Raw genomic sequence first — 41,807 nt, forward strand, 5'->3', positions numbered from 1 at the left:
AAACGGTGCGGGCCTTCTTCACTTGCGATCCTGACGGGACTTGAACCCGCGACCTCCACCTTGACAGGGTGGCGAGCTAACCAACTGCTCCACAGGACCATCGCGGCCACTCAGTGGTGGCTGCGAGGAAAAGAGTACAGCAGGTCAGGGGGTGCGGTCGAACCGGCGGGCGGACGCCCTGCGGCGACCGCCGGCACCGGCCTACGGAACCGCCGCGTCGATCGCCTTCACGATCCGCTTGTCCGACACCGGGTGGGCCGTCCCGAGGGCGTGCGCGAAGTAGCTCACCCGCAGCTCCTCGATCATCCAGCGGATGTCCGTGACGCTGGTCGGCACCGGCCGGCCCTTGGGGAGCTGTTCGAGCAGCCAGGCGTACTCGTCCAGCATCTCGTGGACCTTCTCCATCCGGGTGGTGTCCCGCTGCGCGCCCGTCGGCATCTGCTGCAGCCGCCGGTCCACCGCCACCAGGTAGCGCATGAGGTCCGGCAGCCGCTTCAGGCCCGTACGGGTCACGAAGCCGGCCGGCATCAGCCAGGAGAGCTGCTCGCGCACGTCCTGGAGGTTGCGGAGCAGGGCGGGGCTGTTCGTGGCCTTCAGGCGCCGCTCGCAGGCCTGCCAGGCCGCGAGGACCTGCTGCACCTGGCTCACCGTGCGGACGGTCAGCTCGACGAGGTCGGCGCGGACCTTGTCGTACAGCTTCCGGAAGGACTCCTCGTCCCAGGCCGGCCCGCCGTGGTCCGCGATCAGCCGGTCGGCGGCGGCGGTGGCGCAGTCGTCGAAGAGGGCCTGGATCGAGCCGTGCGGGTTCGCGGACAGGGCCAGCTTCTGCTGGTTGGTGAGCTTGTCGGAGGCGAACTTCGCCGGGTTCACCGGGATGTTCAGCATGATCAGCTTCCGGGTGCCCCGCCACATCGCGAGCGCCTGCTCCTCCTCGGTGTCGAAGAGGCGCACGGCCACGCTGTCGCCCTCGTCCACGAGCGCCGGGTAGGCCTTGACCGGCTGGCCGGCCCGCCGGGTCTCGAAGACCTTGGTGAGGGTCCCGATCGACCAGTCCTTGAGCCCGGTGCGCTCCAGGGACGGCCCGGAGCCGTCAGGGCCCGCCGTGGCCGCCTTGGCGGCCTGGGAGAGCGCCTGGCGGGCCTTGGGGCGCAGACGGAGCTTCAGCGCCTCCAGGTCCTTGTCCTCGGCCAGCTTGCGGCGCCGCTCGTCGACGATCCGGAAGGTGATCTTCAGGTGCTCAGGGACCTTCGCCCAGTCGAAGTCGTCCGCCGTGACCGGCACGCCGACCATCCGCTGCAGCTCGCGCGCGAGCGCGGTCGTCAGCGGCTCCTGCTGCGTCTGATCGCGGCCGGAGGCCGACGGCACGACCGCGTCCAGGAAGCGGGCGGCGAAGTTCGGCGCCGGCACGTAGTTGCGGCGGATCGGCTTCGGCAGCGAACGGATCAGCTCCGTCACCACCTCCTCGCGCAGACCCGGGATCTGCCACTCGAAGCCCTCGTCCGTGACCTGGTTGAGCACCTGCAGCGGGATGTGGACGGTCACGCCGTCCGCGTCCGCGCCCGGCTCGAACTGGTACGTCACGCGGAACTTCAGCGCGCCCTGCCGCCACGAGTCCGGGTAGTCGGCCTTGGTGACCGCCCCCGCCTTCTCGTTGATGAGCATCTCGCGCTCGAAGTCGAGGAACTCCGGCTCCTCGCGCCGCTTGTGCTTCCACCACGAGTCGAAGTGGGCGCCGGACACGACGTGTTCGGGGACCCGCTTGTCGTAGAAGTCGAAGAGCGTCTCGTCGTCGACCAGGATGTCCCGGCGCCGCGCCCGGTGCTCCAGCTCCTCGACCTCGGTGAGCAGCTTGCGGTTGTCGGCGAAGAACTTGTGGTGGGTGCGCCAGTCGCCCTCGACGAGCGCGTTGCGGATGAACAGGTCGCGGGAGACCTCGGGGTCGATCCGGCCGTAGTTCACCTTGCGGTCGGCGACGATCGGCACGCCGTACAGCGTCACCTTCTCGTACGCCATGACCGCCGCCAGGTCCTTCTCCCAGTGCGGCTCGCTGTAGGTCCGCTTCACCAGGTGCTCGGCCAGCGGCTCGACCCACTCGGGCTCGATCCGGGCGTTCACCCGCGCCCACAGGCGCGAGGTCTCCACCAGCTCGGCGGACATCAGCATGCGCGGGGGCTTCTTGAAGAGCGCCGAGCCCGGGAAGACCGCGAACTTGGCGCTGCGCGCGCCCAGGTACTCGTTCTTCGCGCCGTCCTTGACGTCCTTCAGGCCGATGTGGCTGAGCAGACCGGCCAGCAGCGACACGTGGACGGACTGCTCGGGGGCGTCCTCCTCGTTGAGGTGGATGCCCATCTGCTTGGCGACCGTGCGCAGCTGCGAGTAGATGTCCTGCCACTCGCGGATGCGCAGGAAGTTCAGGTACTCCTGCTTGCACATCCGGCGGAAGGAGCTGGAGCCCCGCTCCTTCTGCTGCTCGCGGACGTACCGCCAGAGGTTGAGGTAGGCGAGGAAGTCGCTCGTCTCGTCCTTGAAGCGGGCGTGCTGCTGGTCGGCCTGCGCCTGCTTCTCGGCCGGCCGCTCGCGCGGGTCCTGGATCGACAGCGCCGCCGCGATCACCATGACCTCGCGGGCACAGCCGTTCTTGTCGGCCTCCAGGACCATCCGGGCCAGCCGCGGGTCGACCGGCAGCTGCGACAGCTTGCGGCCGGTCTCCGTGAGCCGCTTGCGCGGGTCCTTCTGCGCCGGGTCGAGCGCGTGCAGCTCCTGGAGCAGCTGGACGCCGTCCCGGATGTTGCGGTGGTCAGGAGCGTCGATGAACGGGAACTTCTCGATGTCGCCGAGGCCGGCCGCGGTCATCTGGAGGATGACGGAGGCCAGGTTCGTACGGAGGATCTCCGCGTCCGTGAACTCGGGCCGGGTGAGGAAGTCGTCCTCGGAGTAGAGCCGGATGCAGATGCCGTCCGACGTACGGCCGCAGCGGCCCTTGCGCTGGTTGGCGCTGGCCTGGCTGATCGGCTCGATCGGCAGCCGCTGCACCTTGGTGCGGTGCGAGTAGCGGGAGATGCGGGCGGTGCCCGGGTCGATCACGTACTTGATGCCGGGGACGGTGAGGGAGGTCTCGGCGACGTTCGTGGCCAGGACGATCCGGCGGCCGGAGTGCGCCTGGAAGACGCGGTGCTGCTCGGCGTGCGACAGCCGCGCGTACAGCGGCAGGATCTCCGTGTTGAAGAGTTTCTTCTTGATCAGGGCGTCCGCGGTGTCGCGGATCTCGCGCTCGCCGGAGAGGAAGACCAGGATGTCGCCCGGGCCCTCCTTCTGCAGCTCGTCGACGGCGTCGCAGATCGCGGTGATCTGGTCGCGGTCGGCCTCGTCGCCGTCCTCCTCCAGGAGGGGCCGGTAGCGGACCTCCACGGGGTAGGTGCGTCCGCTGACCTCGACGATCGGGGCGTCGCCGAAGTGGCGGGAGAAGCGCTCCGGGTCGATGGTCGCCGAGGTGATGACGACCTTGAGGTCGGGGCGCTTCGGCAGCAGCTGGGCCAGATAGCCGAGCAGGAAGTCGATGTTGAGGGACCGCTCGTGAGCCTCGTCGATGATGATCGTGTCGTACGCGCGCAGCTCGCGGTCCGTCTGGATCTCGGCGAGCAGGATGCCGTCCGTCATCAGCTTGACGAAGGTCGCGTCCTGGTTCACCTGGTCGGTGAACCGGACCTTCCAGCCGACCGCCTCGCCCAGCGGGGTCCTCAGCTCCTCCGCCACGCGCTCGGCGACCGTGCGGGCGGCGATCCGGCGGGGCTGGGTGTGCCCGATCATGCCCCGGACGCCCCGGCCCAGCTCCAGGCAGATCTTCGGGATCTGCGTCGTCTTGCCGGAACCCGTCTCACCGGCGACGATCACGACCTGGTGGTCGCGTATCGCCTCGGCGATCTCGTCCTTCTTCTGGGAGACGGGCAGCTGCTCGGGGTACGTGACGGGCGGCACGAGGGCCGCGCGGGCCTCGACGCGCTCCTTGGCCTTGCCGGCCTCGGCGGCGATCTCGTCCAGTACGGCCGCGCGGGCCTCGGGCTTGCGGATGCGGCGGGCGCCTTCGAGACGGCGGCCGAGCCGGTGGGAGTCCCGCAGCGAGACCTCGGCCAGGACGGACTGGAGGGCGGCGAAGGAAGTAGACATACGGGATCCAGGATCGCACCTGCGGCCGAGAAGCGGCGAACCGATTTACGAGTGGGTTCCGGGGGTGGCCCGGCACCGCTGCGTAATATTTCGGGCACGCCCTCCCGAAAGGTTTCCTCATGTCCCGCACCCCGGTCCTGCGCGCGCTGGCGGCGTTCGCCGCGCTGGCGGGGCTGGTGTTGGGGCTCGCGGTGTGCGGGGCGGTCGCGGCGGCGGAGCCCGTACGGCAGGTGATCACCGCCTCCGTCGGGCCGGCCGGTCCCGGCTGCGGCCAGAGCCACGGCGACGACGAGGGGGCCCGGGCCCCCGCCGTACCGCCGCGCGCGCACGGCTTCGGCGAGCTGCTGCCCGTACTCGCGGCGGAGCGGACGCCGTGCGGGGGCTGGGGCGCGGACCAGGACGCGGTGGACGTACGGGCGGGGCGGGCGCCGCCGGAGCTCGCGGCGCCGTCACCGGTGGAGCTGTCGATCCTGCGGGTCTAGACGGGCGTTCCTGCACGCCGTCCGTCCCATTCCTCCCGTTTCAGGAGCGCTTCGCCATGCCCAAGTCCAAGCCCGTCGTGATCATCAGCGGTGTCGTGCTGGCCGCCACGCTGCTCGGCCTCGCCTCGTACGCCGCCACCTCGCCGTCCTCGCCGTCCGTGTCCTCCGGCCCGGGCGCCGTCGCCGAGGTCTCCGCCGACCCGTCCGCCGGCGTCTACCCCGAGCTGGAGGCGTACGCCCGCCGGGACCCCTCCGACAAGCTCGCCCTCGGCCGCGCCGACGCGCCCGTCGTGCTGATCGAGTACGCCGACTTCAAGTGCGGCTACTGCGGCAAGTTCGCCCGGGACACCGAGCCCGAGCTGGTGCGTAGGTACGTGGACACCGGCGTCCTGCGCATCGAGTGGCGGAACTTCCCGATCTTCGGCGAGGAGTCGGAGGCCGCCGCCCGCGCCTCCTGGGCGGCCGGGCGGCAGGGCCGGTTCTGGGAGTTCCACAAGGCGGCCTACGCCCACGGCTCCAAGGAGAAGGGCTTCGGCGAGGAGCGGCTGACCGCCCTGGCGAAGGAGGCCGGCGTCACCGACCTGGCCGCCTTCGCGAAGGACGCGGACAGCGCGGCGGCCCGGGCGGCGGTGAGCAAGGACCAGGAGCAGGGCTACTCGCTCGGCGCCACCTCGACCCCGTCCTTCCTCGTCAACGGGCGCCCGATCGCGGGTGCCCAGCCGACGGAGACGTTCACGGCGGTCATCGAGGCGGCCGCGAAGACGGCGAAGACGGCGAAGGCCGAGAAGACGGCGGGGGCAGCAGGGGCAGCGGGGGCGGCGGGGGCGGCTCCGGAGGGCAAGCAGCCGGGGGCCGGCCGATGACCTCCGGCATCGGCTACTTCGCCGCCTTCCTGGGCGGACTGCTCGCCCTCCTCAGCCCGTGCAGCGCCCTGCTGCTCCCGGCCTTCTTCGCCTACTCGATCGACACCCGCGCCAAGCTGGTCGCCCGCACCGGGATCTTCTACGCGGGCCTCGCCACCACCCTCGTCCCGCTCGGCGCCGCCGGCTCCTTCGCCGGGCGGCTCTTCTACGGGCACCGGGACCTCCTGGTGACGGCCGGCGGCTGGCTGATCGTGGTCCTCGGCGTGCTGCAGATCCTCGGCCTCGGCTTCGCCTCCCGCCGGATCGCCGAGGCGAGCGGCCGGATCCGCCCCACGACCGCGTTCTCCGTCTACGCCCTCGGTCTCGTCTACGGCCTCGCCGGCTTCTGCGCCGGCCCCATCCTGGGCAGCGTCCTGACGGTCGCCGCCCTCAGCGGCGGCCCGGTCTACGGCGGCCTGCTCCTCGCCGTGTACGCGCTCGGCATGGCCGTCCCGCTGTTCCTGCTCGCGCTGCTCTGGGAGCGCTACGACCTGGGCCGGCGCCGCTGGCTGCGGGGCCGGCCGCTCCGTGTCGGCCGCGCAGCCGGGCGGTCCGTCGAGGTCCATTCCACCTCGCTGCTCTCGGGCCTCTTCTTCATCGCCCTCGGCACGCTCTTCCTCGTCTTCGACGGCACGACGGCCCTGCCCGGCCTGCTCTCCGTCGACGACTCCTTCGCCGTGGAGGAGCGCGTCGGCGCCCTCGGCCGCGCCGTCCCGGACTGGGCGCTGCTCGTCGGCGTGGTCGCGGTGGTGGCGGTGGCGCTCGCGTGGCGCGGCCGGCGGGGGAAGGAACGGACCTAGGAACGACGAAGGCCCCGTTCTTTCGAACGGGGCCTTCTGATTGTGGCTGGGGCCGGGGTCGAACCGGCGACCTATCGCTTTTCAGGCGATCGCTCGTACCAACTGAGCTACCCAGCCACGAGACCGTTTCCGGCCTCAGCGATCCTGACGGGACTTGAACCCGCGACCTCCACCTTGACAGGGTGGCGAGCTAACCAACTGCTCCACAGGACCATCTGTTGTGCGAGAACCAGTCTCGCACAGGGTTGTGCGTGCCCCCAACGGGATTCGAACCCGTGCTACCGCCTTGAAAGGGCGGCGTCCTGGGCCACTAGACGATGAGGGCTAACGGCCCCACCTGGGCGCTTCTCAGCGCGTCGGGGACGTGAGAAGCATATGGGATGCGGGGCGGTATCGCCAAAACGGTTTCCGGGGAGGGGTGAACGGAAGGGGCCCGGAGGGGGCCGGGAGGGAGAATGGGCCCGTGCTGGAGATGACGCGCGAGGAGTTCGAGGAGCTTGTCGCCGAAGCCCTGGACCGCATCCCGCCGGAGCTGACGCGGCTGATGGACAACGTCGCCGTGTTCGTCGAGGACGAGCCGGCGCCCGAGACCGGCGACCCGGAACTGCTCGGGCTCTACGAGGGGACGCCGCTGACCGACCGCGGCGAGTGGTACGCCGGGGTGCTGCCGGACCGGATCACGATCTACCGGGGGCCGACGCTGCGGATGTGCGAGTCGCGCGAGGACGTGGTCGCGGAGACCGAGATCACCGTCGTGCACGAGATCGCCCACCACTTCGGCATCGACGACGCGCGGCTGCACGCACTCGGCTACGGGTGACGGTTACGGGTGACGGTCGCGGGCGTCGGTTACGGGGCACGGTCGCGGGTGCCGGCCACGGGACACGGTCGCGGGTGCCGGTCACGGGTCGCGGTCACGGCCGAGCGGGGTCGGGGCGTGTCCCCCGGTGCACCAAGGGAGTTGGGCAGGGCGACGCGTTCCTTCCCTGCCTGAAACACCCCGAGTGTCCTGGAGGTGCCCTCCGTGCGCCATTTGCCCACCCCTGTGAGATGGGCCGCCACCGCGTTGGCGGTCGCCGCCTGCGCGGGCCTGAGCGGCTGTATGAGTGTCGGCGAGGACGGCGCGAAGCCGGCGCCCAGCACCTCCGCGGGGAAGCGGGGCGAGGCGGCGGCCGGTTCGGGGGCGGACGGCGGCTATGCCGGGGCCCACGGCGGTGGCGGCTTCGACCGTACGGGGCGGAGCGGGCCGGGCCCGGACGGCGAGGGCAAGGACAAGCCCGTACCGAGCGGGTCGCCGTCCGCCTCGGCCAAGCCGGACGGCAGCGGCGGCCCGGTCGGTCCCGGCGGGGCGCCGAAGCCGCAGCCGTCGGCCGATCCCGGCGGCGCCGCGGGCGGCACCGGCGGGGCGCCGGGCGGACAGACCACGCCGCCGCCGGTGGACCCGGAGCCGTCGCCGACCCAGGAGTCGCCGACGCCGACGCAGGATCCGACGCCCGAGCCGACGGTCACCGAGACGCCGACGACGACGCCGGGCGCCGACACCCACATGGGTGCCATGCGGGCGGCGGACGGTCCGGGAGGGGCGCGGGAGCCGGAGGCTTCGCCGCAGGCCGGGCCGATGTGACGCAGCTCTCGCCGCTCGGTTTGCCTTGAGTGGGGGAGAGTGCGTATGGTGGTAGATCGTTTGATCCCATTTGCCCGGCGCCACGACCGAAGAGCGCCGTGACTGGCGCGTACTCTCCCTTGCCGTGGCTGACCGCATCGAGGCGGTCTTGTGCGAAACACGGAGTTGACGGGCGCGTGCCGAGACTCCGGAAGGTTTCGCATTTCGCATGTCCATTTTCAGTTCTGATCACGCCGTCCTGCCCGAGAACGACGAGACCGACGCGGTCGCCGAGACGGCCGAGGCCGTAGCGGCCGCCGACACCGCCGTCGAGGCCGACACCGCCGTCGAGACCGTCGAGATCGACGCCGAGGCCGACCTCGACGCCGACGCCGAGGCCGAGGACGAGACCCCGTCGATCACCTTCGGCGACCTGGGCCTCCCCGAGGGCGTCGTGCGCAAGCTCGCCCAGAACGGTGTGACCACCCCCTTCCCGATCCAGGCCGCGACCATCCCGGACGCCCTGGCCGGCAAGGACATCCTCGGCCGCGGCCGTACCGGCTCCGGCAAGACCCTCTCCTTCGGCCTCCCGCTGCTCGCCACGCTGGCCGGCGGCCAGACCGAGAAGAAGAAGCCGCGCGGTGTCATCCTCACCCCGACCCGCGAGCTCGCGATGCAGGTCGCGGACGCCCTCCAGCCGTACGGCGACGTGCTCGGCCTCAAGATGAAGGTCGTCTGCGGCGGTACGTCCATGGGCAACCAGATCTACGCCCTGGAGCGCGGCGTCGACATCCTCGTCGCCACCCCGGGCCGACTGCGCGACATCATCAACCGCGGCGCCTGCTCCCTGGAGCAGGTCCAGGTCGCCGTCCTCGACGAGGCCGACCAGATGGCCGACCTGGGCTTCCTGCCCGAGGTCACCGAGCTGCTCGACCAGGTCCCGACCGGCGGCCAGCGCCTTCTCTTCTCCGCCACGCTGGAGAACGAGATCGACACCCTCGTGAAGCGCTACCTGGTCGACCCGGTCACCCACGAGGTCGACCCGTCCGCCGGCGCCGTCACGACGATGACCCACCACGTCCTGGTCGTGAAGCCGAAGGACAAGGCCCCGGTCACCGCCGCCATCGCCGCCCGCAAGGGCCGCACCATCATCTTCGTCCGCACCCAGCTGGGCGCCGACCGCGTCGCCGAGCAGCTGCGCGAGTCCGGCGTGAAGGCCGACGCGCTGCACGGCGGCATGACCCAGGGCGCGCGCACCCGCACCCTGGCCGACTTCAAGGACGGTTACGTCAACGTCCTCGTCGCCACCGACGTCGCCGCGCGCGGTATCCACGTGGACGGCATCGACCTGGTCCTGAACGTGGACCCGGCCGGCGACCACAAGGACTACCTGCACCGCTCGGGCCGCACCGCCCGCGCCGGCCGCTCCGGTGTCGTGGTCTCCCTGGCCCTGCCGCACCAGCGCCGCCAGATCTTCCGCCTGATGGAGGACGCGGGCGTGGACGCCTCGCGCCACATCGTCGGCGGCGCCGGCGCCTTCGACCCCGAGGTCGCCGAGATCACCGGCGCCCGTTCGCTGACCGAGGTCCAGGCCGACTCCGCGAACAACTCCGCCAAGCAGGCCGAGCGCGAGGTCGCCGACCTCACCCGCCAGCTGGAGCGCCTGCAGCGCCGCGCCGTCGAGCTCCGCGAGGAGGCCGACCGCCTCGTCGCCCGCGCCGCCCGCGAGCGCGGCGAGGACCCGGAAGCCGCCGTCGCGGAGGCCGCCCAGGCCGCCGAGGCCGAGCTGGCCGCCGCCGCTGCCGCCGCGGAGGCCCAGGCCCGCCGCGACGCCGAGCGCCGCGAGGCCCGCCGCGAGCGCGACGACCGCGACAACGACCGTGGCGGCTTCCGCCGCGACAACGACCGCGGTGGCTTCCGTCGCGACGACCGCCGTGACGACCGCCCGTCGTTCAACCGCGACCGTCGTGACAACGACCGCCCGTCGTTCAACCGCGACCGTGACAACGACCGTGGCGGCTTCCGCCGGGACGACCGTCGTGACAACGACCGCGGTGGCTTCCGTCGTGACAACGACCGTCGTGACAACGACCGTCCGTCGTTCAACCGGGACCGTGACAACGACCGTGGCGGCTTCCGTCGCGACGACCGTCGTGACAACGACCGCGGTGGCTTCCGTCGTGACAACGACCGTCGTGACAACGACCGTCCGTCGTTCAACCGCGACCGTGACAACGACCGTGGCGGCTTCCGCCGTGACGACCGCCGTGACAACGACCGTCCGTCGTTCAACCGCGACCGTGACAACGACCGCGGTGGCTTCCGTCGCGACGACCGCCCCGCCGGCGGCCACCGCGGCAGCGACCGCCCGTTCAACCGCGACCGCCGCGACGACCGCCCGTTCAACCGGGACCGCCGCGACGACCGCCCGGGCTTCCGCCGCGACAACGACCGCCCGTCGTTCAACCGCGACGACCACCGTCGCGACGACCGCGGTGGCTTCCGCCGCGACGACAAGCCGCGCTGGAAGCGCAACGGCTGACGCGCCGTGAGGCCGTAGACCGGTAGCTCGTCAACAGGGCCCCTGACCGCACGACAGTGCAGGCAGGGGCCCTGTGGCATGCGGTACGCGTACGGAATCACCGCACGACCGGGGTGGCACGGCCAATACCCGATCGGTTCCGAGGAGGTCTCGGGCTATGCTGCTCGGGTGTGCTTGTCCACGGGCCGTTAGCTCAATTGGCAGAGCAGTGGACTTTTAATCCATTGGTTGTGGGTTCGAGTCCCACACGGCCTACCAGGAAGCGCCCCGTCCGGTTTCGACCGGGCGGGGCGTTTTTCGTGGAGCGGGTGGCAGGTGGGGGGTCGGGGCGCATAGCGTCCTGGGCATGACGACGCGAGCCGGGGCCGTGCAGGATCAGGTCGTCGTCGTTCCCCGGCAGCGGCGGAGAAGCGGGTGGGCGGGCGCCGCACGGGGGCGGGGGCTCGCTTCGGCGGTGCTGTGCTTCGTCGTGTGCTGCGGGCTCGGGCTGCAGTCATGGGCGGCGCTGCGGGTGACCGGATTCGATCTGGGGATTTTCGACCAGGCGGTGCGGGCGTACGCGCAGTTCGCGCCGCCGAGGTCGGCGATAAAGAGCGTCCACCATGAATTCCCCCCGGATTTCACACTCCTGGGCGACCACTTCACGCCACTCCTGGCGCTGCTCGCGCCCCTCTACTGGCTGTGGGACGACCCGCGCACGCTGATCCTCGCGCAGGCCGCGCTGTTCGCCGCCGGCGTGCCCGTGATGCGCCGCATCGCCCGCCACTGCTTCCCCGACCGCGCGGTCGTGGCCGACGTCGCCGGGCTCGTGTACGCGATCGGCTGGCCGCTGCTCGACTCCGCGTACACCGGCTTCCACGAGGTCGCCTTCGCCGTCCCGCTCACGCTCCTGATGCTGGAACGCGGCATGGCCCGCCGCTACGGCACGGCGGCGCTGTGGGCGGCCCTGCTGTGCCTGGTGAAGGAGGACATGGGCCTGGTGGCCGGGGCGTTCGGGCTGCTGCTCCTCGTCCGCGCCCGCCGCGAGCCGTCGGCGCGGGACCGGCGCGCCGGGCGGGTCGCGGGGCTCGGGCTGCTCCTCGGCGGGCCGCTGGTCGTCGCGCTCGTGGTCGGCTGGTTCCTGCCCGCGATGGGCAGCCCGCCCGGCTACTACTGGAGTTACGGGCGGATCGGCGCCGACGGCGGCGCGGCCCTGGCCCGGGTGCTCACCGAGCCGTGGGTGGTGCCGTGGGTCGCCGTCACGCCGCCGGTCAAACTCGTCCTGCTGCTGTGGGTGCTCGGCACCCTCGCGTTCCTGCCGCTCGGCTCGGCGACCACGCTGCTCGCACTCCCGCTGCTCGCCGAACGGCTGCTCTCCGACAACGGCAACCACTGGACGGTCGTCAACCACTACGACGCCTTCCTGTGGCCGATCCTGCTCACGGCCGCCCTGGAGACCCTCGCCCGCCTCCGCGGGCCGTACCGGAAGCGGCTGGGCGTCGCCGCGCTCGCGCTCAGCACCGGCGCCGCCGTCTTCCTCGGCCTCGGGCTGCTCGTCAACCCGGGCTCGTGGCAGCCCCGCCCCGACAAGCGCGCCCTCGCCCACGCCGCCGAACTCATCCCTGACGGCGCCACCGTGGAGGCCGACAACGCCGTGGCCCCGCGGCTGACCCGCCGTACCTCCGTCGTCCTCGCCGACGGGACCCCGCGAGGCGCGGACTGGGTGCTGCTCGGCGTGCACGGCCGGACCTTCCCCTTCCACTCGGTGGAGGAGCAGCAGGCACGGGTCCGGATGCTCCTCGACCACGGGTACGTGGAGGTGTGGCACCGGGACGGGGCGGTGCTGCTGCGCCGTGCCGAGACCCGGCCGATCCCCGGCATGCGGGTGCCGGGCCCGGACAGCACACCGGTCCGCGAGCGGGTGCCGGCCGACGTCGGGCACAACCCCTTCGGGCGGTGAGGCGCGACGCCGGCCCGCACGCTCCCAGCGGACGCCGAGCGCCGCCAGCCGCTCCCCGTCCGCCACGATGTCGATCTCGTAATGTGACGCGTTCCGGTGCGTGAGATTCGCGGCGATCGACGACCGACGCCCGGGAATCCCCGGCAGAACCCCCCGAGCACCGTGGATCACCCCTTCAGCGCGGTGATCATCATCTCTAGATTGATCACCATGACGACGACAACGAACCAGGTCAACGCCGTTCTCCGCACTCCGCCGGCCTCCCCGGCCGCCGCTGCCGCCTACTTCTCGGCCAGCCTCGCCTTCCACGCCGACGTCTCCGACGTCGCCTCCGCGCTCGCGGCCGCCGCCGACGGCGGAGCCGACCCCGGCTTCGTCGTGCTCGACTCCCGCAGCACCGCCTCCTGGGACCAGGGCCACGTCCCCGGCGCCGTCCACCTGCCGACCGCGCTCATCCCCGAGCAGGCCGAGCAGCTCCTCGACAAGAACGTCCCGGTCGTCACCTACTGCTGGGGCCCCGGCTGCAACGGCGCCACGCGCGCCGCGCTCGCCCTCGCCGAGCTGGGCTTCCAGGTGAAGGAGATGCTGGGCGGCTTCGAGTACTGGGTGCGCGAGGGCTTCGCGTACGAGACCTGGGAGGGGCCCGCGCAGAAGGCCGCCGACCCGCTGACGGCCCCGGTCGACGCGGACGACTGCGGCTGCTGAGCCGGCCCGCACGGACCCCGCGCGGATCCCGCACGGAAATGGATTTCCGAGCATGGGCATCCATGCCGTAAGGTGGTGTTCACCGACGCGGGGTGGAGCAGCTCGGTAGCTCGCTGGGCTCATAACCCAGAGGTCGCAGGTTCAAATCCTGTCCCCGCTACTCAGTAGCACGAAGGCCCGGATCCGATGAGGATCCGGGCCTTCGTCGTATTCCGCGATGTGCGCCCCTGCCGCGTCTCGCTTGACCTTGACGCAACGTCAAGATCTAGCGTTCCCGTCATGGAGTGGTCGATCCAGGAGATCGCCAGAAAGGCCGGCACCACCAGCCGCACCCTTCGCCACTACGGCGAGTTCGGGCTGCTGGAGCCGAGCCGGATCGGCGCGAACGGTTACCGGTACTACGACCAGGCGGCGCTCGTCCGGCTGCAGCGGATCCTGCTGCTGCGCGAGCTCGGGCTCTCCCTGCCCGCCATCGCCGAGGTCCTCGAAGGCCAGCGGGACACCTCGGCCGCCCTGCGCACGCATCTGGCCCTCCTGGAACAGGAGCGCGAGCGCATCGGGCGGCAGATCGAGGCCGTGCGCACCACTCTCCACAAGACCGAGACGGGAGAGGAACTGATGGCGGAGGAGATGTTCGACGGCTTCGACCACACGCGGTACGAGGCCGAGGTCACCGAGCGCTGGGGCCGCGAGGCCTACCAGAAGGGCGACCGCTGGTGGCGCTCGCTCAGCGAGGCGGAGAAGAAGGCGTTCCAGGACGAGCAGGCCGGCATCGCCCGTGACTTCGGCGCCGCGGCCCGGGCGGGCCTCGCGCCCGACAGCGACGAGGTGCAGGCGATCGCGCGGCGGCAGTACGACTGGCTGTCGGCGGCGCCGACCGGGCCCGCGCCGACGAAGGAGTACGTGATCGGGCTCGGCCGGATGTACGTGGACGACCCGCGCTTCACGAAGAACTACGACAAGCACGGGGAGGGCACGGCGGTGCTCGTACGCGACGCGATGACCGTGTTCGCGGAGCGGAACCTGTAGGGGTCGGGATCCCGGATCCGAGGTCCGGGATCCAGGGCCTTGGATCCAACATCCCGGATCCAAGGTCCGGCATCCAAGGTCCCGGATCCGAGAACCCGGATCCCGGATCCAAGATCTCGGATCCAAGATCTCGGATCCAAGATCCAAGATCCAGGATCCGAGAACCGAGAACCGGGATCCCGGATCCTGGATCCGGGACGTCGGACGAACGGTGGCCAAAACCGCGCCTGTCCTTTTGCGCGGCCCCCTCGCGCCCCGTAACCTCACGCGCACCATGAGTGACCACAGCGTGACCCGATTGCGCAGGGCAGGACGGCGGGCGCCCGCCGTCCTGCTCCTGTTCGCGCTCGTCGCGCTCATCGCCGGGGTCTGCCACGGCGCCCACGGCCACGCCCTGCCCCTCGCCACCGGAACCACCGGCACCAGCCTCACCGCGCCGCTTCCGGCGCACGGCTGCGAGCGGCACGGCGAGGGCTGGTCGTTCGACGCGCAACTGCCCGCGCAGGCCACGGGGACGCAGTTCTCCGCGCCCGGCGCCGGCGGCGCCGTCCTCGTCCCGCACGACGAGGTCTTCCCCGAGCACCCGCACGCGCGCTGCGTCCGCAGCAGGGCGGGACCCGGCCCGGAGCCGGGCAGTCTCCTCGTCGCCCTCGGAGTGAACCGGAACTGAGCCGGGTCACGTACGCCGCCGCGTACGCGCACACGACCCCGGCTCCTTCCGTATGCCCGCACGCTGCGAGCACGTCTCGCACACCGCGTACGCGGGCGCACTCACTCCAAGGGACGCGACCCCCCATGACACACCCCGCCAACCTCCTCTCCGTCGTCGAGCAGACCGTCGGCAACACCCCCGTGCTGTGGATGGACGACGGCTACTGGGCCAAGCTCGAAGGCTTCAACTTCGGCGGCATCAAGGACCGCGCCGCGCTCCACATGGTCGAGCAGGCCCGCCGCCGCGGTGAGCTGCGGCCCGGCGCCCCGATCGTCGAGTCCACCTCCGGCACCCTGGGCCTGGGCCTGGCGCTCGCCGGGATCCTGCACGGGCATCCGGTGCACGTCGTCACCGACCCCGGTCTGGAGCCGATCGTCGAGCGGATGCTCGTCGCGCACGGCGCCCGGGTCCACGTCGTCCCGGAGCCGTCGCCGACCGGCGGCTGGCAGCAGGCCCGGATGGACCGAGTCGCGGAGCTGCTGCTCGCCCTCCCCGGGGCGTGGTGGCCGAACCAGTACGGGAACCCCGACAACCAGCAGGCGTACGGCGGGCTCGCCGCCGAGCTGTCCGAGCAGCTGGACCGGATCGACGTGCTGGTCTGCGCGGTCGGCACCGGCGGCCACTCGGCCGGCGTCTCCCGCGCGCTGCGCGCCACCAGCAGCCCCGCGCTCGAACTCGTCGGGGTCGACTCGGTCGACTCCACCGTCTTCGGCCTGCCGGCCGGCCCGCGCCTGATGCGCGGCCTCGGCTCCTCCATCCACCCGGCCAACGTCGACCACGCCGCCTTCGACGAGGTCCACTGGGTGGCGCCGGCGGATGCGGTACGGGCCGCGCGCCGGCTCGCCGCCCGGCAGTTCGCGACCGGCGGCTGGAGCGTGGGCGCGGTCGCGCTGGTCGCGGGCTGGCTGGCCCGGACCCGGCCGCGCGGCACCCGGATCGCGGCCGTCTTCCCCGACGGGCCGCAGCGCTACTTCGACACCGTCTTCAACGACGAGTACTGCGCGGCGCACGGGCTGCTCGACGGTCCCGTACGGGAGGAGCCGGAGGCGTACGCGGAGGGCGAGCCGGTCACCGGCTGGACCCGCCGGGTGCTGACGCGCGAGGAGCCGGTCCGTTGAGCACGACCACCCTGGGGCGCCGGGCCGGGATCTGGAGGCAGAGCCGCAGCTTCGACCCGGCCGTGCGGCTGCTCTTCCTCAACCAGCTCACCATCAACCTCGGCTTCTACATGCTGATGCCGTATCTGGCGGCCCATCTCGCCGACGGCCTCGGCATGGCGGCCTGGGCGGTCGGGCTCGTGCTCGGCGCGCGGAACCTGTCGCAGCAGGGCATGTTCCTGGTCGGCGGCGCGCTCGCCGACCGGCTCGGCTTCAAGCCGCTGATCGTCGCCGGGTGCGCGCTGCGGACGGTCGGCTTCGGGGCGCTCGCGTTCGCGCAGTCGCTGCCGTGGCTGATCGCCGCCTCGCTCGCGACGGGCCTGGCGGGCGCGCTGTTCAACCCGGCCGTGCGGGCGTATCTGGCGGCGGAGGCGGGCGAGGAGCGGCGCGTGCAGGCGTTCGCGCTGTTCAACGCGTACTACCAGGCGGGCATCCTGTTCGGGCCGCTCGTCGGGGTGGCGCTGACCGGGGTGTCGTTCCGGCTGACGTGCGTGGTGGCGGCGGTGCTGTTCGCCGGCCTCACCCTCGTACAGCTGCGGCATCTTCCCGTACGGCGCAAGGCCGTGGAGCCGGCCCTGGAGGGGGAGGCGCGGGGGCAGTTCCGGTCGGTGCTCGGGAACCGCACCTTCTGGCTGTTCTCGCTGGCGATGACCGGCTCGTACGTGCTGTCGTTCCAGGTCTATCTGGCGCTGCCGCTCGCGGCGGACGGCACGGCGGCGACCACGGCCCTGTTCGTGGTGTCGGCGCTGGTCGCGCTGGCCGGACAGCTGCGGATCACCGCCTGGTGCAAGGCGCGGCTCTCGCGCGAGCGGTGCCTGGTGCTCGGGCTGGCGCTGATGGGGGCGGCGTTCCTGGTGCCGGCGACGCTCGGGCGCCCGGTGCCGGCGCTGCTGCTGTGCGCGGCGGTCCTGGCGGTGGCGAACGCGGTGCTCTACCCGTACGAGATGGACACCGTCGTCGCCCTGTCCCGGGGGCGCTGGGTGGCCACCCACTACGGGCTCTACAACACCGTGTGCGGGGTCGGCATCACGCTGGGGAACCTCGGTACGGGCGCCCTGCTCGACGTGACGGGCTGGTCGGCGGCGCCCTGGCTGGTGCTGTGCGCGGTCGGGCTCGGGTGCGCGGCGGCCATGGCGGCGCTCGCGCGGAGCGGACGGCTCGCCGTAAGCCAACCGGCCGAGGAGGAGTCGCCGAGCCGCGCGGGGTGACCGCACCCTGGGGAGGGCGCGGTTCCGTCCGCCGCCCGGGACCGGGACCAGGGAGCACAGGGTGGCGCGAGCGGCGGTGCGGCGCGGGCGGGCGGAGGCCCCCAGGGGCGACCCCGACGCGTACCGGGGCGCCCGGCGCTTCCTCCGTGCGCTGCCGCCGCTGCTGATCGTGGGCGGGGTGCTCTACGACCTGGCGACCCCGCCCACCTTCACGGCGGCGCCGCTGTACTCGGCGGCGCCGCTGATCGCCGCGCCCTTCTTCTCGACCCTGACGACGCTGCTCACCGGCATCGCCGCCGTGCTCGCGAGCATCGGCCTGCACTTCTACAACGGGACCGCCGACACGATCCCCTCGCTCACGGAGACGCTGACCGTGGTGACGGTCGCGGCGCTCGGCCTGCTGATCAACCGGGTGGTGCGGCGCAGCGGCGAACGGCTCGCCTCGGCGCGGGAGATCGCGGAGACCGCGCAGAAGGCGGTGCTTCCGGCGCCCGCCGAGCGGATCGGCGGGCTGCGGATCGCGGCCCGGTACGAGGCGGCGCGGGCGGACGCGTTCATCGGCGGCGACCTCTTCGCGGTGCAGGACACCCCGCACGGGGTACGGCTCGTGGTCGGCGACGTGCGCGGCAAGGGGCTCGACGCGGTGGAGGCCGTCGCGGTCGTCATCGGTGCCTTCCGGGAGGCGGCCGAACAGGAGTCGAGCCTGGAGGGGGTCGCGGCGCGGCTCGAACGGGCGCTGGCCCGGGAGGGCATGCGGCGGGAGGGCCTCGACGCCGTCGAGGGGTTCACGACGGCGGTCCTGGCCGAGGTCCCGCGTTCGCCGCGGGGCGGGGAGAGGATCGTACGGGTGGTGAACCGCGGCCATCCCGAGCCGCTTCTGCTGTACGAGGACGGGGGCGTGACGCCGCTGCGGCCGAGCGAGGCGGCGCTGCCGCTGGGGATGGGGGACCTCGGGATGTGGCCGGACCGGGCCGACGAGTCGCCGTTCCCGCTGGGCGCGACGCTGCTGTTCTACACGGACGGCCTGTCGGAGGCGCGGGACGCGGCCGGGGTCTTCTACGACCCGGGGGCGCGGCTCGCGGGGCGGATCTTCCCGGGGCCGGAGGAGCTGCTCGACGCGCTGGTGGCGGACGTGCGCCGGCACACGGGCGGGGGTTCGACGGACGACATGGCGCTGCTCGCGGTGAGCCGGCCGGCGGTGGGGCAGCCGGAGCGGCGGCGGACGATGCCGGTGGTGCCGCCGGCGGGGCCCCGCTCATGACGCGGTCGCCACGGGGTGTAGTCGACGGGTCTCCCTCCGATAACAATTGACGTAACGTCAGATGTGCAGGGTGATCCCGGTCGCTTCTGAACGGGGCTCAACTCGGGCGATTCCCTCCCAATTCAGCGAATGATCAAGGGGGACGGCTTGGAATCGGGTGCCCGTGTCTATTAACGTTCGATAACGCAGCGCGGTCGTCCCAGCCGTCGCAAGAGGCGGCACCGTGCGCACGCGCCGAATCCCGCAAGGGAACCGGGGAACCACCACTTGGGGTGAATCGGGCCCCGCCGCACCCGTGCGGCACGTCCGTAGGAGACCTTCCTGCTCCGAACCCGTCAGCTAACCCGGTAGGCGAGAAGGAAGGAAAGGAGAGCGCCTCCGTGGCCTCCAACACCCCCGCTCCGCATACCCCCTTCGCCTCCTACGACGCCCCCGGCGCGGGCGGCACGGACGGGGCGGCCGAGGAGTGGAACCCCACCGAGGACTCCCTGCGCGCCCAGAGCCGTTCCGGCGGGCGCCACCGCGTGGTCAAGCAGCGCTCCAACTTCGCCCGCTCCTCCACCGTTCTCGGCGTCGGCGTCATCGCCGCCGTCGGCGCCGGTGGCCTGGCCACCGCCCAGCAGAAGCCGCCGGTCTCGATCGCCCTGCCGGACCTGCCGGACGTCGACCTGCCCGACGCGAGCGAACTCCCGGGCGTCGGCGAGCTGATCGGCCACGACGACCACGCCGACTCCGCCGGCAACGGCAACACCCAGCCGCTCACCGCCCTCACCTACACCACCGCCGAGGACGAGACCGCAGGCGGCACGACGCAGACGTCGGCCGACGCCGGCGAGGCCCTGCGCGCCCGCATCCTCCAGCAGGCCGAGCAGCAGCAGGCCGCCGCCGACGCCGCCGAGAAGGCGACGGCAGAGAAGGCAGCCGCCGAGAAGGCGGCAGCGGAGGCCGCGGCCAAGGCCGACGCGGCGGAGAAGGCGGCCGCCGAGGCGAAGAAGCAGGCGGAGGAGGAGGCCGCGGCGAAGGCCGAGGCCGAGCGCCTGGCCAAGCTCGCCGCCAGCTACTCCCTGCCGACCTCCTCGTACACGATCACCTCCACCTACGGCGAGGCCGGCTCGATGTGGTCGTCCGGCTACCACACCGGCCTGGACTTCGCGGCTCCCACCGGCACCCCGGTCAAGGCAGTCCACAGCGGCACCGTGAAGTCGGCCGGCTGGTCCGGCTCCTACGGCTACCGGATCGTCCTGGAGCTGGAGGACGGCACCGAGGTCTGGTACTGCCACCTCTCCTCCATGACGGTCGCCGTCGGCCAGTCCGTCTCCACCGCCGACACCATCGGCCGTGTCGGCGCCACCGGCAACGTCACCGGCCCCCACCTCCACCTGGAGATCCACACCGCCTCCGGCGACCGCATGGACCCGGGCGCCTGGCTGCGCTCCAAGGGCCTCGACTACTGAGCCGGTCCTTCAGGACCGGCCGGTGTGGAGAGCCGGCCGGCGTTCAGGACCGGCCGGCGTTCAGGGCCGGCCGGCCGGAATAGGCCCGGTGGGGCGGGGGGTTGATCAGCTCATGACCTCTCTTCGCCAGCTGGGCACTTCCGACCTGCACGTCTTCCCGCTCGCCCTCGGCGGCAACGTCTTCGGCTGGAGCGCCGACGAGGCGCAGTCCTTCGCCGTCCTCGACGCCTACGCCGCCGCCGGCGGCAACTTCGTCGACACCGCCGACGTCTACTCGGAGTGGGTCCCGGGCCACGAGGGCGGCGAGTCCGAGACGCTCATCGGCCGCTGGCTCGCCTCCCGTGGCAACCGCTCCGACATCCTCGTCGCCACCAAGGTCGGCGCCCACTCCCGCTTCAAGGGCCTGAGCGCCCCCACCATCAAGGCCGGTGCCGAGGAGTCGCTGCGCCGCCTCGGCACCGACTACATCGACCTCTACTACACGCACTTCGACGACGAGTCCGTGCCGGTCGAGGAGATCGTCACCGCCCTCGACCAGCTGGTGAAGGACGGCAAGGTGCGGGCCGTCGCCGCCTCCAACATCTCCCCGGAGCGGCTGCGCGCCTCCCTCGACTTCGCCGAACCCGAGGGCCTCGCCCGCTATGTCGCCCTTCAGCCGCACTACAACCTGGTCTCCCGCGAGACCTACGAGGGCCCGCTCCTGGAGACCGCCGAGCAGGCCGGGCTCGCGGCCGTCCCGTACTTCGGTCTCGCGGCCGGCTTCCTCACCGGCAAGTACCGCCCCGGTGTCGAGGTCTCCAGCGTCCGGGCCGCCGGCGCGGCCAAGCACCTGGACACCGAGCGCGGCCGGAAGGTGCTCGCCGCCCTCGACGCCGTCGCCGAGGCCCACGAGGCCGAGCTCGCCTCGGTCGCCCTCGCCTGGCTGGCCACCCGGCCGACCGTCGTCGCCCCGATCGCCTCGGCCCGCACGGTCGAGCAGCTCCCGGCGCTCGTCGCCGCCACCGAGCTGAAGCTGACGGACGCCGAGGTGGCCACCCTCACCGAGGCGTCCGCGCTGTAGGCGTCGGCTCCCCAGCTCCGGTACGTCGGCTCCCTAACTCCGGTACGGGTTGTAGCCGCCGTAGTCCAGGTACTGCGGCGGCGCCCACACCCGGCCGGTCGCCCGGGCCGCGTACGAGAGCGCGGGCGAGGCGACCGCACGGCGCTGCCACAGGTGGTGCAGCAACTCCTGCTCGCGGGCCGCGAAGTCCGGCACGGCCTGGCCGCGCCGGGCCCGGTACCGCAGGAACGCCAGGGTCGTCGCGAACGCCTCGTACTCGCCGACCGCCTGCCCGGCCTGCTTGCCCTGGCTGCGGGTGGCGAAGCCGCGGGCCATCGAGCGGGCCCGCATGGAGGAGAGCGCGAGCGGTTCGTCGGGGGCGAGCCAGCCGGCCGAGGCGTAGGCCGGCAGCTCGCCGGATATCGTGCGCAGCTCCTTCTGCCGGCTCCATATCGCGAGCCAGGTCAGCAGGGCGAAGACCGGGACCATGAACATCCCGTAGACCAGCACGAACGCCAGCGGGTGGAAGCTCGCCGAACCGTTCCACAGCGCGTGCATGCTCATGGCCAGGAGCAGTCCGGCCAGCGGCAGCAGCACCAGGCGGGTGCGGCGGGCCCGGGCGGTGGCCGGGACCAGGGCCGCGAAGCCGAGGCCGAGCCCGGTGAGCGAGGTGAACAGCGGGTGCGCGAACGGGGACATGATCACCCGGACGAAGAACGTGCCTATCGTGACCGAGCCGACCCCGGCGGAGCCGAACTCCTGGTCCTCGCCGAACGCGTTGCCGAGATAGAGGATGTTCTCGGTGAAGGCGAAGCCGGTGGCGGTGAACCCGGCGTAGACGAGGCCGTCGACCGGGCCCGTGAAGTCCCTGCGGCGGAAGAGGAAGAGCAGCAGCACGGCGGCGCCCTTCGCGGTCTCCTCCACGACAGGGGCGACGGCGGTCGCGCCGAGCTTGTCGGCCGACCCCGGGTCGGCGGTGGCGCTGCTGATCCACTCCACGGCGAAGGAGTTGGCGAAGATCGCCACCAGGGTGGAGGCGAACGCGCCCCACGCGAGCGCGAACAGCAGGTTCTTCCAGGGCGCCGGCTCGACCCGGTCGAGCCAGCGGAACGCGGACATGAGCAGCGGCACCGGCAGCACGGCGAGGCCGAGGCCGACGAGGAAGCCGGTGGTGCCGGTCTCCTCCCGCACCAGCGCGAGGATCACCAGGGCGCACAGCGCGAGCGCGGTGATCAGCGCGACGGCCCGGACCAGCCGGCTGCGCCAGAACGCCTTGCGCGGCTTGTAGCGCCACTTGGCGCGCTCCGGCACGGCGGCGAAGTCCGGCTGCTCACCGCTCTCCAGCGCGGGCACGGGAGCGGGGGCCGGCACGACCGCGGTGGCGGGTCCGGTGGCGGGTCCGATGATCGGGTTCGATGACACGGAACGACAGTAACCAGCGCCACCGACAGTGGGCGAGAGGGTTCTCGAAGCCTGTGGAAAACCGGACTTGGACCGGACCCGAACCGGCTCGGACCGGGCTCGGAACCCGGCCGGACCCGTCAGACCCTGTGGAAAAGCAGATCGTGGACGACGTGGCCCTTGTCCAGGCCCTGCCCCTCGAAGCGGGTCAGCGGCCGGAAGCCGGGCCTGGGCGCGTAACCGCCGTCGGCCTGGGTGTTCGCGAAGTCGGGGTGCGCGCCGAGCACCTCCAGCATCTGCTCCGCGTACGGCTCCCAGTCCGTGGCGCAGTGCAGCAGCCCGCCCTTCTTCAGCCGGGGGGCGAGCAGGGTGAGGAAGTCGGGCTGGATCAGCCGGCGCTTGTGGTGGCGCTTCTTCGGCCACGGGTCCGGGAAGTAGACCCGGCAGCCGGCGAGGGACTCCAGCGGCAGCATCTCGCGCAGCAGGATGATCGCGTCGCCGTTGGCGACCCGCACGTTGGTGAGCCCGCCGCGGTCGGCGAGTCCGAGCAGATTGCCCTGGCCGGGGGTGTGCACGTCCACGGCGAGGATGCCGGTGCCGGGGTCGGCGGCGGCCATCTGCGCGGTGGCCTCGCCCATGCCGAAGCCGATCTCCAGGACGACCGGAAGCCCGCCGAACATCTCGTCCAGGTCGAGCGTGCGCGAGCCGTCGATGTCGAGCCCCCAGTCCGGCCAGCGCTTCAGCATGGCCTCGGCCTGCCCGGCCGTGACACGGCTGCGGCGCGGCTGGAAGCTGCGGATCCGCCGCTCGAAGTGCGAGCCCGCCGGATCGGGCGCGGGCCCCTCACCCGGCGCGAACATCCGGCTGCCCCGGCGCGCGACGGGCTGCTCGACGGAGATGGTGTGGGTGTTCTCAGGCTGCTCAGACACAATGCCCCGATTCTACGGGGCCCCGTGCCGAACGTGTCGGGCCCGAGCGACCGGCGAGATCGACGAGGCCGGCCGGATACGGCCTACAGCTGGGCCCGGCGCCCGGCCGGCCACCTCGCGGCTGCGGCCGAGAGCTGGGCCCGCCACCTCGCAGCGGCGGCCTACAGCTGGGCCAGCGCCCGGCCCGCCACCTCGCGCCCGATCGGCAGCGAGGCCGTCGCCGCCGGCGAGGGCGCGTTGAGGACGTGCACCGTCCGCTCGGCCTCGCGGATCAGGAAGTCGTCGACGAGCGTCCCGTCCTTCAGCACCGCCTGCGCCCGCACGCCCGGCTTCGCCCGCCGCAGGTCGCGCTCCTCGACGAGCGGCAGCATCCGCCGCACCGCCTCGGTGAAGGCGCGCTTGGACAGCGAGCGGTGCAGCTCGCCCGCCCCGTACCGCCAGTGCTGCCGCGCTATCGCCCAGCTGCCGGGCCAGGCGAGGGTGTCCGCCAGGTCGCGCGGGCGGACGACCGACCAGCCGTATCCCTCGCGGGCGAGCGCCGGGACCGCGTTCGGCCCGACGTGCACGCCGCCGTCGATGCCCCGGGTGAGATGGACGCCGAGGAACGGGAAGGCCGGGTCCGGCACCGGATAGACCAGGCCGCGGACCAGGGACGGGTCGGCCAGCTCGTAGTACTCCCCCCGGAAGGGGACGATCCGCATCTCCGGGTCGTCGCCCGCGAGCCGGGCCACCCGGTCGCAGTGCAGCCCCGCGCAGTTAACCAGGACCCGCCCGCGCACCACGCGCCCGGCCGCCGTGCGCACCGCCACGCCCCAGGGGCGCCGGTCGATCGCGGTGACCGCCGAGCCGTACAGGATGGTCGCCCCGGACGCCTCGGCGAGCCTGGCCGCCACCTGCCCGTAGTCGACGATCCCGGTCGTGCCCACGTGGATCGCGGCCACGCCGCGCACCCGCGGCTCGTACTCGCTGATCTGCGCCGGGCCCAGCTCGCGCACCGGGATCCCGTTCTCCCTGCCGCGCTGCACGAGGGCGTGCAGCCGGGGCAGCTCCTCGCGCCCGGTCGCGACGATCAGCTTGCCCGTGACCTCGTGGGCGATGCCGTACTCCGCGCAGAACTTGACCATCTCGGCCGCGCCCTCGACCGCGAAGCGGGCCTTGAGGGAGCCCGGCTTGTAGTAGATCCCGCTATGGATCACGCCGCTGTTCCGCCCGGTCTGGTGGCGCGCCGGGGCGTGCTCCTTCTCCAGGACCGTGACCCGGGTGCCCGGCGCGGCACGCGTGATCGCGTACGCCGTCGACAGCCCGACGATTCCGCCGCCGATCACGAGCACGTCACAGTCAAAGCGGTCCGACACGGACACCAGCGCCACCTCCCACCCCTGATAGTGCACTGGCCCACTGACAACCGGGCTAAACCGCTCACCGAGTGGGACGCGCGTCACGCCCCGTCATCGCGTGCGTCAGGACGGTCACCGGCCCCGTCAGGCCGGGGCCACGAGGAGCGGCCGGGCCCGTTCCCGCAGCTCCATGACGCGCGGCTCGTCGCCGTACGGTTCGAGCCGGTGCAGCAGGTCCCGTACGTACTCGGTGGTCCGGGCCGAGGAGATCCGCCCGGCCACCTCGACCGCACGGGTGCCGGCGGCGCACGCCGCGTCCAGGTTGCCCGACTCCAGCTCGGCGACCGCCGACACCACGAGCCGCAGCCCGTGCGAGCGCACGTACTCCTCGGTCGGCCGGGACAGCGCCTGCTCGGTGAAGCGGCGCACCTGCCGGGGCAGCTTCAGGTCGCGGTAGCACTCGGCGGCGTCGGCGCAGAACCGGTCGTACGAGTAGAAGCCCAGCCAGCTCGGGTCGGCGTCGCCGTCCCGGGACCGCTCCAGCCAGCCCTCGGCGGCCTTGAGCGAGGCGGCGGCGGCCGCCTGGTCGCCGGCCTTGGCGTGCGCCCGGGCCTCGACGAGCCGGAAGAAGGACATGGTGCGGGCGGTGGCCAGGCCCCGGTTGCGCTCCAGGGCGGCCTGGGCGAGGTCGACCCCCTCGTCGGCGAAGCCCCGGTAGGTCGCCTGGAGCGACATCGAGGCGAGGACATAGCCGCCGAGCGGGACGTCGGCGGCGGCGCGGGCGAGCCGCAGCGCCTGGATGTAGTAGCGCTGGGCGGCCTCCTGCTGGCCGGTGTCGAAGGCCATCCAGCCGGCCAGCCGGGTCAGCTCGGCGGTCGCGCCGAACAAGGCGCGGCCGACCTCGTCCGAGTAGGAGCCGAGCAGCAGCGGCGCGGCGTCGACCCGTAAACACTCGGGAACCATCGAGGAGCGCCAGTCGCCGCCGCCGTACTTGGAGTCCCAGCGGCGGGCGTCCTCGGCGGCCTCGCGCAGTTTGGCGACGTCGCTGTGCCCCACGCGCGCGTGCTCGACGATTTCCCCGCCCGCGGTGCCCGCCGTCCCCGGCGCCGCGGGTCGCGGGGCGAGCCGCTCCACCGACGGATCGGCCGGGGTGATCAGCCAGCGCGAGGCGGGCGTCGCGTAGGCGCTCACCGCGAAGGATCCGGCGAGCGACTGCCAGATGCCGCCGCCGCCCCGCCGACCGGCGAGATCCAGCCGGTACAGCTCGGTGGCCGAGCGGACCGCCTCGCCGACGTCGCGCGGGAAGGCGAGCCCCACCTCGGGCGCCGGGTCGGCGTCGGCGAGCCCGATCTCGTGCAGCGGAACGGGCCGGCCCAGCTTCTGGCCGATGGCGGCGGCGATCAGATGCGGGGCGGCGCCCTGCGGCACCATGCCCTTGGACACCCAGCGGGCCACCGACGTCTTGTCGTAACGAAGCGTCAGTCCCCGCTGTGCGCCGAGGTCGTTGACGCGCCGGGCGAGCCCGGCATTGCTGATTCCCGCGAGGGCGAGAACCGTGCCGAGCTTTTCGTTCGGCCCGCGTTGCTCCCTGGACATGACGCCACCCCTCGACACGACACCCGGAACCCGGACGGCCGCCGCGACGCCGGGCACAACGCCGGGCATAGGCGTGCGGCATTCGTGAGCACAGCGTAGTTCGCCGGATCCCGACCGTTAAGGGGCGGTGTTCCGTATGGCGAGATTGTTGTGGGATGGGGTGAGCGGGGGGCGGGCCGCCGCCGGTCGTGCTCCGGCCGTGTGGTCGTGCGCCCGCCCGTGCGCTCTCGCCGGGGCGGTGGGGGAGCGCTTCCATGAGTCCTGCGTGGGTCGGCCCACTTGGCCGAGGACCGATGTCCGGGTCCGGTGGGCTGGGGGACACCGTCGCCCCATTCCCCGCGGGCGGCGGGCGGCTCCGGGAGGCGACCGCCTCCCGGACTGCCGGAGAGCTCCGGGCAAACCCGTTGCCCCGCGGCATGGTTGAGAATGGCCGAAAGGCGACCCCGTAGGGGCCGGCTCCAACTGGCCCATGCCAGGGGCGCATTCGCGTGTGGCGCGATGCCCCCGGTGACACCCCCCATGCGCCGTTGTCATGGCAGCATGTCCTCCACTCGACCTTTGTGGAGGCGGCGATGCGGTGGCTGGTGGGCTGGAGCAGTGTCGCCGCGCGCTTCGGTACGAGGGATACGAGGGATACGAGGGGCTCCGCCGGCTCCTTCACGGCGACACCCGGCTCGGCCGGCGCGGTCGGCGACCCCGCCGAGGGGCGCACGGTGCACCCGGTGGGCGCGCAACTCCTGTGGGGCGACCCCGATCCGCTGTGGGCGGTCGGCGACTGGCGCCCCGACGAGGTGCGGCTGCTCGACGTCGACACCCACACCCGGCTCGCCGTGCTCGGCTGCTGCGCCGCGAGCGACGACGAGCTGCGGCGCGGCCTGCTGACCGCGCGCGGGGGCGCACTGCGGCATATGACCGCATGGCCGGGGAGCTACACCGCCGTCGTCAAGGTCGGCCGCCGCATCACCGTCACGGGTGATCTCGCGGGCGCCCGCCCGGTGTTCCACACCCCCTGGGCCGGCGGCACCGCCTACGCCACGGCGGCGCTGCCGCTCGCCGACCTCGCGGAGGCCCAGCTCGACATCGGCCACCTCGCCGCGCTGCTCGCCTGCCCCGAGACGCCCGAGGCGCTGCGCGACTCCACCCCCTACGAGGGCGTGCGCCGGGTGCCGCCCGGTCACGCGCTGATCCTGCGCGAGGGCTCGCGCGAGATCACCGGCTACGAGACGGTCTCCTCGCTCGCCGTCGCCGCGCCCGAGGCCGACCCGAGGCAGGCGGTGGAGGCGGTGAAGGACGCGCTCGTCGAGGCCGTACGGGCCAGGCTCACCGCGCCCCGGCACGCCCCCGAGGTGCCGCTGCCCGACCCCGGTCCGGTGCCCGGCATGGGGCCCGCCGACCGGCGCGCGGCCCGCGGCGGCGCCCCGGCGCCCGGCATCGGCGCCGACCTGTCCGGCGGCAGCGCCTCCGGCACCCTCGCCCTGCTCGCGGCCGGGCTGCCCGGCGTGCCCGGCACGATCCTCGGCCACGGCACGGGCGCGGGGGAGCGGCTGCTCGCCGTCACCTTCAACGACCTGGCCGGACCCGGCAGCCCGGAGGGCCAGGACGAACTGGTCCGCGCCCGCGAGATCGCCGCCAACCCGCGGCTGCACCACGTCGTCGTCGCGGCCGGCGAGGAGGCCCTGCCCTACGCGGACCTCGACGGGCCGCTGACGGACGAGCCGGGCCCGTCCCTGGTGTCGGCCGAACGGCACCGGCGGCGGCTCGCGGCCGGCAGCGCCGACCACTTCACCGGCTTCGGCGCCCGGCAGGTCCTCGACGCCCATCCGGCCCGTCTCGCCGACCTCCTGATGGACCGCCGGCGTCGCTCCCTGGTGCGGCCGGTGACCGCCCTGGCCAAGGCCACCGGCCCGTCGGCGGGGGCTCTTCTGGTCCCCCTCCAGGTGTACCGGGCGGCCCGGCGGCTGGCCCGTACGCCGTACCGCACCGGCCTGGAGGCCGCCGCCACGCGCGTGTTGGAGGCCAACCGCGCGCCCGCCGGGGCCCACGGCCCCCTGGAGGCCTCGCTGTCCGCGCTCGCCTGGTCCCGGCCGGGTCCCGCGGCGCGCTGGCTGACGGGGGAGGCGCTCGCCGAAGTATCGGTTCGCCTGAACCGGGCCGCGACCCTGCCGGCCTCCGTACAGCGCCCGGGCGACGCACGCGCGCGTGCCGCCCTCGCGCGGGCCGCGGCCGACCACCGGGTCCTGGAACAGGCCGCCGAGATCCGCGGCCAGCGGCTGCACGCCCCGTTCCTCGACAACCAGGTGGTACGGGCCTGCCGCGACCTCCCCGAATCGCTGCGGGTCCAGCCCGACGCCCGCGCCGGCGTCCTGCGCACCGTCCTCGCGGGCGCCGGCATCCACGACCTCCCGCCCGGCTGGGGTGCCCCTCACCCCGCCGTCCCGGCCGCCGCCACCCGCGCCGGTCTGCGCGCCGCCCTCCCGCACCTGCTGGCCCTCTTCGACGCGCCCCTCCTCGCCGACGCCGGTCTCATCGAGGCCCGCGTCGTCCGCGACGCCCTCATCGCCGCCGCCGACGGCGCCCCGCTCCCCCTCGACGGCCTCGCCGACCTCGTCTCCACCGAACTCTGGCTCCGCCGCCTCCTCAGCCGCCGCGGCTCCTGCTGGACGGGCACGGCGGCCCCGCGGCATCGGGCCGTGCCGGGGCCGCTGATCCCGACGGGGCGGTCGCTGATGGCGTGAGGGACGGGGCGGGCTGCCGAGATGTCATCCCCGTGTACCTGCTGATCGACCGCGAGGCGGGCGAGGCCGTCGTGTGCTCCGAACCCGTCGGCGACGACTACGCCCACAAGGCCGCCCACAAGCTGGGGACGATGGCCCGGCTCCCCTTCCCGCTCGGCTTCGAACTCGACACCTCCGAGTTCTGACCGCGCCCGCGCCCCCTCGCGCGCCCCTCTCCGGGTAAACCCCGAGGCGCCCCGTCACCCCCAGCGGCCACAATGACCGGGTGCGCTATCTCATCCTCGGCACCACCGACGCCCTCGACCCCACCGGCGCCTCCCTGCCCCTCGGCGGGGCCCGGCTGCGGGCGCTGCTCGCCGCGCTCGCGGTGCGCGGCGGGCGGACGGCCTCGGTCGGGGAGCTGGTCGACGACGTGTACGGGGACGAGCCGCCGCTGGACGCGCAGGCGGCGCTGCAGGCGCTGGTCGGGCGGCTCCGGCGGGTGCTCGGGAAGGACGCGGTGGCGTCGGTGCCGGGCGGGTACCGGCTGGTGGCCGGGCCCGAGGACATCGATCTGTACGTGTTCGAGGCGCGGGTACGGGACGCGGGCGCCCGGCTCGCGGCCGGCGACCCGGAGACCGCGGCCGGACTCCTCCGCGCCGCCCTCGCGCTGTTCCGGGGACCCGCGCTCGCCGATCTGCCCGAGTACGCGGGCGTGCGCCCCGAGGCGCAGCGGCTCGCCGCGCTCCGCCAGCGCATCGAGGCGGACCTGCGGCGCGGCGCCACCGCCGGACTCGTGCCGGAGCTGACCGAGCTCACCGGCGCGTATCCGTACGACGAGACCTTCCACGCCCAGCTGATCCGTGCCCTGCGCGCCGAGGGCCGCCCGGCCGACGCCCTCGCCGCGTACGAGGAGACCCGCCGCACCCTCGCCGACGGACTCGGCACCGACCCGGGTCCCGAACTCACCGCCCTGCACGCCGAACTCCTCGCGGGCCACGACCCGGCCCGCCGGGCGGCCCCCTGGCCGGGCGCGGCGCCCGCCCCGGCCCCTGCCGCCCGACCGACGCCGCCCCCGGGCTCCGGCCCGTCAGCGGTCTCCGGTTCGGCCGCTTTTTCCGGCCCGTCCGCGGTATCCGGCCCGTCCGCCGAAGCCGGCCGGGGGACCGCCGCCGGTTCGTCTTCCGCCCCAGCCGGTTCCGCGTCCGCCGGCTGGCCGGCCCCGACCGCTCCGACGCAGACCGCTCCGGCCCCGACCGGCCCGGCAGGCCGGTCCGATTCCGCCGTCGCCGGCCACCCGGCCGGCTCCGATGGTTGGTCCGCTGGTTGGTCCGGCACGTCCGGCCATGCCGACCGAGGTGCCTCGGCGGCCGCCTCCACGTCGGCCGCCCCGGCCGGTTGGTCCGCCCCGGCCGCCCCGGCCACCCCCGTCCCCGAGCCCGGCAACATCCGGCCCCGGCTCACCTCCTTCGTCGGCCGCGAGCCCGATCTCCTCGCTCTCCGCGCCGATCTGGAGCGCTCCCGGCTCGTCACGCTCACCGGGCCCGGTGGGTCGGGCAAGACGCGGCTCGCAGAGGAGGCCGCGCGGCAGGCCGTCGGCGCGGCCGCCTGGATCGCCGAACTCGCCCCGCTCGACGACCCCGAGGCCGTACCCGGTGCCGTGCTCTCCGCGCTGCGGCTGCGCGAGACGAACCTGATCACCCGCGACGGCGTGCCCCTCCAGGACGACCCGACCGCCCATCTCGTCGAGCACCTGGCCCGCCGCCCGCTGCTCCTCATCCTCGACAACTGCGAGCACGTCATCGGGGCTGCCGCCGCGCTCGCCGAGACCCTCCTCACCCGCTGCCCCGGCCTGCGGATCCTCGCCACGAGCCGGGAACCCCTCGGTGTCCCCGGCGAAGCCGTCCGCCCCGTCGAGCCCCTGCCGCCGACCCCCGCACACCGGCTCTTCACCGAACGCGCCCGCGCCGTCCGCCCCGACTTCCGCGCGGAGGCCGGCGACGAGGACATGCGCGCCGTCGAGGAGATCTGCCGCCGGCTCGACGGCCTGCCGCTCGCCATCGAGCTCGCCGCCGCCCGGCTGCGACTGCTCACCCCGCGCCAGATCGCCGACCGCCTCGACGACCGCTTCCTCCTCCTCACCTCCGGCTCCCGCACCGTGCTGCCCCGCCAGCAGACCCTCCGCGCGGTCGTCGACTGGTCCTGGGAGCTGCTCGAAGCGGAGGAGCGCGACCTGCTGCGCCAGGCGTCCGTCTTCGCCGGCGGCTGGGACCTCGCCGCCGCCGAGGCCGTCAGCCCGGCCCCGTACGGCACCGCCGACGTCCTCGGCGCCCTCGTCGACAAGTCCCTCGTCGTCGCCACCCCCACCGACGACGGCGAGATGCGCTACCGCCTCCTGGAGACCATCCACGAGTACGCCGTCGAGCGCGCCGCCGAGACCCCGGAGCTGCGCGCCGCCGCCGAGGCCGCCCACACCGCGCACTTCACCGCCTTCGCCGAGCGCGCCGAACCGCTGCTGCGCTCCGGCGCCCAGCTCCCCTGGATCGTCCGCGTCGAGCGCGACCTCGACAACATCCGCGCCGCCCTGCACCGCGCCACGCTCACCGACCCGGACGAGGCCGTCGCCCTGCGGCTCGTCTTCGCCATGGGCTGGTTCTGGTGGCTGCGCAACTACCGCCCCGAGGGCATGTCCTGGGTGGAGCGCGTCCTGCCGCTCGGCGAGGACCCCGAGGATCCGGCCGATCCCCGCTTCTGGCCCCGCATGCACCTGCGCATGCTCCACTTTTTCCTCGCCGCGGAGAACCAGAACGGTCGGGCCTTCCGCGACGACCCGGAAGCCACGGCCGTCCGCGCCCGGGTCCTCACCGCGTTCTCCACCGACCCCGGCCCCGAGTCCGCCCGCTTCCCCGGCCTGCTCTGGCCGTTCATCGCGGTCTTCGACCAGCACCCCGTCGACATGCGCACCCTGCTCGACAACGCCGTCGCCGGCTGCCGCCGCCACGGCAGCGACTGGGAGACCGGGGTGGTGCTGATGTTCCGCGCCCACATGGCCGTCGACAGACCCGGAGGCATGCCCGACGTCGACGAGGACCTCGCCGAGCTGCGCGTGCTCTCCCGCCGGGTCGGCGACCGCTGGATGCGCGCCCAGGTCGCCAGCGCCGCCGGCGAGGCCAACATCATGCGCGGCCGGCACGAGGCGGCCCGCGAGGCGTACGTGGAGGCGCTCGCCCTCGCCCGCGAGGTCGGCGCGCACGCCGAGGCTCCGTTCCTCCTCGCCCGGCTCGCCGAGCTCGACTGGCGCGACGGCCGCACGGCGGACGCCAAGGCGGGCCTGGACGAGGCGGAAGCGGAGGGCCGGCGCCACCACGTCGCCGACGCGCAGACGTACATCGACTTTCTGCGGGCCTGGGTCGCGCTGTTCGACGGGGACGTGGCCACCGCCCGCCGGCATGCCGAGGTGGGCGGCGCGCTGATGGCGGGCGGCACTCCGCCGCCGCACTTCGCCGCCGCCGCGCAGGGCCTCACCGCCCGGATCGAGGCCCACGAGGGAGCCGGTGCGGCGGCCGTCGGCCGGGCCGTCCAGGCGCTTCGCACAGCCAGGGACGGGCAGTGCGCCGAGTTCGTCAACGTCGGTCTCGCCGAGGGGCTGGCCCTCGCGCTGGCCCTGGGCGGGGAACCCGCCCTCGCCGTCAGCGCCCTGGCCGCCGCCGACACCTGGCGGGCCGGCATACCCCGAGCCGCGCCGGAGCTCCGGGAGACCGAGACCGTCACGGCCCTGGCCCGCGCCGGTCTGGACGCGGCTGCCTTTGAGGCGGCGCGGACGGCGGGCCGCGACCTCACCCTCGACGAGCTCCTGGCGCTCGCGGAGCCGTACGGCACAGCGGAGCACCTGCAGGACCACGGATGAGGCCGTGGCCCGTGTCCGTCACGCGCAGCTGATCCGGGAGTTCGCCCAGTCCGCGAGCACCGCGTGGCCGAAGGGCGTGTGCTGTTCGACCACGAGGCGCAGCGTGTGCCGCCCGGAGAGGCCGACGTGCACCGGGAGCGGCGCGTCACCGGGACGCACCACGGCCGAGCGCCACAGCCGTTCCCCGTCCGCGTACACCGAGAAGCGCACCCCGGCCGGCCCCGGCAGCGGGACGGTGATGTCGTCGACGCCGACGAGCGCGTCGTAGCTGTCGCACTGCCGGTTGAGGTCGATGAACAGCGAGGAAGGGGCGTGCACGCTCACCCCGTGCGCGTAGCGGGTGCCGTTCATCGACAGGCCGGAGCGCTGCCACATCCAGCTGCTGCGCGCCAGGTCGACCTCCGGCTTGGTGCCGTCGCCGGCGATCCCGTACTGCAGCTCGCTGAGCTGGTACGAGGCCGGTGCGGGCACCGGCTTCGGCGTGGTCCTGGACGGCGTGGGCCGGGGCGTCGCTTTGGGCTTGGGCGTCGGCGTCGGCGACGGCGTCGTCCGGGGGCTGGGCTTCGCGCTCGGCGTCGGAGTCGGCTTCGGCGCGGGCGGCGCGGCCTGGACGGGCGGGGGCGCGGGCTTGCTGGGCTTGGGCTTGGGCGCCGGCTTCGGCGCGGGCGGTCGCGGCTGGACGGGCGCGACGACCGTCGGCGACGGCGTGGGCTTGGCGACCGGTTGCGCGTCCGAGCCGGTCAGCGCCCACACCAGACCGGCGGTCGCGGCGACCGCGGCGACGGCGGCGAGGCCCGCCTTCGCCGGGATGCCCAGGCCCTCGGCCGCGGCGGCCGACGAGGCCCCGGCGGTGCCGGTCGTGGCGCCCGTGCCACTCGCCGCTGCGGCGGCGCCGGCCGCGCCCGCGCCGGCGACCCCGCCCGCGACGACTCCGGCCGCCTTGAGCGAGTAACCGGCGGCGAACCAGCCGATGACGGCGACCGGCAGCAGCGCGGGGATCCCGGCGTTCACGTGCGCCAGCTCACCGGCGGCGAGCCGGCACTTGGCGCACTCGTCCAGGTGCTTGCGCAGCCCTCGTTCGGCCCGCATCCGCAGCCCGCCGCGAGCGAAGGCGCCGAGCCGGTCGGCGTAGCGGGCGCAGTCGCCGCCCGAGGTGAGCGACTGGCTGACATGGGCCTGGAGGTACGCCTGCTTGAGGCCCTCGCGGGCCCGGCTGGCGAGCACGGCGGTGGCGTTGGCGGTGAGGCCGAACAGCGGGGCGACCTCGCTCGGCGACTCCTCCTCGACCGTGGTGTGCCACAGGACGGCCTGCCAGCGCTCCGGCAGCGACCGGAACGCCTGCAGGGCCAGGGACTGTTCGGCGTCGCGCATGGCGAGCACGTCGGCACCCAGGTCCAGAGTGTCTCCGTCGGAGACCTCGGACGCCCGGGCGGCGTCCTCGGCGAACACCGCGAAGTCCTCGACCAGCTGCTCGCGCTTCTGGGTGCGGGTCCAGGTGGCGGCGACGCGCCGGACGGAGGTCAGCAGGTAGGCGCGCACGGCCTGTTCGGGCCCGGCCCCGCGCCGTACCGCCTGCAGGGTGCTCGCGAAGACCTCCGCCGTCAGGTCGTCGGCGGTGTCGGCGTCCCGGCAGCAGGAGCGGGCGTAGCGGCGTACGGCCTCGGAGTGCCGGCGGAACAGCTCCTCGTAGGAGCTGTCGTCGCCCTCCCGCATGCGCTGCACGAGTTCGGCGTCGGACGGCGGCAGATCGAGCGGCGGCGGCAGTACGGAACCGGACTGGGCCTCGTCGCCCGCGAGATGCAGCGACGAGCCGCCCTCGCGCTGCTGCGGCACGCTCGGTTCGGCTGCCCCGGCCGCGGCGGCTCCGGTCCCAGCGGCTCCGGCTCCGGCCGCAGCGGCTCCGGCTCCGGCTCGGGCTTCAGCGGTCCCGGCTCCGGCGGCCCCAGCTCCGGCGGCCCCGGTGCCGGACGTGCCCGCCGGTCCGCCCTGGCTCGGCACCTGCCCGGCGGGCAGCCCGCCGGGCTCCGTGGTGCCGGCGGCGGCCGACGTCTCGTCCCGACTTTCACCGCTCATCGCGGAAGCCCCCGTATGCACGCTCGGACCCGAACAACGGCCAAGCCTGCCACAGAGCGCGGGCACGCCGAGCCCTCGCGTCCACTTACCACTCGTCCGGGGCGACTTACCGCGTCAGGGCGTAACCGCTCATCCGTTCATGCCATGCTCGACGGCCCGTCCGGGCCGTCGAGAACCGTGCCCCGGGGTCCGCTACCGCGAGCGCAGACCCTCGAGCAGGATGTCGAGCAGCCGGGCCGAAGCCGCCGCCTGCTGCGCGGCGTCCGGCAGCGCCGGCGCGGCCGTGGCTATCACGAGCAGGACGTCGGACACCGTCACGTCCGTCCGCAGCTCACCGGCCTCCCGCGCCCGGTCCACCAGCCGGCCCACGACCTCCAGGAGCTCTGCGGCCCCCGCGTCGTCCTGCTCGGCCACCGGCACCGCGCGCGGTGCGACGACCCGCTGGTCGCCGCTCTCACCGAAGCGGGCCGCGGCGGCCAGACCCACGGCGCCCGCGACGCCCACGGCCTCGCGCTGCTGCGGAACCCGCGCCGCGTCCTCGGCCGACGGACCGGCCGGCGCACCGGTCGGCAGCAGCACCTCGTCCACACCCACCCGCAGCACCTGCGGCGGCAGCAGCCGACCGGCGCCCGAGGCGACCGAGGTGCGCAGGAACCGGGACAGCGCCGACCACGGCTCGTCCTCCTGGCCGAGCGCCGTGCGCGCCTGCTCCGTGAGCCGCGCCGTCTCCTCCTCGGCTATTCGCCGGACCAGCACGTCCTTGCTGGGGAAACGGCGGTACACGGTGCCGACACCGACCCGGGCGCGGCGCGCCACGTCCTCCATCGGAGCCCCGTAGCCGAGCTCGCCGAACACCTCGCGCGCGGCGCGCAGCACGTGCTCCAGATTGCGCTGCGCGTCCACGCGCAGCGGCGCGGACCGGCCGTTCGGCGCCGACTGCGCCGTACGGACCTGCCCGTACGAATCCTGAATCTGCATAAGCGTTCCCCCGCTCATGATGTCTCCCCCCGGAGACTCCCCGCCCTGACACGGGAGTCCGACCGTGCCGCGCGTGCGGTCCGCGCGCGGCGATCCGACACCCCGACGAAGTACGAACATAGTTGAGTCGGGGTCAATTCAGAAGGGGCAGTTCCGTACGGTGCGCCCCCCGATCGGAGCAAGGACCGGAAGCCTCCCGATTCCGGACCCAGGTCACACGAGCCACCTCCACCCTGACCTGCGCATTTTCCTGTCCGCCCGGTCGATTCGCCACCCCACGCCTCCGTACCCCTCCGGTCACACAATTTGCCGGGCCTGTGGACAAACCCCGGACGGCGTTGCCTCATGGGACGGTGACCGAACCTGTGCGCATTCTCGTTGTCGGCGGTGGCTACGTCGGGATGTACACCGCGCTGCGCCTCCAGCGGCAGCTCAAGGCCGAGCTCCGCGACCGCACGGCCGAGATCACGGTGGTCACGCCCGACCCGTACATGACGTACCAGCCGTTCCTGCCCGAGGCCGCGGCCGGCTCCATCTCCCCGCGCCACGTCGTCGTCCCGCTCCGCCGGGTCCTCGACCGCTGCCGCATCGTCATCGGCGAGGTCCACGCCGTCGACCACGCCAAGCGCACCGCGACCCTCTCCACCCTCGCCACCGAGGAGGAGGGCGCCGGAAACGTGCAGCTGCGCTACGACGAGCTGGTCATCGCCCCCGGCTCCGTCTCCCGCACCCTCCCGGTCCCCGGCCTCGCCGACCACGGCATCGGCTTCAAGACCGTGGAGGAGGCGATCGGCCTGCGCAACCACGTCATCGAGCAGATGGACATCGCGTCCTCCACCCGCGACCCCGCCATCCGCGACGCCGCCCTCACCTTCGTCTTCGTCGGCGGCGGCTACGCCGGTGTCGAGGCGCTCGCCGAACTCGAGGACATGGCCCGCTACACCTCCCGCTACTACCACAACATCAAGCCCGAGGACCTGCGCTGGGTCCTCGTGGAGGCGTCCGACCGGATCCTGCCCGAGGTCGGCGAGGAGATGGGCCGGTACGCCATCCGCGAGCTGCGCGGCCGGAACATCGACGTGCGCCTCGGCACCCGCCTCGACTCCTGCGAGAACCGCGTCGCCGTCCTCAGCGACGGCACCCGCCTGCCCACCCGTACCGTCGTGTGGACCGCGGGCGTCAGACCCGCGCCGCTCGTCGCCGCCACCGACCTGCCCCGCACCGAACAGGGCCGCATCCGCTGCACCGCGCAGCTCACCGTCGCCGGGGTCGAACACGCCTGGGCCGCCGGCGACGCCGCCGCCGTCCCCGACGTCACCGTCGACCCGCCCGGCACCGACTGCGCACCCAACGCCCAGCACGCCCTCCGCCAGACCAAGGTGCTCGCCGAGAACGTCGCCGCCGCCCTGCGCGGGCAGCCGCTCAAGGAATACCGGCACGCCTATGTCGGCTCCGTCGCCTCCCTCGGCCTGCACAAGGGCGTCGCCCACGTCTACGGGCGCAAACTCAAGGGCTACCCGGCCTGGTTCATGCACCGCGCCTACCACCTCAGCCGGGTCCCCACCTTCAACCGCAAGGCCCGCGTACTCGCCGAATGGACCCTGTCCGGGCTGTTCAAGCGCGAGATCGTCTCCCTCGGCTCCCTGGAGCACCCGCGCGCCGAATTCGAACAGGCCGCCGCGCCCCCACCCGCGGCCAAGCCCGCCCAGGAGGGCGAGTCCTCCGCCTGACATCACTGTCAGTGCACTCGTCCACACTGGACGTGTGACCATAGGTGGGCTCACACCTGCACAGAGTGACTCTGCACGGCAACGACACCACGAGGCATACAGATCCGTGAACTTCACCCGTTGGAGCGCCAGGCTCCCCGGTACGCAGCGTCGCGCGGCGTCCCGCGGAACCGAAGGCTCCGTGCCCGCGGCCCGCGGTGAGTACGGGCCCCGGCCGGAGCACCTCGCCGGAGACCCCGACGTCGGCGGCGACATCGCCGACGTCGCCGCCGACGTACCCGCCCTGGAGGACTTCACCGTCCGGGAGATCGTCGGCCGCCTCCCCGGCCTGGTCGCGCTCGTGTACGGCAGGGAGCACCGCATCGCGTACGTCAACGAGGCGTACGTCGCCGCCTTCGGCGCCCGCGCCGCCGGCACCAGAGTCGCCGACAGCTGCCCCGAGGCCGAGGAGCTCGGCCTGCTGCCCCTCCTCGACCAGGTCCTGCGCAGCGGCAAGCCCCGCACGGTGAAGTCCCGCCGCACCCAGGACGGCGGCTCCTTCACCGTCACCTGCCTGCCCGTGGAGAGCCCGCACCTCGCCGACGGCGGCGTCCTCGTGCACGCCGCCGACGTCACCGACCACGCCGAGGCCGCCGAACGGCTGCGGGCCAGCGAGCGCCGGCACCGCGAGGCCGCCGTCACCCTCCAGCGCTCCCTGCTCCCGCAGGAGCTGGAACAGCCCGACGACCTCCGCGTCGCCGCCACCTACCAGCCCGGCGGCACCGACGCCGCCGTCGGCGGCGACTGGTACGACGTCATCACCCTCGGCGCCGGCCGCACCGCCCTCGTCATCGGCGACGTCATGGGCCGCGGCGTCCGCGCCGCCGCCGTCATGGGCCAGCTCCGCACCGCCGTCCGCGCCTACGCCCGCCTCGACCTGCCGCCGCACGAGGTGCTCCAGCTCCTCGACGGCCTCGCCGCCGAGATCGACGCCAGCCAGATCGCCACGTGCGTCTACGCGGTCCACGACCCCAACGAGGGCAAGCTCGTCTACGCCTCCGCCGGCCACCTCCCGATCCTCGTCCGCGACGAGGACGGCACCGTCCGCCGCGCCGAGGACCCCACCGGCCCGCCGCTCGGCACCGGCGGATGGCTGCACACCTCGGGCTCCATCGCCCTGCCGCCCGGCTCCACCGCCGTCCTCTACACCGACGGCCTGGTCGAGCGCCGCCGCGAGGACATCGACGAAGGCGTCTCCGCCCTGGAACGCGCCCTCTCCGGCGCCACCGGCAGCCCCCAGGTCGTCTGCGACCGGCTGCTCCGCTCCCTCGGTGTCACCGCCGAGCACGACGACGACGTCGCCGTCCTCGTCCTCCAGCACCCGGCGCGCCAGGGCGCCGACGCCGAGCTCTTCCACAACGCGGCCCTGGAGCTCATCGGCGGCGTCGAGGCCGCCCCGCGCGCGCGTGCCTTCGCCTCCGGCGTCCTCGCCAGCTGGCGCTTCCCGGTCGAGCTGCGCGACCTGGGCGTCCTCGCCACCAGCGAGCTGGTGGCGAACTCGCTCCAGCACGGCACTCCGCCCATGCGGCTGCGGCTCCGGCGCACCGACCGCCGCCTGATCATCGAGGTGACGGACGGCGACGACCATCTGCCGCGCCGCCGCAGGGCGGAAACGGAGGACGAGGCGGGTCGCGGTATCTCGATCATCGCGACGATCGCCTCGTCCTGGGGCAGCCGCCGCACTCCGGGCGGCGGCAAAGCGGTGTGGTGCGAGTTCGCCCTGCCCGACACGCGCTAGGTAGGCGGCCGCCAGCGGTACGGGTCAGGCGGTGCGGCGTCAGGCGGTGCGGCGTCAGGCGGCCGCGGGCTCCTTCGCGGCCGGCTGGTGCTGGGCCACCACCCGCGACGGCCTGACGGCGAGCGACGGCTGGTCCTGCACCGGCGTGAGCTGCCTGCCCAGCCGGACCGCCAGGAAGGTGATCCCGAGCGAGAACAGCACGAAGGTCAGGATGTACGGCCCGTGCAGCGACGCCCCCATGGGCCCGCCGACCGCCGGGCCGACGGCCAGCGCGAGCTGCTTCACCAGGGCGAAAGCCGAGTTGTACGTGCCGACCATCGACTCCGGCGCCAGGTCCGCCACCAGCGGCGCGACCGTCGGCGACAGCATCGCCTCGCCGAGCCCGAACAGCGCGTACGTGGAGACGAACGCCGCCGTCGCCATCGCCTGGCTGCTGTGCCCCAGACCCGCGTACCCGGCGAACAGCCACGCCACGGTCCAGATCAGACCGACGGCCGCGATCACCCGGGTGCGCCTGCGCCGCTCGACGAACTTCAGGACCAGGAACTGGGCGACCACGATGACCGCGGTGTTGGCGGCCAGGGCGACACCGAGCGTCGACGGGGCGATCCCCGCGGCCTCCGTGCCGTACGCGGCCAGACCCGACTCGAACTGTCCGTAGCAGGCGAAGAACAGCACGAAGCCGAGCACGCACAGCTGCACCATCGCCTTGTGCCCGAGCAGCGCCCGCACCCCGCCGCCCTTGCCGCCGGCCGGCCGCGCGCCCTGGAGGGCCGGGGACTCCGGCGTCCGCACGGTCAGCACGATGGCCGCCAGGAACAGGAACATCGCCGACTCGATCGAGAAGAGCAGCAGGAAGCTGTCCGGGCGGCTGGGGTCGACCAGCTGGCCGCCGATGAGACCACCGATGCCGAGACCGAGGTTCTGCAGGAAGAACTGCATCGCGAAGGAACGGGTCCGGGTGGCCTGCGTCGAGCACCACACGATCATCGTGGCGAGCGCCGGCTGCATCACCGCCGTACCGGCACCGAGCAGCGCCGCCGCGCCGACGGCCGCGGGCACGGAGGACGCGAGGCCCATCCCGAGCGCGCCGGCCGCGGCGAGCAGCGAGGCCACGAGCAGCACGGGCACCGGCCCGCGCCGGTCGATGGCCCGTCCGCTGAGCGGCAGGACCACGAGCGCTGCCATGGCGAACACGGCCAGGACGACACCCGCTGTGCTCGCACCCAGCCCGCGCACCTGAGCGACGTACACATAGAGGTACGGCACGGTGAAGCCGAGTCCGAACGCGCTCAGCGCGCTGCCTGCCTGAATCCGGCGCATCGCGGCGCCCATCCCCTTGGTCACACTCACCCACTTCGGTCGCGGGTTCAGTGCTGTAGCCCTGAACCCTGAAGACTTCAATCCTAAAGTTCGATACTTAAAGATACACATAGAAGGACTTCAACGCCAACGACCCCGTGGGATACTCGGCCGCATGTCCGACACCCCCGAGCCGTCCCGCGCCCAGGCCCCGCAGGAGCCGAGCCTCGACGAGCAGATCGCCGCCTACCAGCGCGAGTTCCGCGACCTCGACCCCCAGGTCGAGAAGGTGGTCTCCGCCCTGGGCCGGCTGAACCGCCGGATGAACGTGGCGTACGGTCGCCAGGTCGCCGACCTCGGCATCAGCAACGCCGAGTGGGAGGTCCTCAAGACCCTCGTCCTCTCCGGCGCCCCCTACCGCCTGGGCCCCGGCGAGCTCGCCAAGCGCCTCGGTCTCACCCCGGCCGCCATGACCCACCGCATCGACCGCATGGCGGGCGAGGGCCTGGTCACCCGCGACCGCGACGAGAACAACCGCGTGCGCGTGATCGTCGAGCTGACGGACGAGGGCCGCCAGAAGTGGCTGGAGGCCATGCGCATGGCGACGAACTTCGAGGAAGAACTCCTCCAGGACCTGACGTCGGAGGAGCGCGGCGCGCTCGGCGAGATGCTGATCCGGCTCCTGCGGCGCGTGGAGCTCACGCAGCCAGACGCGGGCGGCCGGCTGACGGACCTGGACTGAGGTTCGCGCCGGCGGCGTGGCCGGCCAGGCGCCCTTGACACGCCCCACCCGGATGCGTAGTGTTCTCCGAGTTGTCACGGAGCCGGAACGGTTCTTCGACAACCATCCAGCCGCAGATGCGGCACCTCAACTCCGCACGATCTCCTCACCGGGACGAATTTCGGCATGCCGAAATTCATTTCGAAAGACTCGATTATGAGCCACCGAGGAAATCCGCTAGAGTTTGAGACGTCGGAACGGCCCAACAGCCGGAAAGACAAACCCCGCTGACCGGGGATCAGACGCCGAAAGGATCTGATAGAGTCGGAAACGCCGGAAGGGCCC

The 41,807-nt window shown here is 73.4% G+C and carries 29 protein-coding genes, 6 tRNA genes and 1 riboswitch; of the genes, 23 read left to right on the forward strand and 12 right to left on the reverse strand.

The window, feature by feature from the left end:
* Positions 1–25: 25 nt before the first annotated feature.
* Both ACWEJX_RS26960 and hrpA read right to left on the reverse strand, forming a co-directional pair.
* Positions 26–99, reverse strand: a tRNA-Asp gene (locus ACWEJX_RS26960).
* Between the two features lie 102 nt (positions 100–201).
* Positions 202–4,164, reverse strand: coding sequence for an ATP-dependent RNA helicase HrpA (hrpA, locus tag ACWEJX_RS26965; RefSeq protein ID WP_451609997.1), 3,963 nt, complete (start codon positions 4,162–4,164; stop codon positions 202–204).
* A gap of 119 nt (positions 4,165–4,283) precedes the next feature.
* Between hrpA and ACWEJX_RS26970 the strand changes: the two genes are divergently transcribed.
* The 3 genes from ACWEJX_RS26970 to ACWEJX_RS26980 are packed head-to-tail and all read left to right on the forward strand — an operon-like array spanning position 4,284 to position 6,348.
* Positions 4,284–4,646 (forward strand): hypothetical protein, encoded by a 363-nt coding sequence (locus ACWEJX_RS26970; RefSeq protein WP_451609998.1) that lies wholly within the window; start codon positions 4,284–4,286, stop codon positions 4,644–4,646.
* A gap of 56 nt (positions 4,647–4,702) precedes the next feature.
* Positions 4,703–5,509 (forward strand): DsbA family protein, encoded by an 807-nt coding sequence (locus tag ACWEJX_RS26975; RefSeq protein ID WP_451609999.1) that lies wholly within the window; start codon positions 4,703–4,705, stop codon positions 5,507–5,509.
* Positions 5,506–6,348, forward strand: coding sequence for a cytochrome c biogenesis CcdA family protein (locus ACWEJX_RS26980; RefSeq protein WP_451610000.1), 843 nt, complete (start codon positions 5,506–5,508; stop codon positions 6,346–6,348). The genes ACWEJX_RS26975 and ACWEJX_RS26980 overlap by 4 nt, the downstream gene beginning before the upstream one ends.
* A gap of 43 nt (positions 6,349–6,391) precedes the next feature.
* Here ACWEJX_RS26980 and ACWEJX_RS26985 read toward each other — a convergent pair.
* The 3 genes from ACWEJX_RS26985 to ACWEJX_RS26995 all read right to left on the reverse strand — a co-directional run bounded on the left by ACWEJX_RS26985 (position 6,392) and on the right by ACWEJX_RS26995 (position 6,673).
* A tRNA-Phe gene (locus ACWEJX_RS26985) sits at positions 6,392–6,465 on the reverse strand.
* 22 nt (positions 6,466–6,487) lie between these two features.
* Positions 6,488–6,561 (reverse strand) — tRNA-Asp (locus ACWEJX_RS26990).
* A 39-nt stretch (positions 6,562–6,600) separates the two neighbouring features.
* Positions 6,601–6,673, reverse strand: a tRNA-Glu gene (locus ACWEJX_RS26995).
* A 138-nt stretch (positions 6,674–6,811) separates the two neighbouring features.
* On the opposite strand from ACWEJX_RS26995, the gene ACWEJX_RS27000 reads away from it, so the two are divergent.
* From ACWEJX_RS27000 to ACWEJX_RS27065, 14 genes are all read left to right on the forward strand, one after another.
* Positions 6,812–7,168 (forward strand): metallopeptidase family protein, encoded by a 357-nt coding sequence (locus ACWEJX_RS27000; RefSeq protein WP_403794795.1) that lies wholly within the window; start codon positions 6,812–6,814, stop codon positions 7,166–7,168.
* Positions 7,169–7,450: 282 nt separating this feature from the next.
* Positions 7,451–7,972, forward strand: a complete 522-nt coding sequence (locus ACWEJX_RS27005) for a hypothetical protein (RefSeq protein ID WP_451610001.1) — start codon at positions 7,451–7,453, stop codon at positions 7,970–7,972.
* A gap of 208 nt (positions 7,973–8,180) precedes the next feature.
* Positions 8,181–10,493, forward strand: a complete 2,313-nt coding sequence (locus tag ACWEJX_RS27010; RefSeq protein WP_451610002.1) for a DEAD/DEAH box helicase — start codon at positions 8,181–8,183, stop codon at positions 10,491–10,493.
* Between the two features lie 182 nt (positions 10,494–10,675).
* Positions 10,676–10,751: transfer RNA gene (locus ACWEJX_RS27015), tRNA-Lys, on the forward strand.
* A gap of 88 nt (positions 10,752–10,839) precedes the next feature.
* Positions 10,840–12,432, forward strand: coding sequence for a DUF2079 domain-containing protein (locus ACWEJX_RS27020; protein WP_451610003.1), 1,593 nt, complete (start codon positions 10,840–10,842; stop codon positions 12,430–12,432).
* 210 nt (positions 12,433–12,642) lie between these two features.
* Entirely contained in the window at positions 12,643–13,137 is a 495-nt protein-coding gene (locus ACWEJX_RS27025) for a rhodanese-like domain-containing protein (RefSeq protein ID WP_451610004.1), read from the forward strand.
* A gap of 86 nt (positions 13,138–13,223) precedes the next feature.
* Positions 13,224–13,297, forward strand: a tRNA-Met gene (locus ACWEJX_RS27030).
* 119 nt (positions 13,298–13,416) lie between these two features.
* Entirely contained in the window at positions 13,417–14,166 is a 750-nt protein-coding gene (locus ACWEJX_RS27035; RefSeq protein ID WP_451610005.1) for a MerR family transcriptional regulator, read from the forward strand.
* A 274-nt stretch (positions 14,167–14,440) separates the two neighbouring features.
* Positions 14,441–14,836, forward strand: a complete 396-nt coding sequence (locus ACWEJX_RS27040) for a hypothetical protein (protein ID WP_451610006.1) — start codon at positions 14,441–14,443, stop codon at positions 14,834–14,836.
* A gap of 125 nt (positions 14,837–14,961) precedes the next feature.
* A complete protein-coding gene (locus tag ACWEJX_RS27045; RefSeq protein WP_451610007.1) occupies positions 14,962–15,996 on the forward strand; it encodes a PLP-dependent cysteine synthase family protein in 1,035 nt (344 codons plus the stop codon).
* Complete coding sequence (locus tag ACWEJX_RS27050; RefSeq protein WP_451610008.1) at positions 15,993–17,243, forward strand: MFS transporter; 1,251 nt, start codon at positions 15,993–15,995, stop codon at positions 17,241–17,243. Before ACWEJX_RS27045 ends, ACWEJX_RS27050 begins: the two co-directional genes overlap by 4 nt.
* Before the next feature lie 76 nt (positions 17,244–17,319).
* Positions 17,320–18,504, forward strand: coding sequence for a PP2C family protein-serine/threonine phosphatase (locus tag ACWEJX_RS27055; protein ID WP_451610021.1), 1,185 nt, complete (start codon positions 17,320–17,322; stop codon positions 18,502–18,504).
* Positions 18,505–18,726: 222 nt separating this feature from the next.
* Positions 18,727–18,872, forward strand: a riboswitch (cyclic di-AMP (ydaO/yuaA leader).
* Between the two features lie 12 nt (positions 18,873–18,884).
* Complete coding sequence (locus ACWEJX_RS27060; protein WP_451610009.1) at positions 18,885–19,958, forward strand: M23 family metallopeptidase; 1,074 nt, start codon at positions 18,885–18,887, stop codon at positions 19,956–19,958.
* A gap of 112 nt (positions 19,959–20,070) precedes the next feature.
* Positions 20,071–21,018, forward strand: coding sequence for an aldo/keto reductase (locus ACWEJX_RS27065; protein WP_451610010.1), 948 nt, complete (start codon positions 20,071–20,073; stop codon positions 21,016–21,018).
* 33 nt (positions 21,019–21,051) lie between these two features.
* Here ACWEJX_RS27065 and ACWEJX_RS27070 read toward each other — a convergent pair whose 3' ends face one another.
* The 4 genes from ACWEJX_RS27070 to ACWEJX_RS27085 all read right to left on the reverse strand — a co-directional run bounded on the left by ACWEJX_RS27070 (position 21,052) and on the right by ACWEJX_RS27085 (position 26,260).
* Entirely contained in the window at positions 21,052–22,368 is a 1,317-nt protein-coding gene (locus ACWEJX_RS27070) for a PrsW family intramembrane metalloprotease (protein ID WP_451610022.1), read from the reverse strand.
* A gap of 170 nt (positions 22,369–22,538) precedes the next feature.
* A complete protein-coding gene (trmB, locus tag ACWEJX_RS27075; RefSeq protein ID WP_451610023.1) occupies positions 22,539–23,258 on the reverse strand; it encodes a tRNA (guanosine(46)-N7)-methyltransferase TrmB in 720 nt (239 codons plus the stop codon).
* A 230-nt stretch (positions 23,259–23,488) separates the two neighbouring features.
* Positions 23,489–24,688 (reverse strand): L-2-hydroxyglutarate oxidase, encoded by a 1,200-nt coding sequence (gene lhgO, locus ACWEJX_RS27080; RefSeq protein ID WP_451610011.1) that lies wholly within the window; start codon positions 24,686–24,688, stop codon positions 23,489–23,491.
* Positions 24,689–24,808: 120 nt separating this feature from the next.
* Positions 24,809–26,260, reverse strand: a complete 1,452-nt coding sequence (locus ACWEJX_RS27085) for an MFS transporter (protein WP_451610012.1) — start codon at positions 26,258–26,260, stop codon at positions 24,809–24,811.
* 572 nt (positions 26,261–26,832) lie between these two features.
* On the opposite strand from ACWEJX_RS27085, the gene ACWEJX_RS27090 reads away from it, so the two are divergent.
* The 3 genes from ACWEJX_RS27090 (at position 26,833) to ACWEJX_RS27100 (ending at position 32,881) form a co-directional block, all read left to right on the forward strand.
* Positions 26,833–28,995, forward strand: a complete 2,163-nt coding sequence (locus ACWEJX_RS27090) for an asparagine synthase-related protein (protein WP_451610013.1) — start codon at positions 26,833–26,835, stop codon at positions 28,993–28,995.
* Positions 28,996–29,027: 32 nt separating this feature from the next.
* Positions 29,028–29,180: a hypothetical protein gene (locus tag ACWEJX_RS27095; RefSeq protein ID WP_451610014.1), complete on the forward strand. Its 153-nt coding sequence runs from the start codon at positions 29,028–29,030 to the stop codon at positions 29,178–29,180.
* Between the two features lie 80 nt (positions 29,181–29,260).
* Positions 29,261–32,881 carry an AfsR/SARP family transcriptional regulator gene (locus ACWEJX_RS27100; protein ID WP_451610015.1) on the forward strand — a complete coding sequence of 1,207 codons (3,621 nt, stop codon included), beginning with the start codon at positions 29,261–29,263 and terminating at the stop codon, positions 32,879–32,881.
* Positions 32,882–32,899: 18 nt separating this feature from the next.
* Here ACWEJX_RS27100 and ACWEJX_RS27105 read toward each other — a convergent pair whose 3' ends face one another.
* Complete coding sequence (locus ACWEJX_RS27105) at positions 32,900–34,954, reverse strand: sigma-70 family RNA polymerase sigma factor (RefSeq protein WP_451610016.1); 2,055 nt, start codon at positions 34,952–34,954, stop codon at positions 32,900–32,902.
* 192 nt (positions 34,955–35,146) lie between these two features.
* Positions 35,147–35,932 carry a TetR/AcrR family transcriptional regulator gene (locus ACWEJX_RS27110; protein WP_451610017.1) on the reverse strand — a complete coding sequence of 262 codons (786 nt, stop codon included), beginning with the start codon at positions 35,930–35,932 and terminating at the stop codon, positions 35,147–35,149.
* A gap of 353 nt (positions 35,933–36,285) precedes the next feature.
* On the opposite strand from ACWEJX_RS27110, the gene ACWEJX_RS27115 reads away from it, so the two are divergent.
* Complete coding sequence (locus ACWEJX_RS27115) at positions 36,286–37,662, forward strand: NAD(P)/FAD-dependent oxidoreductase (protein ID WP_451610018.1); 1,377 nt, start codon at positions 36,286–36,288, stop codon at positions 37,660–37,662.
* 106 nt (positions 37,663–37,768) lie between these two features.
* Entirely contained in the window at positions 37,769–39,439 is a 1,671-nt protein-coding gene (locus tag ACWEJX_RS27120) for an ATP-binding SpoIIE family protein phosphatase (RefSeq protein ID WP_451610019.1), read from the forward strand.
* Between the two features lie 54 nt (positions 39,440–39,493).
* Here ACWEJX_RS27120 and ACWEJX_RS27125 read toward each other — a convergent pair whose 3' ends face one another.
* Entirely contained in the window at positions 39,494–40,774 is a 1,281-nt protein-coding gene (locus tag ACWEJX_RS27125; RefSeq protein WP_451610024.1) for an MFS transporter, read from the reverse strand.
* A 142-nt stretch (positions 40,775–40,916) separates the two neighbouring features.
* Here ACWEJX_RS27125 and ACWEJX_RS27130 point away from each other — a divergent pair, with 142 nt between their 5' ends.
* Positions 40,917–41,483 carry a MarR family winged helix-turn-helix transcriptional regulator gene (locus ACWEJX_RS27130; RefSeq protein WP_451610020.1) on the forward strand — a complete coding sequence of 189 codons (567 nt, stop codon included), beginning with the start codon at positions 40,917–40,919 and terminating at the stop codon, positions 41,481–41,483.
* The last annotated feature ends 324 nt before the right edge of the window (positions 41,484–41,807 follow it).

The organism is Streptomyces sp. NPDC004788, from assembly GCF_053601115.1.

What these genes read in the sequence shown, in the direction of transcription:
- hrpA (WP_451609997.1), bottom strand. Translation starts at nt 4,164, where the DNA reads ATGTCTACTTCCTTCGCCGCCCTCCAGTCCGTCCTGGCCGAGGTCTCG.
- ACWEJX_RS26970 (WP_451609998.1), top strand. Translation starts at nt 4,284, where the DNA reads ATGTCCCGCACCCCGGTCCTGCGCGCGCTGGCGGCGTTCGCCGCGCTG.
- ACWEJX_RS26975 (WP_451609999.1), top strand. Translation starts at nt 4,703, where the DNA reads ATGCCCAAGTCCAAGCCCGTCGTGATCATCAGCGGTGTCGTGCTGGCC.
- ACWEJX_RS26980 (WP_451610000.1), top strand. Translation starts at nt 5,506, where the DNA reads ATGACCTCCGGCATCGGCTACTTCGCCGCCTTCCTGGGCGGACTGCTC.
- ACWEJX_RS27005 (WP_451610001.1), top strand. Translation starts at nt 7,451, where the DNA reads ATGAGTGTCGGCGAGGACGGCGCGAAGCCGGCGCCCAGCACCTCCGCG.
- ACWEJX_RS27010 (WP_451610002.1), top strand. Translation starts at nt 8,181, where the DNA reads ATGTCCATTTTCAGTTCTGATCACGCCGTCCTGCCCGAGAACGACGAG.
- ACWEJX_RS27020 (WP_451610003.1), top strand. Translation starts at nt 10,840, where the DNA reads ATGACGACGCGAGCCGGGGCCGTGCAGGATCAGGTCGTCGTCGTTCCC.
- ACWEJX_RS27025 (WP_451610004.1), top strand. Translation starts at nt 12,643, where the DNA reads ATGACGACGACAACGAACCAGGTCAACGCCGTTCTCCGCACTCCGCCG.
- ACWEJX_RS27035 (WP_451610005.1), top strand. Translation starts at nt 13,417, where the DNA reads ATGGAGTGGTCGATCCAGGAGATCGCCAGAAAGGCCGGCACCACCAGC.
- ACWEJX_RS27040 (WP_451610006.1), top strand. Translation starts at nt 14,441, where the DNA reads ATGAGTGACCACAGCGTGACCCGATTGCGCAGGGCAGGACGGCGGGCG.
- ACWEJX_RS27045 (WP_451610007.1), top strand. Translation starts at nt 14,962, where the DNA reads ATGACACACCCCGCCAACCTCCTCTCCGTCGTCGAGCAGACCGTCGGC.
- ACWEJX_RS27065 (WP_451610010.1), top strand. Translation starts at nt 20,071, where the DNA reads ATGACCTCTCTTCGCCAGCTGGGCACTTCCGACCTGCACGTCTTCCCG.
- trmB (WP_451610023.1), bottom strand. Translation starts at nt 23,258, where the DNA reads ATGTTCGCGCCGGGTGAGGGGCCCGCGCCCGATCCGGCGGGCTCGCAC.
- ACWEJX_RS27085 (WP_451610012.1), bottom strand. Translation starts at nt 26,260, where the DNA reads ATGTCCAGGGAGCAACGCGGGCCGAACGAAAAGCTCGGCACGGTTCTC.
- ACWEJX_RS27090 (WP_451610013.1), top strand. Translation starts at nt 26,833, where the DNA reads ATGCGGTGGCTGGTGGGCTGGAGCAGTGTCGCCGCGCGCTTCGGTACG.
- ACWEJX_RS27105 (WP_451610016.1), bottom strand. Translation starts at nt 34,954, where the DNA reads ATGAGCGGTGAAAGTCGGGACGAGACGTCGGCCGCCGCCGGCACCACG.
- ACWEJX_RS27110 (WP_451610017.1), bottom strand. Translation starts at nt 35,932, where the DNA reads ATGCAGATTCAGGATTCGTACGGGCAGGTCCGTACGGCGCAGTCGGCG.
- ACWEJX_RS27125 (WP_451610024.1), bottom strand. Translation starts at nt 40,774, where the DNA reads ATGGGCGCCGCGATGCGCCGGATTCAGGCAGGCAGCGCGCTGAGCGCG.
- ACWEJX_RS27130 (WP_451610020.1), top strand. Translation starts at nt 40,917, where the DNA reads ATGTCCGACACCCCCGAGCCGTCCCGCGCCCAGGCCCCGCAGGAGCCG.